This window comes from Serratia sp. SA088 (assembly GCF_049065515.1).
In the GTDB taxonomy this organism is placed as follows: domain Bacteria; phylum Pseudomonadota; class Gammaproteobacteria; order Enterobacterales; family Enterobacteriaceae; genus Serratia; species Serratia nematodiphila.
This window is the reverse complement of record NZ_JBAKGW010000002.1, coordinates 669,856-726,193: the sequence shown is the minus strand read 5'-3', so window position 1 is coordinate 726,193 and position 56,338 is coordinate 669,856. Positions and strand designations below refer to the sequence as shown.

The following is a 56,338-nucleotide window of genomic DNA, read 5'->3' as shown; positions in this document are numbered from 1 at the left end:
GGAGATCGAGGCGTTCATCTTGTACAGCGCTCCAATCACGCCGGACGCCAGGAAGTAGCGGGTGTAGGAATTGGCGTTTACCGGGCGGATGAACTTGTCGTAGTAGGCCAGCACCGCAGGGATGATGCCGCAGGCGCCGTTGGTCGGGGCGGTAACCACGCGGCCACCGGCGGCGTTCTCTTCGTTGACCGCCAGCGCGAACATGTTGATCCAATCGACCACGTTCATCGGGTCGATATTGTTCTTGTCTCCGGTCACCAGAATGCGGCGCAGCGCGGCGGCGCGGCGCGGCACTTTCATCGGGCCGGGCAGCAAGCCTTCGGTGTTGATGCCGCGTTCGATACCGGCGCTCATCACCTGCCAGACGTCGGCGAAGTGTGCGTCGATATCCGCCTTGCTGCGCAGCGCCAGTTCGTTCTGCATCACCAGGCCGGACAACGACAGCCCGGTCTCTTTGCAATGCTGCTGCAGATCGTGCGCCGATTTGAACGGGTAGGGCACCGGCGTGGCGCCCTCGGCGGACTGGCCGAAGTGCTCTTCGTCGACGATGAAACCGCCGCCGATCGAGTAATAGGTTTTGCTGTGCAGCAGGCGCTCACCGGCGAAGGCGCGGATGCGCATGCCGTTTTCGTGCAGCGGCAGGTTGTCGCTGTGGAAGTTCATGCCGCCGTGCAGCGGGAAATCCACCTCGTGATGGCCGTTGGCCAGCGGTAGGCGGCCGCGCTGTTCGACGTCGCGGATAAAGCCCGGAATGCTGTCGATGTCCACGTCGTGCGGCAGGTTGCCGGCCAGGCCCATGATGATGGCGATGTCGGTGTGGTGGCCTTTACCGGTCAACGACAGCGAACCGTACACGTCGACCATCACGCGGGTAGTGTCTTGCAGCTGCTGGTGGGCGATCAGATCGTCGACGAACTGTTTGCCGGCTTTCATCGGGCCAACGGTGTGGGAACTGGATGGGCCGATGCCAATTTTGAAAATATCGAAAACGCTGACCATGGTCTCGCCTCCTTCTTCAGGTTTCAGGCGGTGAATACGGGAAATGGGGGAGTGCGGGAGGGCCGGCGCGCAGCGGCGCCGGCCGGACGTGATTAGCCGAGCAGGCTGAACACGATAGCAGAGATGGCGATCAGACCCATCACAACCACAAACACGTTGCTGATGTGGCCGCTGTACTTGCGCATGGCAGGCACTTTACGGATGGCGTACATCGGCATCAGGAACAGCAGCATGGCGATGATTGGGCCACCCAGGGTTTCGATCATGCCCAGGATGCTCGGGTTCAGGGTGGCGACGATCCAGGTGGTCACCAGCATGAAGATAGCGGTCATGCGGTTCAGCTTGGCGGTGCTGACGGTTTTGCCGCGGCTCTTCATCGACTTGGCGACCAGGCCGTTGAAGCCTTCACGGGCGCCCAGGTAGTGGCCCAGGAACGATTTGGTGATGGCGACGAAGGCGATAACCGGCGCGATGTACTCGATCATCGGGTTGTTAAAGTGGTTAGCCAGGTAAGACAGAATCGAGATGTTCTGCGCCTTGGCTTCCGCCAGGTTTTCCGGCGTCAGGCTCAGCACGCAGCTGAACACGAAGAACATCACGGTCAGCACCATCATGATGTGTGCGTAAGCCAGAATGCGGGAGCATTTCTTCTCGGCGTCTGCGCCGTACTCTTCGCGTTTGGCGACGGCGAAGGCGGAGATGATCGGCGAGTGGTTGAAGGAGAACACCATCACCGGGATCGCCAGCCACAGGGTCATGATCAGGCCGTGACCCATGCCGGTACCGCTGCCGGACAGCGACACGTTTTCGAAGATGGCGCCGGTCCAGTTAGGGATCAGATACACCGCCAGCAGCATCAGCACTGCGACGAACGGGAACACCAGGATGCTCATGGTTTTCACGATGGCCTGCTCACCGAAGCGCACGATGGTCATCAGGCCGACGATCAGGATCAGCGACAGAATGGCGCGCGGTGGCGATGTCATGCCCAACTGGTGGGTGATGAAGCTGTCGACGGTGTTGGTGATCGCCACGCTGTAAACCAACAGAATCGGGTAGATGGCGAAGAAGTACAGCAGGGTAATCAGTTTACCGGCGGTGATGCCGAAGTGCTCTTCCACCACGGCGGTGATGTCTTCACCGGGATTTTTGCCGGACAGAACGAAACGGCACAGACCGCGGTGGGCAAAGAAGGTCATCGGGAAAGCGATGATGGCCATGATGATCAGAGGAATCAAACCGCCGATGCCGGCGTTGATGGGCAAGAACAGGACGCCTGCGCCGATGGCGGTGCCGTACAGGCCCAACATCCACATGGTATCCGTTTTACGCCAGGTACTGCTGGAGCCCGAGGCCGCAGAGGCAATTGTGCCGGTCTGTGTAGTGTCCATAAATATCTCCGAAGTGAACACGAATTTAAAATTAAAAGGCAAAACTTAAGGTTAAACCGTCAAACGTCCTATTCAGGCAACGCTTGCGGTAAGAATCAGGTGTTGCTTGCGGGGATGTTTTGGCGTCCCCCTGGTTGTTTATTGCGTTCATTACCAAGGCACAGCGCCGGGTAATTCACTAAAGACTTTTCACCGTCGCGGGCGATAAAAGTCGTTACCGCTGCCGACAGGTCTTTGCCTGTCGATTTTTGTTGGCGGCAAGATAACGATTTACAGTAGAAACAACCGTGATCCTGCTCTCAAATGCGCAATATGTGCAGTTATCAGCTTTTTTATCGATTTTTCGCGCATTTGTTGCACATTTGTGTAAGATTTTGTGCTGAGAACGCTCTCATGAAAGTTTCTGCGATTATGCGGTATGTACAATAATTAACCAGATAAAGCGCTGTGCTCAGCAGCAAGCCGAGCAATATATTTTATGCGTGGTTTTGGATCTAGCGAAAAACCCGGATTAAGCAGTTTTAGTGATGTAGATCACATTATGTTTTTAAGGTAAATAAATTTTATATCTTTGTTTTTATTTTGTTTTTGTTGAAAAGCACCGCTAGTAACGAAGGGAAATTACTTACGTGGTTAGCGGATAAAAATGCGTAACCATTCATCATATAAATAACAGATACCTAACAGGTATTGGCGAGATTTGCTGCAATCGCGTAAACCGCTGTTTATTTAAACTTCCTGGCCTTTGGCTCGATTTATCATATAAAAGCCATAAATAGCCGTTAATTCACCCAACCGACCGCGTGGTTAGCCTGCGAAAAAATAATCACGCGGGTGAGCTGTTGCATTTTATTAACCTGATGTTGCGTGCGGATAAGCGAAAAACGCGAATTGATTGCGCATTATTTGTTCATTTTTCGGCGGGGAAAGAGGGATATCGAAGCGGTGCGCCGTCGGTTATGACGGCGCTGAAGGCGGACTAATAGCGGATAGCGATGGCGTTATCGTTGAAGAACGCCATGAAGCCGGCGTCCGGCTGGCGATCGGTGATCACCCGATCGAACTGCGTCAGCGGGCCGATGCAGGCCGGTTTGGTTTTGCCGAACTTGCTGTGGTCTGCCACCAGGATCTTTTGCTGCGCCATCGCCATGGCGCGATGCTTCATCTCCAGCTCGTCGAAGTTGAAGCAGGTGGCGCCGTGCTGCAGGCTGAGGCCGGCGGCGGAGATAAAGGCGATGTTCGGGCAGATGTGATCGAGCTCGTTGCGGCCGCCGACGCTGGAAAAGATGTAGTTGTTCGGCTTGAACTCGCCGCCGCACAGCACCACCTTGCAGTTCGGTTTGTCCTGCAGCGCCAGGAAGGTGTTCAGCGAATGACACACGGCGGTGAAAGCCAGCTCGTCGGCGATGGCGTCGATGATCGCCGGCGTGGTGGTGCCGCAGTCGAAAAACACCGTGTCGTTTTCATTGATCAGCGGCGCCGCCAGCAGGCCGATGCGCCGTTTCTCCGTTACCTGTTTGGCTTTTTGATCGGAAACGAAGTAGTTGGTCACGCCGTTGCTGCGCGGATCGGTCACCACGTAGCCGCCGAGTAACACCACGGCCGCCGGTTCGGCGCTCAGATCGCGGCGAATGGTCATCTCCGAGACCCCCAGCAGCACGGCGGCTTCTTTCAGGTGGATCTTGTCAGCGCGTTTTAACGCCTGAACTAACCGGTTGATACGTTCTTCGCGCCGCGTTTCCATAGATCCGTCTTCCCACAGGTAGTAGAGATAAAAGGCGAGCCGGCATTTCCGGCGCTAAACAGAACGATGCGGGGCAATATCGGGCCGCATCAACCGCCCGTATTGTCCCGCATCGGAGTGTATTGGCTATGCCCCTCAGGGCATACCGACGATCAGTAGCTGCCCGCTGCCGCCTGAGCGCCGGAGACGATGGCGACGCCGGAGCTGGTGCCGATACGCGTGGCGCCGGCTTTGATCATCTTCTCGGCGGTGGCGCGATCGCGCACGGCGCCGGAAGCTTTCACGCCCATTTCGCTGCCCACGGTCTCGCGCATCAGTTTGACGTGCTCTTCCCGAGCGCCGCCGGTGCTGAAGCCGGTGGAGGTTTTCACGAAGGCGACATCGAGTTCGCGACACATTTCACAAACCTGGACGATCTGCGCATCGCTGAGCAGGCAGGTTTCCAATATTACCTTCAACGGGATCGCCGCGCAAACCTCGCGCACGGCGGCGATGTCGGCTTTCACTTCGTCCAGCAGGCCGCTCTTCAGCCAGCCGACGTTGATCACCATGTCGATCTCTTGCGCGCCGGCGGCGATCGCCGCTTTGGCTTCAAAGGCTTTGGCGACGGTCAGGCCGGCGCCCAGCGGGAAACCGATTACCGAGCAGACTTTCACCGTGCTTTCCTGCAGCAGCTGGGCCGCCAGCGGCACGTAGCCGGAGTTGACGCATACCGCATAGAAGTTGTGCTGCTGCGCTTCTTCGCACAGTTTGGCGATCTGCATTTCGGTGGCGTCCATGGCCAGCAGGGTGTGGTCAACATAGCTGGCGTAATCGATGTTTTCGGTGGTCATCGCGGTTCCTTAGTGAAGTTGAGAAAAGAGCATGGATAGGTAATGTGAAAATAATAACATTTCAATGTCGATAAACCTAGCGGGATTTGAAAAATGTCGACGAGATCATAGTTACTTCACTGTTATATGTATAACTTAGAGGAGGGTTGTTTGTTATTTAAATAACATTTTCAGCGACCGCTCGCGGCCTGCGCGGGCGAAACGTCGAGGGGAAAAAGATGAAGATCAACATCGACCTGGCTCCTGAAGCTTTCGGGACGTATCGGCAGGAACTGTTCCGTAACGCGGGTTTCGCGGTGAGCGCGCATCGCTGCGCAGAACGCGGGCCGATGCTGACGCTGGCGAACTGCCGTGGCGCGCTGACGGTTTTGCCGTATCAGGGCCTCGCGATCTGGGACGCCGAATTTGACGGTCATTCGCTGAAATCGGGCCGCCGCAGCGTGCGGGGCGCCGGAAGAAAGCGCGCTGACGACGCCGCGTTCTGTCCCGCCTGGCCGAGTCACGACGGCGCGCCGCTCCAGATGCAACGCGTGTGGCTGCAGCTGGCGGGCGATGAGCTGACGTTGCACGGTGAAGGCGAGCGGTTGGGCGGGCGTTGGCGCATCGGCCCGGCGCTGCGTCTGGCGGCCCAGAGCGCGCAGTTCGCCATAGAGATGAAGGTTACCAACCTGGCCGATCGGCCGCAGCCGCTGCGCTATGTGTGCCGCCTCAACTACGATTGCATTCCCGACGCGGTGTTCCGCCAAAACTTGCCGACGCCGGCGCTGTTGGGAGAGGCGCTCGGGCAGGAACTGCTGTGCTCCGACGATCTGACGCGCTACGTGGATCAGGCCGAGTTCTTTATGCTGGCGCCGCAAGGCCGCCGCTATGTGACGCGTTTTGCCACCGGGCAATTCAACTATGGCCTGCGGCGCATCGTTGTCCAGGGCAACAGGCGGCTGCTTGCTTTTATCCAGCCGGCAAACTGCCGGCCGAACGCGCCGGAAGGGGAGGCGGGAGTGATGCTGGGAGCGGGAAAAACGCGGGCATTTTGCGTGACCACCGGCGTGGTGTGAAAGCAGGGGCGGTAACGCCCCTGTCATGTTATGCGGTTATTCTTTCACCCAGCCGCGGCGAATGGCGAAGGCAAACAGAAAGCGATACAGGCGCGACAGCCTGTCGGCGAGGACATCGCCGAACAGATTCCATACCAGCTGAGCGAACAGGCAGCCGACCAGGCCGAGCAGGAAACCGCCGACCATATCCAGCGGCCAGTGCACGCCGAGGTAAACGCGTGACCAGGCGATGCCGACGGCGACAATCATCAGCAGCGCGCCGGACCAGACCCGGTGCCAGAACAGGAACGCCAGCGCAAAGGTAAAGATGGCGGTGCCGTGATCGCTGGGGAACGAACTGTCCGGCACGTGCGCCAGGAAGGTATAACCCACGCCGGCGACGAACGGGCGCTCATGCGGCAGCAGCGCGCCGATAGCGGAGGCGGCAAGCATGGCGAACAGCAGCGCGATCGTGGTTTTCGCCACCACTTCGCGCTGCGAAACCAGCTGGCTGCGCGGCCCCCACAGCCACAGGCCGACGATCAGCAGCGGCACGATAATGATAAGATCGCGCGCCAGAAAGGTGGCGAAATCGATCATCCATTCGGGAGATGCCGGGGTCGCATTGATCCAGGCGAAAAGAACATGGTTTAACTGCTCCATAACCGTTACCTCATCTTGCGGCGCCAATAGCCGCTAACTATCCAATAAATCGCCAACTGGCTTAACCAAACCCACCAACCTGCCCACAGGTTATGGGTAAGAAAATGTGCGCCGCGCATGATCTGACCAAAGCCCATCAACATGCCGAGCGCAATACCGCCGCACCAGCAGCACCAGGCCAGGCGCGGGCGCTGCGGATAAAACAGGAAAAACAACGCCATGACCGCGAAACCGCTCGAGGCGTGCCCGCCGGGGAAACAGCGACCGGGGCCCGGCAGCGCCGGTACCGCGCCGAACAACGGGAAGGACATCGCCTTGCCGCCGTACTCGATCAGATCCCACGGACAGGAGTGCGCGCTGGTGGCCTTGAGAATGCCCACCACCAGCGGGCCGATGCCGAGAAGCAGCATGCTGACAATCAGGCGCGCGCTGCGGCGATAGATGCCCCAAAACAGCGTAAGCACCGCTCCCACGATCACTATCTGCTTCAACAGACGGTGATTGATCAGATCCAGCCAGTAATTGTTTTGCCACGGGAAATGCCCGCTGGCGGCATCGTACCAATAGTTGCTGATCGCCCAGTCCAGCTGTTCGTTGCGGGAGAGCCACAGGAACACCAAACCGCTGATCAGCAGGCCAAAAACTTGCCAACGGTAAAAGGATGTCGGCAGGGAGTAAAGGGCAGTTGTCTTAATTTGCTGTGCCGTTGAGGATTGATTTAATGACGATTGTGGATTCACGCGCAGGCTCGGTGACAGTATTGAATAGCGCCACTGTAATAATTCTGTCTTAAGAAAACCTTAGTCCGCCGGCAAGAAAACTCTATCCGACGCTACCGCCTTCGGCTAAGGTAATCGTTTGCTTTTTTCGGGATGAGAGTGTGGTGATGAAGAATAAAGCGCGTGTCTTACTGTTGGCGGCCGCCGGTGCGGTCTTTTCTCCGCTGAGCTTTGGCCAACCTGCGGCCACTGGGCCGATCGTGGTGCAGGGCGCAATGCCGGTGGAAGCGGAACGTTTCGCCCAGCGGCTGGAGAACCCGCGTGAGGAGCAGATCGGCGGCTGGCGCTTTTGGCACGGTACCGTAGACGGCTACCCGGTGGTGGTGTCGGAGACTCTGAAGGGCATGTCCAATGCGGCGGCGGCCACGGCGATCTCCGCCACGCAGTTCCATCCGGTGGCGATCATCAACCAGGGCACTGCCGGCGGTCACGATCCGGCCCTTAAGGTGTATGACATCGTGCTGGGCAAATATTCGGTCAATCTTGGGGCGTTCAAAACGCCGGTCAAGGCGTTGGGGGAAGGCAGCGACTCGCGGCAGTGGCAGCCGATGGATCTGTTGGCTTCCAAGGGCAGCGCTGGTGAGGACCAAAAGGCGCACAGCCTGCGTCAGTTTCCCGCCGACCCCAAACTGCTGGCGATTGCGCAAAGCGTTAAGAGCGATTACCGACAGGGCAAAGTAGTGGAAGGGGTGATCGGTTCGGCCGACGTGTGGAACAGCGAGCTGGATCGCATTCGCTATTTCCACGACAGCTACCGGACGTCGGTCGAAGAGATGGAGACCGCCTCCGCTGCGCAGATTGCCGCCGAGTTCAAGGTGCCGTTCGTCGGCATTCGCGTGTTGTCCAACAACATCACCAATCAGGGCAAATACGATCCGCAAACCGGGCTGGCGTGCCAGGATTACGTCTATCAGGTGGTGAAGGCCTATATCGCCCAACTGAAGACACACTGAGCCATTGCTCCAGATAATCGACGATACCAGGCGATTGTCACTATTTATCGCCTATTGTAAAGAAGATTAAACCTGTGGCGAGCTTGGCGGTAGTGTATTAGTTTATAGACGGATTATTTGACAAAAAGTGTAGGGATAAACATGAACAAGGCATCCGTTGTATTTTCCGGCCTGCTGATGGCCGTTTCCGCCAGCGCCATGGCGGCTACCTCTGGCGATGACGCGGATATCAGCAAACAGCCGCTGGAAAAGGTCGCACCTTACCCGAAAGCCGAGAAGGGCATGAACCGCCAGGTGATCTACCTGCCGAAGCAAGAGCACGAAGAGAACTACAAGGTAGAGCTGCTGATCGGCAAGACGCTGGAAGTGGACTGCAACCGTCATATGATTGGCGGCACCCTGGAGACCAAAACGTTGTCTGGCTGGGGCTACGACTACCTGGTGCTGGAGAAGCTGTCCGAACCGGCCTCGACCATGATGGCCTGCCCGGATAACACCAAGACCAAGAAATTCATCGCCGCCAACCTGGGCGACGCCGCGATGCAGCGTTACAACAGCCGCCTGCCGATCGTGGTGTATGCGCCGAAAGACGCGGAAGTGAAATACCGCATCTGGAAAGCCGAAGATACCGTAAGCCAGGCTGAATCAAAGTAATCCGCGATTAGCGCTGTGAATACATGATCTTGTACAAAACCGTTTGAAGAGCATTTTGCGATGATATGCGGCTCTTCAGGCGGTTTTTTATTTTCAGGCAGGAAAGCCAGGTGCTTAGCCAAATTTTTTCAACCTACAGAGGGAAAATGGAAAGTGACTCAAGCTAACAAGGTTAACATCCTTGGTTTAAGGGCATTTTTTTAATTCTCACTCGCAATATCCTCATTTTTTATCTCCCTTCATCTCTGATTATATTATTTTGAATTGCAATTATTTCGGTAATAACAAACCGTTTCGGTTACATAAATAAAAATATTCTTATTAATCATTTTATTGTTGTTTTATTGATTTTATTTAGTGGCAAAGGAATGGAAATTAATTATTGTGCTGCTAGATTCATCAATGTAATTAGCTCCACGGCAATTACATTGTTCGCTAATTAATATCTAAAAAAACTTACGAGGATATTCCAATGGCTGATTGTAAATGCAATGAACAAGATCCGCATGCTCAAAATGAACATGTTGCTGATTTTACTGCGGTTGGATTTTCGCAAAAAACACCGGCGCCGGTACCTGTAGACCTTAAGCAGCAGGGCGTGTTGGCGCTTAAACTTTCGGTTTGTGTTGGGGCCAGTTATAACCCTGCAAACAACCAAATTTGTTTTACCATTCCTATCTACGGTGACTTTTGCGTTTCTTCGCCGATTCCAATTCCCATTGGTGGGCAGCTTAAAGTGTGCGCAGAGACCTGTGGTTCCTTTATTCCTACGGGATTGAAGGCCACTATTTATCTGAACGGTTCCGTTCTGTTCTCTGTCGTTCTTTTTGGCGCTTGTTAATGTAAAAAGAAAAGCAAGGCATCGTAGGTGTCTTGCTTTTTTTGATATTAAGATATTGATAAGGCCGTTGTTGAGTTCAGCCCCACTTGCTAATTAATACAGTTACTCCGCTCTCACTCCTTCTGAAATCAAACCTTGGGAAATGCATTGTTTGATAGCCGACCGCCCGACACTAAACGTTAAGAGAAACGATGTTTCAGGAAGGAGCGGACGCGGCGCTGTATGTCGTCAGTTGAGGTGTTGCTGCCATCTGATGGTGGTCCCGCGGGCGGTGGAGTGCGGCAACAAAAAACCCGATAATCTTGAACCTAAAAGGCGGGATTATCGGGCTCCACAAAATGGGGACATCAAAGAAAAGCAGTGGCACTAATTCAGACTGCGGCCCCCAACGAAAGTTCTGGCCGGCGACAAAAAAATCAAAATATTTTTATCGCCGATCCATCTCTTCCGCTAATCGATCAACCGAGTATGCCCGGCCATAGCACCACGATGAGCGAACCCGCCAGCGTTAACAGCACGTTAGCGATGGCGTAGGTGCCGGCGTAGCCCAGCGCCGGGATGTTGCTGCGCGCGGTGTCGCTGATGATCTCCATCGCCGGCGCGCAGGTGCGGGCGCCCATGATGGCGCCAAACAGCAGGGCGCGGTTCATGCGCAGCACGTAGGCGCCGAACAGGAAGCAGATAATCACCGGCACCAGGCTGACGATCAGCCCGGCGATCAACATCTGGCCGCCGACTGCGCCCAGGCTGTGGCCGATGCCGGCGCCGGCGCTCAGGCCCACGCCCGCCATAAACACCATCAGGCCGAACTCTTTCACCATGTTCAGCGCGCCCTGCGGAATGTAGCCGAAGGTCGGGTGGTTGGCGCGCAGGAAGCCGAGCATGATGCCGGACATCAGCAGACCGGCGGCGTTACCGATGCCGAACGAGAAGTTGCTGAACTGAATGGTGATCTGGCCGATCAGCAGGCCGATGATGAAGAAGGCGCAGAACGCCAGCAGATCGGTCACCTGGCTGTGGATCGAGATAAAGCCAATCTTCTCCGCCACGCTCTTCACCCGGCGCGCGTCGCCGCTTACCTGCAGTACGTCGCCCTTGTTGAGCACGATGCTGTCGTCGATCGGCATTTCGATCTGGCTGCGGATCACGCGGTTGAGGAAGCAACCGTGGTCGGTCAGCTTCAGTTGGCTCAGGCGTTTGTTCACCGCGTTGCTGTTCTTCACTACGATCTCTTCGGTCACGATGCGCATGTCGAGCAGATCGCGGTCGAACACTTCCTTACCGTTGCGGAAGCTCGGATCCAGCCGCGCGTGGGCGTCCGGATAACCGACCAGCGAGATCTCGTCGCCCACCTGCAGCACCGCGTCACCGTCCGGGTTGGCCAGAATGCCGTTGCGGCGGATGCGTTCGATGTAGCAGCCGGTCTGGCGGTAGATGCCCAGTTCGCGCAGGTTCTTGCCGTCGGCCCAGGCCACCAGCTCGGGGCCGACGCGGTAGGCGCGGATCACCGGCAGGTAGACCTTGCGCTGGCTGTCGGTGTCCAGGCCGCGTTCGCGAGCGATTTGCTGGGCGGAGGTGGACAGATCCTGGTGCTGCAGTTTTGGCAGGTAGCGCGCGCCGAAAATCAGGCTGACCAGACCGATCAGGTAGGTGAGGGCGTAACCGAGGCTCAGATGATCCTGCGCCGCCAGCAGCGCCGGGCCGTTGACGATGGTGTTGCGCAGCGTATCGCCGGCCCCAACCAGCACCGGCGTCGAGGTCATCGAACCGGCCAGCATGCCGGCGGTCAGGCCGATGTCCCAGTGGAACAGCTTGCCGAGGCCGATGGCGATCACCATGGCCGAACCGACCATCACCAGCGCCAGCATCAGGTAATTCTTGCCGTCGCGGAAGAAAATCGAGAAAAAGTTAGGCCCGGCTTCCACCCCGACGCAGAAAATAAACAGCATGAAGCCGAGATTCAGCGCCTCGGTGTTAATGGCGAAGTGTTGCTGGCCGAGCAGCAGAGAAACCACTAAAACGCCAATGGAATTACCGAGTTGGACGGAGCCCAGACGGAGTTTACCGAGGCACAGCCCCAGTGCGAGTACCACGAACAGTAACAGAATGTAGTTACCGTTTAACAAACTAGCGACGTTTATGTTCACGGAGGATAACTTATTGTTTACCAGTAAGTGCTTGATATAGATAACTATAAGAGATAAATTCAGCCTTAAAACGACATCATAAATCACCACCAGCGTAAGGCGAAGCGAACCATCGTTCGGCGGCGTTCATTCTAGACGCTATGACCGATGACAGCCAGCACAGAAAGCTGATTTCCTGCGCCGCCGTGCGCATTTAACTCTCTTTTGACCAAGGAAAAAATTCGGTTCAGCGTCACCGCACGGGTGACCGGGCCGATTTCTATTGATGCGGTAATTGGGCGGGGGAGAATTCGCATGACGAGTTATAGATATTGGCTGGGCATTCTCAGCTGTTTTCTGTTGTTCAGCCTGGTGTTTCTCGGCCAGCAAACCGGCCTGTTCGGCAGCACGGATCATGAGCACCACGGTGAAACCGGCCTGCTGCTGTTTGTGATCCCCGGCGCGATCGCCAGCTATTTGTCGAGCCGCAAGCGGCTGCTTTGCCCGTTGCTTGGCGCGCTGTATGCATTGCCGCTGTGCCTGCTGATCCGCCACTTCTGGCTGACGCCGTCCTCGTCGTTTTGGCAGGAACTGGCTTACGCCACCAGCGCGGTGTTCTGGTGCGTGTTCGGCGCGATGCTGATGCTGTTCGCCCTCGGTTTGTTGCACACGCTTCAGCAGTTGCACCGGCGGCAGCGGCAATAAAAAAAGGCGCATTAAGCGCCTTTTTGCCGTTCAAAAACTTACTGGAACAGGTTCAGGTGTTCTTTGGCGTAAGCTTCGAAATCGGTGCAGCCGCCGATGTGCTTCTCATCCAGGAAGATCTGCGGCACGGTTTCAACCGGTTTGCCGACGGTTTTTTCCAGATCGGCCTTGGTGATGCCTTCCGCGTGGATGTCAACATAACGGAAGTTGAAATCGTCGCGTTCTTCAGTCAGTTTTTCCGCCAGTTCTTTAGCGCGGACACAATAAGGACAGCCAGGACGCCCGAAGATTACTGCAAACATGCAACGCTCCTTAATTGGATTTTCGATAAATTATTCGCGATTGCAACGACATCCCGTCACCGAAAAAGTCATTACCTGCGTCAGATGGCGCCTACTATGCCCGTTGAGGCGGTGAAAAAAAAGCAGGAATTACCTGTTAATCTGATTCATGTAACCAATTAGTCTGCCGGGGCTGTCGCCGTCGGCGGGAATTCACTACACTGGGGGCAGACCTTCTGGAGAAGAAAAATATGCGTTCATTCGGTGACTTACCGCGCCCGGTGCTGGTGTTGGAAGGGCTGGGTATCGTGATGCTGGTATTGGCCTACCTCAGTATTCACGGCCACCTGCAGCTGCCGGGCTGGCTGGCGTCGCAGCAGGCGGCGGTCGGCATGATTTTCCTCGGCGTGGCGCTGATGGTGCCGGCGGCGGCGTTTCTGGTATGGCGCGTGGTGCAGGGCTTCGGGCCGCTGATGCGCGGCGGCTTGCCGCCGGAAAACGATCGCCGCAAACCGCAAGATGCAGACGCATCGAAAGATAATCAGGATCGCGATCCGCGCGCCTGAGCGCCGCGGCCGCTAACCCGCCTGCCGGGCAGGCGTTGGCTTTTGGGGTGACGAGTGAAAATTGCCATTCTTTCTCGCGACGGATCGCTCTATTCATGTAAGCGGCTGCGTGAAGCGGCGGAAGATCGCGGGCACAGTATCGATATCATCGATCCGCTCTCCTGCTATATGAACATCAATCCGGCGGCGCCGACCATTCACTATCGCGGCCGTCAGCTGGAACGTTACGATGCGGTGATCCCGCGCATCGGCTCTGCCATCACCTTTTACGGCACGGCGGTGCTGCGCCAGTTCGAGCTGCTCGGCAGCTACCCGCTAAACGAATCCGTGGCCATTACCCGCGCCCGCGACAAGCTGCGTTCGCTGCAGCTGCTGGCGCGGCAGGGCATCGATCTGCCGATCACCGGTTTTGCCCATTCGCCGGACGACACTGGCGATCTGATCGAGCTGGTCGGCGGCGCGCCGCTGGTGGTCAAACTGGTGGAAGGCACGCAGGGCATCGGCGTGGTGCTGGCGGAAACCCGGCAGGCGGCGGAAAGCGTGATCGACGCCTTTCGCGGGCTGAATGCCCACATCCTGGTGCAGGAGTACGTGCGCGAGGCGCAGGGGTGCGACGTGCGCTGTCTGGTGGTGGGTGGCCGGGTGGTGGCCGCCATCGAACGGCAGGCCAAGCCCGGCGAGTTTCGCTCCAACCTGCATCGCGGCGGCACCGCCCGCAAGGTGACCATCACCGCCAGGGAGCGGGCGATCGCGGTGAAAGCGGCGAGCACGCTGGGGCTGGACGTCGCCGGGGTGGATATCCTGCGCGCCCAGCGCGGCCCGCTGGTGATGGAGGTCAACGCGTCGCCGGGGCTGGAAGGGGTGGAAACCACCACCGGGCTGGACATCGCCGGCATGATGATTGAATACATTGAGCAGCGCGGCCGGCCGGGCTTCCGCCTGAAATCGGGCGGCTGACGGTACGCGCGTTGCGCTTTTCCCGCCGAGCAATATCTTAATTAGTGAATTAAGCCGCATTGATCGTGGCGTATCGGGTGAATATTCCGTAAGCTATGCGCCTTTTCGCGTATTGAATATTGTGAGGCTGGTTATTATGGATTCACTCATTGTCCCCGATTTGGCGCTGTTGCGGCGCTGGCTGGATCAGTCGGGCATTTCTTTCTTTGAGTGCGATTCCTGCCAGGCGCTGCACCTGCCGCACATGCAGAACTTCGACGGCGTGTTCGACGCCAAGATAGATCTGGTGGACAACGTCATTCTGTTCTCCGCGCTGGCCGAAGTGAAGCCGACCGCGCTGATCCCGCTGGTGGCGGACCTGAGCCAGATCAACGCCAGCTCGCTGACCATCAAGGCCTTTGTCGACATTCAGGACGACAACCTGCCGAAGCTGATCGTCTGCCAGTCGCTGAGCGTGGCGGTCGGCATCACCTACGAGCAGTTCACCCACTTCATGCAGCAGGGCGAAGAGCAGGTCTCGATGGTGATCCTCGAGGCGCGGGCGAACGATCTGCTGTTTATGGGGGATGAAGAAGAGATCCCCGCTGGCGCCGTGCGTCAGCCGATGCTGCACTGATCCTCGCCATACCTTAAGCATGCCGTCGCTCCGGCGGCATGCTGCCGTGACTCCCCTCCGCAATAAAATATTCTGCACTTTGGCCTTTGTCGCCCGATCTTTCTCGCCTTTTGTGCCGTTAATGGCGTATCACATAGAGAAAACTGCATAAAAAATCGATAAAAGGCGTTTTTTACCCTGGGGGCTGGCGGGTTGCGATGGCAGCGGCTATGCTGCTGATTCTGCAAAGGGCTTGCGATTTCCCTTGTGACCACGCGAGCAGGGCAGTGAAAAATGCGCATGCAATCATATGCATAGCCATTCAGTTCGCGGTTGCAACGATTGCGCTCAATCAGGAAAGGTTTTGTATCGCTGCAGATACAAGTTCAATTCTATGATTCACCCTGTTTTGGAGGAAGTTACGGATGGTCACCCAACGTAAAAAGTGGTTATCGGGTGTGGTTGCCGGCCTGTTGATGGCCGCGTCCGTCAATGCGTCAGCCGAAGAGAAAACGCTGCACGTGTATAACTGGTCCGATTATATCGCGCCGGACACTTTGGCTAATTTCCAGAAAGAAACCGGCATCAAAGTGGTGTACGACGTCTTTGACTCCAACGAAGTGTTGGAAGGCAAACTGATGGCGGGCAGCACCGGTTATGATCTGGTGGTTCCTTCATCCAACTTCCTCGAACGCCAGTCGCAGGCCGGCATCTTCGAACCGCTCGACAAGAGCAAAATGCCCAACTACAAGAATCTCGATCCCGAGATGCTGAAGCTGGTTGCACACAACGATAAAGACAACAAATACGGCATCCCATACCTGATGGTGACCACCGGCATCGGCTATAACGTCGACAAGGTGAAGGCGGCATTGGGCAAAGACGCGCCTGTCGACAGTTGGGATCTGATCCTCAAGCCGGAAAACCTCGAGAAGCTGAAAAGCTGCGGCGTCTCCTTCCTCGATGCGCCGAGCGAGGTTTATGCCACCGTGCTGCACTACCTGGGCAAGGATCCCAACAGCACCAATGCGGCGGACTACACCGGCGCGGCCAACGATCTGCTGCTGAAACTGCGGCCGAACATTCGTTACTTCCACTCTTCTCAGTACATCAACGACCTGGCTAACGGTGATATCTGCGTGGCGATCGGCTGGTCCGGCGACGTGATGCAGGCGGCCAACCGCGCCAAAGAGGCGAAGAACGGCGTGAACGTAGCCTACGCGATCCCGAAAGAGGGAGCGCTGACCTACTTTGACATGTTCGCCATGCCGGCGGACGCCAAGAACAAAGACGCCGCGTACCAGTTCCTGAACTTCCTGATGAAACCTGACGTGATGGCGGGCATCAGCAACTATGTCTATTACGCCAATGCGGTGAAAGACTCCACGCCGCTGGTGAACGCCGAAGTGCGCGAGAACCCGAACGTCTATCCGCCGGCCGATCTGCGCGCCAAGCTGTTTACGCTCAACGTGCAGTCGCCGAAGCTGGACCGTGTCATTACCCGCGCATGGACTAAAGTTAAAAGCGGGAAGTGATGATGGGGGGGATCCCCCCATCGTCGGTAAACCGGCAGGCGGGCGCTCCCCGCCTGCATTGCCGTTTTGGGCCACGGCGCTCGCCGTGGTTTTGTGCCGCTTTACGCCGGAGAGCACCCCGATTGAACGACGCCATCCCTCGTCCTCAAGCCAAGTCGCAGAAGGTCTTCACCCCTCTGCTGGAAATCCGTAACCTCACCAAAACCTTCGACGGGCAGAATGCGGTCGAAGACGTCAGCCTCACCATCTACAAGGGCGAGATCTTTGCGCTGCTTGGCCCGTCCGGCTGCGGCAAGTCCACCTTGCTGCGCATGCTGGCCGGCTTTGAACAGCCGACGGAAGGGCAGATCGTGCTCGACGGGCAGGATATGTCGCATGTGCCGCCGTACCAGCGGCCGATCAACATGATGTTTCAGTCGTACGCGCTGTTCCCGCACATGACCGTGGAGCAAAACATCGCGTTCGGCCTGAAGCAGGACAAAATGCCGCGGGCGGAGATCGCCGAACGGGTGGCGGAAATGCTGGCGCTGGTGCACATGCAGGAGTACGCCAAACGCAAACCGCACCAGCTTTCCGGCGGCCAGCGGCAGCGGGTGGCATTGGCACGCAGCTTGGCCAAGCGGCCGAAGTTGCTGCTGCTGGATGAACCGATGGGCGCGCTGGACAAGAAGCTGCGCGATCGCATGCAGCTGGAAGTGACCGACATTCTCGAGCGCGTCGGCGTGACCTGCGTGATGGTGACGCACGATCAGGAGGAGGCGATGACCATGGCGGGGCGTATCGCCATCATGAACCGCGGCAAGTTCGTGCAGATCGGCGAGCCGGAAGAGATCTACGAGCATCCGAACAGCCGCTTCAGCGCCGAATTTATCGGTTCGGTCAACGTCTTCGACTGCGTGCTGCAAGAGCGCCACGACGATGCGTTGATCCTGCAAAGCCCCGGGTTGCGCCATGCGATCAAGGTGGATCCGGATGCTTCGGTGGTGGACGGCGTGCCGATCCAGGTGGCGCTGCGGCCGGAAAAGATCCTGCTGTGCGAACAGGTGCCGGAAGACGGCTGCAACTTCGCGGTGGGGGAAGTGGCGCACATTTCTTACCTGGGCGATCTGTCCATCTACCACGTGAAATTGCACAGCGGCCAGATCATCAGCGCCCAGCTGCAAAACGGCCACCGTTTTCGCAAAGGGATGCCCACCTGGGGCGATGAAGTGCGTTTGTGTTGGGAAACCGACAGCTGCGTAGTGTTGACGGTGTAGTGGAGCCGGTGAGGAGTAACCCGTATGACCCTGCTTTCTGAACGTACGCCGGAACCGCCGGCCAAAACGCCCTCCACCCTCAAGGCCCTGTTCCATCGCCTGCTGATGGCTCACGGCCGCAAGCTGGTGATCGCATTGCCGTATTTATGGCTGACGCTGCTGTTTATGCTGCCGTTCCTGATCGTGTTCAAGATCAGCCTGGCGGAGCTGGCGTTGGCGGTGCCGCCCTACACCGAGCTGATGAGCTGGGTGGACGGCAAGCTGAACATTGCGCTCAACTTCGCCAACTATCTGCAGCTGACCGACGATCCGTTGTATATCGATGCCTACCTGCAGTCGCTGCGCGTGGCGGCGGTCTCGACGCTGTGTTGCCTGATCATCGGCTATCCGTTGGCCTGGGCGGTGGCGCACAGCAAGGCGTCGACCCGCAACATTCTGCTGTTGCTGGTGATCCTGCCTTCCTGGACTTCGTTCCTGATCCGCGTCTACGCCTGGATGGGGATCCTGAAAAACAACGGCACGCTGAATAACTTTCTGATGTGGCTAGGGGTGATCGATCAACCGTTGGTGATCCTGCACACCAACCTGGCGGTGTATATCGGCATCGTTTATTCCTATCTGCCGTTTATGGTGCTGCCGATTTACACGGCGCTGATCCGGCTGGATTACTCGCTGGTGGAGGCGTCGCTGGATCTGGGCGCCCGGCCGCTGAAAACCTTCTTCAGCGTGATCGTGCCGCTGACGCGCGGCGGCATCATCGCCGGTTCGATGCTGGTGTTCATTCCGGCAGTGGGGGAGTTCGTGATCCCGGAACTGCTCGGCGGGCCGGACAGCATCATGATCGGCCGCGTGCTGTGGCAGGAGTTCTTCAATAACCGCGACTGGCCGGTGGCCTCGGCGGTCGCCACCATCATGCTGCTGTTGCTGATCGTGCCAATTTTGTGGTTCCACAAACACCAGAACAAGGAAATAGGGGGGCAGGAATGAACAACTTGCCGGTAGTGCGTTCACCGTGGCGCATCGCCATCCTGACTGTCGGCTTTACCTTCCTGTATGCGCCGATGCTGATGCTGGTGATCTACTCCTTCAACAGCTCCAAGCTGGTGACGGTGTGGGCCGGCTGGTCCACGCGCTGGTATAGCGAACTGTTCCACGATTCGGCGATGATCGGCGCGGTGGGGCTCAGCCTGACCATCGCCGCCGCCTCCGCCACCGCTGCGGTGGTACTGGGGGCCATCGCCGCCGTGGTGATGGTGCGATTCGGCCGCTTTCGCGGTTCAACCGGCTTCGCGTTTATGCTGACCGCGCCGCTGGTGATGCCGGACGTGATCACCGGCCTGTCGCTGCTGCTGCTGTTCGTGGCGATGGGGCATGCCTTCGGCTGGCCGTCGGAACGTGGCATGTTCACTATCTGGCTGGCGCATGTCACCTTCTGTACCGCTTATGTGGCGGTGGTCATCAGTTCGCGTCTGCGCGAGGTGGATCGCTCGATTGAAGAGGCGGCAATGGATCTGGGGGCGCCGCCGCTGAAGGTGTTCTTCGTCATCACCTTGCCGATGATTGCGCCGGCGCTGATCTCCGGCTGGATGCTGGCGTTCACCCTGTCGCTGGATGACCTGGTGATCGCCAGTTTCGTCTCCGGCCCGGGCGCCACCACGCTGCCGATGCTGGTGTTCTCCAGCGTGCGCATGGGGGTGAACCCGGAAATTAACGCGTTGGCCAGCCTGATCCTGCTGGTGGTGGGCATCCTCGGCCTGATCGCCTGGTGGTTTATGGCGCGCTCGGAAAAACAACGATCGCGTGAATTGCAGCGGGCGGCCCGTAGCTGAATCGTAACAAACCTGCTATTTTTGCAATCAATAAATATTGCAACTAACTACCTGACTTTACATGCGCCACCTGTATAGGTGGCGCGTCGTAGCGGAACACGGATATGTCAGACATGCTGAAAAGCGGGCAGGGAATGGGATCGACTTCGGATGCGCCGGTGCCGGTGATGGTGGCGGGCACCGCCATGGTGGCGATCAAGTGCATCAGCGTGGTGCTGCTGCTGGGTGAGCTGGGCGTCGACGGCGCGCAGGAGTTCGTCAACACCAGCGCGCAGGCGTGGGATTCCACCTTTATCTTTCTGGCCGGCCTGATGCTGCTGTGCCTGCAAATCAGCTGCGGCTTTGCGGTGATGCGCGGCCGCAATTGGGGGCGCTGGGGCTATGTGGTCTGCCAGTGCATCGTGGTGCTTTACCTGCTGCTGGCCACCATCGGCAGCGTCTTCCCCGAGGTGTTCACCGTGGAGGGGGAAACCAGCGGCCAAATTCTGCACGTTCTGATCCTGCAAAAGATCCCCGACGTGGTGATCCTGGCGTTGCTGTTCGTTCCTGCCGCCAGCCGCCGCTTCTTCACCGCGCGCAAGTGAGATTTTAGGCGCGCGGAGTGGTAAACTCTGCGCCCTTAATTCGTCATCCTGAACTTCACGGTAATCTTCATGCATTGCGCTTTGTATACGGCGGGCACCTGCCGTTCCTGTCAGTGGCTGGAAAAGCCCTATCCGCAGCAACTGGCCGACAAACAGCATCACCTGCAATCGCTGCTGGCCGGGCGCGATGTCGCGCAGTGGCTGCAGCCGGTGGCGGGGGAACTGAGCGCATTTCGCAATAAAGCCAAGATGGTGGTCAGCGGCAGCGTGGAGCGACCGCTGCTCGGCATGCTGCACCGCGACGGCACGCCGGTCGATCTGAGCGACTGCCCGCTGTACCCCGCCGGCTTTGCGCCGATGTTTGCGGTGCTGAAAAGCTTTATCGCTCGCGCCGGCCTGACGCCGTATAACGTGGCGCGCAAACGCGGCGAGCTGAAATACCTGCTGCTGACCGAAAGCACGCTCGACGGCGGCGTGATGCTGCGTTTCGTGCTGCGCTCGGAAACCAAACTGGCACAGCTGCGCGCCGCGCTGCCGTGGCTGCAGCAGCAGCTGCCGCAGCTCAGGGTGATCTCCGCCAATATTCAACCGGTGCATATGGCGATCATGGAAGGGGAGCGCGAGATCGCGCTGACCGAACAGCAGGCGCTGGAGGAACAGTTCAATCAGGTGCCGCTGTTCATCCGCCCGCAAAGCTTCTTTCAGACCAACCCGCAGGTGGCCGCCGATCTGTATGCCACCGCCCGCGACTGGGTGCGCGCGCTGGGTATCGACAGCATGTGGGATCTGTTCTGCGGCGTCGGCGGTTTCGGCCTGCACTGCGCGCAGCCGCAAACGCGCCTGACCGGCATCGAAATCAGCGCGGAGGCGATCGCCTGCGCGCGCCAGTCGGCGCAGCGGTTAGGGTTGTTGCAGGTAGATTTTCAGGCGCTCGATTCCACCCGCTTCGCTACCGCCGAAGGCCAGGTGCCGCAGCTGGTGTTGGTCAATCCGCCGCGGCGCGGCATCGGCCAGGCGCTGTGCGACTATTTGAGCCGGATGGCGCCGGACTATATTCTTTATTCGAGCTGCAACGCCGAGAGCATGGCGAAAGATATCGAGATGTTGCCGGGGTATCGCATCGAACGGGTGCAGCTGTTCGACATGTTCCCGCATACCTCGCACTACGAAGTGCTGACGCTGCTGGTGCGGCGTTAAAGGCGCTTTTTGGCAGCCGTGTAAGCCGCTGAACGTTCGCGTTTGCCCACAGACAGGACCAGAACCACGATCTCCGTTTCCATGACGCGATATACCAAACGAAAGCCTGAGGCTCTGAGTTTGATTTTGTAGCAATCAGGCAAACCGGCGAGTTTGTTGGCGGGGATGTGGGGATTAACCAGCACCGATGCCAGCTTTTTTTGAACTGTTCCCGGATCACCGGGGACAGTTTTTTAAATTCCTTCAGCGCATGTTCTTCGAATTCAAGCTTATAAGTCATCCAAATTGACCTTAATGCGTTTGCCGTTCATCCGTGAACGAACGATTTCAGCGAGTTCGATATCTTCCAGGTACTCCGCGATCGCCTCCCAGGTTTCCGGAGAGACGTAATATCCCGAAATCTTACCGTTGGTCAGGACGGCGACCGGTTGCCCTTGTGCCTCTTTAAGGGCGGCGTTGGGCGATTTCTTAAAATCGCTGATGCTGACTGCCGAGTCGGCAAGAATGGGTTGAACCGTCATGATGTTATCCTTGATGCTAAATTCAGTATCAAATTTAGCACTAACCGGATGGGGTGGCAATCGGATGGAGCCGCCGAAGGAGGGCGACTCCACACGCGGACTTACTGCGGGAACCACTTGTCGTTGATGGCCTTGTAGGTGCCGTCGGCCTTGATGGCGTCCAGCGCGGCGTTCAGCTTGGCCAGCAGCGCCTGGTTGTCGGGGCGCACCGCGATGCCGAGGCCGGTGCCGAAGTATTGCGCATCGGTGATGTGCTCGCCCACCGGTGCCAGCTGCGGGTTGGTTTTCAGCCATTCGTTCACCACGGCGGTGTCGCCGAACACGCCGTCGATACGGCCGTTTTTCAGCTCCAGAATGGCGTTCTGGTAGCTGTCGTAAGAAACGGTGTTAATCTCCGGGTGCTTGTCCTGCATGTATTTCTGGTGGGTGGTGCCGTTTTCCATGCCGAGCTTTTTGCCTTTCAGATCCGCCAGCGAGCTGAACTTGCCTTTTTGCGCGATCACGATCGCCGAGTTGGCGTAGTAAGGCTGGGTGAAAGCGACCTGTTTGCTGCGCTCCGGCGTGATGTCCATACCGGAAATCACCGCATCGTATTTCTTGAATTTCAGCGCGGCGATCAGGCTGTCGAACGCCTGGTTGGTGAAGGTGCATTGCGCCTGCATCTGCTTGCACAGCGCGTTGGCCAGATCGATATCGAAGCCGACGATCTGGTTGTTGGCGTCGAGCGATTCGAACGGCGGGTAGGTGGCGGAGGCGGCGAAGCGGATGGTTTCGGCCGCGGTGGCGTTAAAGGTCATTCCGGCCAACATCGTCGCGGCAAGCAGCAGTTTTTTCATGCGTAGAGCTCCTGTCTGGATCCTGAAAGTGATTATTCGCTATCGTTTGTTTTTACTGGTAATCGCCAGAGGTTTTTGCGAGGACACCTGCTGATAACCCTGCCATTGAGTGAATTAAAATGCAATATAAATGATTAAATATTGCAATAGGGATAAAAAAAGCCCCGCGCAATGGCGGGGCTGGAGAGGGGGATGGCTTCAGTTGCGGCGCTCAAACGCCAGCGCGTGGCGCTCCACCAACCGCATCAGCAGTGTCAGCAGGCCGTTGACGCACAGGTACACCAGACCTGCGGCGCCGAACACCATCACGTCGTAGGTGCGGCCGTACATCAGCTGGCTATAGCCCATCACTTCCATCAGCGTGATGGTGTAGGCCAGCGACGTGCTTTTGAACACCAGCACCACTTCGTTGGAGTAAGACGACAGCGCGCGCTTGAAGGCGAATGGCAGCAGAATGCGCAGCGTCTGCCGGCGCGACATGCCAAGCGCTTCGCACGACTGCCATTGTCCGGCGGGGATGGCGCGCACCGCGCCGTAGAACAGCTGCGTGGTATAGGCCGCGCTGTTCAGCGCCAGGGCAATCATCGCGCACAGCCAGGGCTGCGACAGCAGGTTCCACAGCCACGGGTAGTCGCGGATCGCCGGGAACTGGCCGGGGCCGTAGTAGATCAGGAAGATCTGCACCAGCAGCGGCGTGCCGGTGAACAGCGTCACATAGGCCTTGACCAGCGGCGTCAGCACCGGCGTTTTCAGCGTCAGGATCACCGTCAGCAGCAGCGACAGCACCAGTGCGACCAGCAGCGCGGCGATGGTCAGCGTCAGGCTGGTGTGCAGCCCTTTGAGGATTTCCGGTAAATATTCAATCATCAGGCCGGCCCCCGCTCAAAGCGCGTAGCGCGCAGCTCAATGCGTTTGATGACGTATTGGCTGAACAGCGTCACCAGCAGGTAGATGGCCGCGGCGATCACATACCAGGTAAAAGGCTCCTGGGTGCGGGTGGCGATGCTCTTGGTTTGCAGCATCAGATCGTTCACGCTGATCAGCGACACCAGCGCGGTGTCTTTCAGCAGCACCAGCCACTGATTGCCGAGGCCGGGCAGGGCGTGGCGCCACATCTGCGGCATGATCAGGCGAAAGAAGATCGCCGCCTTACTCAGTCCAAGCGCCTGACCGGATTCCCACTGCCCCTGCGGCACCGCTTTGAGCGCGCCGCGCAGCGTCTGCGAGGCGTAGGCGGAATAGAGCAGGGCCAGGGCGATCACCCCGCACAGGAACGGGCTGACTTCGAAATTGTCGATCGCCAACTGAATCGGCAGCTGGAACAGACCGAGGTTGAGGGTAAAGCCGTCGGAGAGCATCAGCAGCAGCTGCGACGAGCCGAAATAGATAAACAGCACCACCAGGATTTCCGGCAGGCCGCGCAACACGGTCACCCAGGCGGTGCCGAGCCAGCTGACCGCTTTCCAGCGGGACGATTCCCATACGGCGAACAGCATCGCCAGAATCAGACCGAGGATCAGGGCGCAAACGGCAAGGCCGACGGTCATGCCGGCGGCGCTTGCTAAAGGTTGTAATTCATTCATTTGGGCGTATTACTGCTGGAACCATTTTTTGTAGATGGTTTCATAGGTCCCATCCTGCTTGATCTTGTCCAGAGCGGCGTTGAACTTGCCCTGCAGATCGGTGTTCTTCTGGCGCACCGCGATGCCAAGGCCGGTGCCGAAGTAGTCTTTGTCGGTCACTTTGGCGCCCACTGCCGCCAGCGCGTCATTCTGCTTCAGCCACTCGTTGACCACCGCAGTATCGCCGAACACCGCATCAACGCGGCCGTTCTTCAGATCCAAAATGGCGTTCTGGTAGCTGTCGTAAGGCACGGTGGTGATTTCCGGGTGCTTGTCGGTCAGGTATTTCTGGTGGGTGGTGCCGTTTTGCACGCCGACTTTCTTGCCTTTCAGCGCCGCCACGTCGGCGATTTTGCCTTTCTGCGCGATGAACAGCGCCGAGTTATCGTAGTAAGGCTTGGTGAACAGCACCTGCTTCTCACGCTCCGGCGTAATGTCCATACCGGCCATCACCGCATCGAAGCGCTTGAACTTCAGGCTCGGGATCAGGCTGTCGAACGCCTGGTTGGTGAAGGTACACTCGGCCTGCATTTCTTTGCACAGCGCGTTGGCCAGATCGACATCAAAACCCTGAATCTTGTTGCCGGCGTCAATAAATTCAAACGGAGGATAGGAGGCTTCGGTAGCGAAACGGATGGTTTCGGCTGCGGAGGCGGAAACGCTGATGCCGGCCAGAATGGCGGCGATTATTAGTTTTTTCATCGCAAACTCCCCAAATTACAGCAAGTTAATTGTTAGTGTGATAAGTAATTAGCAAACTCGGTGGTCCGCGGCTGCGTGAAGTGGCTGCTGTCGCCTTGCTCCACTACGTGGCCGTTTTCCATGTACACCACGCGGCTGGCTGTTTTGCGCGCCACTTCCACTTCGTGGGTGACGATCACCTGCGTGATGCCGGTGCCGGCCAGTTCGCGAATGATGCTGACGATCTGGGCGGTGATTTCCGGATCCAGCGCTGCGGTCGGTTCATCGAACAGCAACACCTGCGGCTCCATCATCAGGGCGCGGGCGATCGCCACGCGCTGCTGCTGGCCACCGGAAAGGTGCAGCGGGAAGCGATCGGCGAAGTCGGTCAGGCGCAGACGCTTGAGCAGCTTGTCGGCGCGCTCCATCGCCTGAGCCTTGGTCAGACCCAGCACGCGGCAAGGTGCCTCGATCAGGTTCTGAACCACGGTGAGGTGAGGCCACAGGTTGTATTGCTGGAACACCATGCCGACGTTTTGGCGCAGTTCGCGAATGGCTTTCTCGCCCGGCGCCTGCCTGAAGTCGAATTGGTTGCCGGCGATCTGCAGTTGGCCCGAACGCGGCATTTCCAGCAGGTTCAGCACCCGCAGCAATGAACTTTTCCCGGCGCCGCTTGGGCCAAGCAGCACCAGGGTTTCCCCGGCTGGACATTCCAGCGTGATGTCAAACAGCGCCTGGTGAGCGCCGTAATAGCAATTGATACCGTTAAGTTGAATACTCATGCGCCAGAATTGAATAGACATTGATGCCGCAAATGTTAACTTCCACAGAATACTTATGCAATCTTTGTGCGTTAAAATTTATGAGTGTGCGGCGGGACAGTAAAAGATTAGCACAAGATACCGCGACTCAAGCCGAGGGAGGGGATTTGTGGCGCAGGCTGTGAGATCGGTAGCGAAATTTTTTCTATTGGACGAAATTCGAGCGGTAGACGGGCGGCGGGATGACCGACGCGGCAAGCCCGCGTCGGCCGGGGGAAGCGGGTTACTGGTTTTCCAGCACCTGGCGTACGCTGCCGTTGGTGGCGTGCGCTGGAACATTCAGGTAGCGAATATCATCAACCACCCAGCAGGTGCCTTCGCGCACCATCAACACTTCGTCCTGCCAGTTCACGGTGCTGTTGGCGTCTTTCTGGTAGCTCAGGTCAACGCGCAGCGGGATGTTCTTCGCATCGGTGTTAGGAATGGTCGAGGCGCTGGCGACGGATGCGCTGCTTGGCCCCTGCGCATTGCCGGAGAACAGATCGCCGGTAATCTGATGCTTGCCCGGGTTTTGAGCGGTGCTGACCAGATCCTGATACAGCACTTTGCTCAGATAAGGCTGCAGCTGCGCCAGACGGTTGCTGTCCGGCAGGCCGGCGCCCTGCTGGATGCGCAGGTCATAGAACTTTTGCGCGACCGTATCCGGGCCGCCTTCCACACAGCTGCCGCTGCGGGTGCCGATATCCTTGTATGCCGGTTCCACCGTGGTACAGGCACTCAGCAACAGCGCTAAGGGTAAAACAGCCGCAATCGTTTTTGTTTTCATCTTATTACCTTATGTGAAAGTCTCTACCATGAAGACCGATAGCTTACAGTATAAATGCGTTTTTTGGCCTTGCATTCGTACTGCGTGCCATTGATTAAGCGAACATAATGTCAATCTTCTGGTCATAGATACGTTGAATTAATCAAACAAGGAGTTCTGATGCAGCTTTCAACTACCCCGACCCTGGAAGGGTTTACCATCACCGAATACTGCGGCGTCGTCACCGGCGAAGCGATTCTCGGCGCCAACATTTTTCGTGATTTCTTCGCCGGCGTGCGCGATATCGTCGGCGGCCGTTCGGGCGCTTACGAGAAAGAGCTGCGCAAGGCGCGCCTGATCGCGTTCGAAGAGCTGGAAGATCAGGCGAAAGAGCTGGGCGCCAACGCGGTGGTCGGCATTGATATCGATTATGAAACCGTTGGTAAAGACGGCAGCATGCTGATGGTGACCGTCAGCGGCACCGCGGTGAAAGTCGGCCGCTAATCCCATGCCTTAACGCCCTGGCTCACGCCGGGGCGTTTTTACTTTGTCGGCGGGTGGCTTCCGTGGCGACTATTGCTTAACGTTAACGCTAGACCAAATCATCAAACCACAGGGAGGATAAGTGAAAATTTGGCCAGGGATCATCGCCGCCGCGCTGTTGGCGGGATGCCAAAATCCGCAGCAGGACACGCTCGTCGATCGCGGCGCTTACCAGCTCGAAACCTTGCATCAGGCGCAGGGCGCCGATCAGCGCATTCGCTTTCTGGTGATGCACTATACGGCGGAAGATTTCCATTCATCGCTGAAAACGCTGACCGACGAACACGTCAGCGCGCACTACCTGTTGCCGGCGCACCCGCAGCGCGAACACGGCAAACCGACGGTGTACCGGTTGGTGCCGGAGGCGATGCGCGCCTGGCATGCCGGCGCCAGCGCCTGGCGCGGCCGCAGCAACCTCAACGACACCTCGATCGGCATCGAAATCGTCAACAAGGGGTTCACCCGCAGCATGCTGTTCACCCATTGGCAGCCTTATACGACGGAACAGATCGCCGTGCTGATCCCGCTGAGCCGCGACATCATCCAACGCTATGGCATCCAGCCGCAGGACGTGGTGGGGCACAGCGACATCGCGCCGCAGCGCAAACAGGATCCCGGCCCGCTGTTCCCCTGGCGGCAACTGGCGCAGGCCGGCATCGGCGCCTGGCCGGACGAGGCAGACGTGCAGCGACTGCTGGCGGGGCGCGACAGACAGGCGCCGGTGCCGCTGGCGCCGCTGCTCGAAAAGCTGGCGCGTTACGGCTACGCGATCGACCCGTCGTGGGATGCGCGGCAGCAGCGCAATGTGCTGGCGGCGTTTCAGATGCATTTCCGGCCCGACGATGTTCGCGGCGAGCCGGATGCAGAGAGTGAAGCGATTATCGATGCGCTGCTGGTGAAGTACGGCGCGTGGCGTTGATTACAGGCCATGCAGTTTGCCGTGATCTTTCAGCCAGCGGGCGGTGCGCGCGATGCCTTCTTCCAGCGAGACGATCGGCTGATAGCCCAGCTCTTGCTGCGCGCGGGTGGTATCGAGCGTGAGATCGAAGTTGAGTTTGGCGACGCCGTAATGGGTCAGCACCGGCTCCTTTTCGCTTTTGCTGCCCAGGCGCTCCATGCCGCGCGCCATCATGTCGAGCATCGGATAGGGGACGGAACGGATGCGGCACTTCATGCCCAAATCGTCGATCAGCTGCTGCACCACGGTGCGCAGCGGGCGCGGCTGCTGGTTGGTGATGTTGTAGGCGCGGCCGGACGGCGTGTCTTCTTTTAGCGTCGCCAGCCACATGGCGTGCACCGCATTCTCCAGATAGGTCATGTCCACCATCGCCGCGCCGCCGCGCGGCAGCAGCAGGTTGCCGTAGCGTTTGATCATCTGCAGCAACCGCGGCAACATCACCTTGTCGTGCGGCCCGAACAGGCCCTGCGGGCGCAAAATGGTGAAATGGGTCTGCGGATTGGACAGTGCCAATTGCTGGATCACCTGCTCGCCGGCGGCCTTGCTGCGCGCGAACTCGTTGGCGTAGCGCTGCGGGCGAAAGTCTTCGGTCACGTTGCGGTGATGGTGGTAGTCGAAATAGATCGCCGGGGAAGAGATGTGAATGAACTGCGCCACGCCATAGGCCGCCGCCCATTCGCCGAGGCGGCGGGTAGCGCGGACGTTGGCCAGTTCGAAGGCTTCTTCGGTGCCCCAGGGCGAGGTAAAGCTGGAGCAGTGCCACAGCACATCGACGTCCGCCAGCATCGCCTTGGCCTGCGAAGAGATCAGGTTGGTGAGATCGGCATGAATGAACTCCGCGCCCATTTTTTCCAGCAGGCCGCCCATCGCCTGGTTGCGGCCGGTGGCGCGCACTTTGATGCCCTGGCGGCGCAGATATTCAACGGCGTTACGGCCTAACCCACTGGTGGCACCGGTGACCAATACCTTCATAACGGACTCTATTCTCACCCAAAATCGGAATACCGGCGGGCGCTTGCGGCGCTCCCAGCAAATAAGATGCCATTCTTCCGTGATTTCGTGCGCTATGCAATCGGAAAGCCCCGAAGCACAGCGGCAAACTGTGCGGTTGATCGACAAATGAACGGCATTCAGCGCTGTTGGCGGTCCAGGTTCTCGGCAAGCTCGGCGATGCGCTTCGCCATGCCGCGAAAAATAAACAGATGCGCGGGCATCATGGCGAACCAATACAGCAGCCCGCTGAAGCCGGCCGGGTGCCACCAGGCGCGCACGTCCAGCGTGCGGCGATCGCCGCGATCGGTGATGGTGAAGCTCAGCCGCCCCAGGCCGGGCGCCTTCATGCCGAACAGCAGCGCCAGCTGCCGCAGCGGCTTCAGCGTGATGACTTTCCAGCCGTCGATTTCGTCACCCAGCGCCAGGGCCACGCGCGCCGGGCGGCCATAGACCACGCCGTTGCCGATCATGTCGTCCATGCGGGCGCGGATCCGCCACAGGATATTGGCGTAGAAATAGCCTTCCTCGCCTCCCAGCTGCTGCACCGTTTGCCACAGCGCCTGGCTGGAGGCGGCGGTGTCGAGCGAACACCCCGCCTGTTTCGGGTAGTAGCCGTAGCCGGGGCGCCAGCGGGCCCGCGCCGCCGGATCGTAGCCCCAGTCGGCGGAGTCGACCACTTCCAGTTCGCGCTGCAGCGTGGCGGTGACCGCCTGATCAAAAGTGTGCAGACGCTGCGGGATCAAGGCTTGCAGCGGCCGGCCGTCGGCGGGCAGATCGTGCTTCAATCCCTGGATCAGCGCGCGGGCGATCGGCGTCGGCACCGAGGTGATCAGGCTGATGAACCACACTGAAATCAGCCGCGTCGGCAGGGGGATCGGGATTAGCCAGCGCCGTTTGCCGCTGATGGCGATAAAGCGTTGGAACATGTCCTGATAGCTGAGGTATTCCGGTCCGGCGACATCGAAGATGCGGTGTTCCTGTACCGGGTGCGCCAGCAGATCGGCCAGGTAAACCAGCAGGTTCTCCAGCGCCACCGGCGACGACTTCGAGCGCACCCAGCGCGGCGGCGTCAGCACTGGCAGGTTATAGACCATGTCGCGCATCACTTCGAACGCCGCCGAGCCGGGGCCGACGATGATGCCGGCGCGCAGCTCGGTCACCGGCACGCCGCTCTGGCGCAAGATCTCGCCGGTCAGGCGGCGCGCCGCCAGGTGTGGCGAACTGTCGTCGTTCGGCTGCAGCGCGCCGAGAAAGATCACCTGCTTGACGCAGGCATTGCGCAGCGCGTCGCGCAGGTTTTCCGCCGCCCGGCGTTCCTTCTCGATAAAGTCGTCGCCGTCGCCCATCGCGTGCACCAGATAGTACAGCGTATCGATTTCCCACAGCGCCGCGCTCAGGGTGTCCGGGCGGTACAGATCGACATACAGGCAGTTGACCTGCGGCCAGTTCTGCTCCTGCAGCCACTCGATGCGCCGCGCGGCGGCGGTAATCTGGTGCCCCTGTTCGATCAGGTGCGGGATCAGGTTCTGGCCTATATAGCCGCTGGCTCCAAGAACCAGTACGCGTTGGGGTGTCATCGGGCCGCCTTGTGCGGTGAAAGAGTCGCAGAACGACAGGATGCCAAATTCAGGGTTTAAATGCACTTTTTGTATGGGTATAAGCCGGTTGCATCCGCCGCGGCGCAGGTTCACACTACGCGCCCCTTATCGAACGAAGACCGGATGTCATGAAGCTCAATGTGATTTGTTACGCCCTGCTGGGCCTGGCGCTGATCGCCAGTTTGTTCTCGCCGCATCCGGTGTGGATGTGGCTGCTGTCGGCCAATCTGCTGACGTTTCTGATCTATGGCGGCGATAAGCTGGCGGCGCGCAAGGGGTGGCGGCGGGTGCCGGAGGCGACGCTGTTGCTGTTCGGCGCGCTGGGCGGGTGGTTGGGCGCACTGGCGGCGCAGCAGCTGTTTCGCCACAAGACCCAGAAGCAGCCGTTTAAAACCTGGTTCATCCTCAGCGTGGCGCTCAACCTGGCGGCGGTGCTGGGGCTGTGGTACTGGGTTTACGGCCGCTGGATTTTCTGATGCGGGGCGCGGCCTGCGCCCCGAAGGATCAGGCGTGCTGCTGCAGGAACTCCCGCCACAGCTCGACCACCCGCTGCAGGTCCTGGCGGCTGACGTCGAGGTGGGTCAGAATGCGCGTCAGCGGGCCGCTGCTGATCAGCACGCCGCGTTCGCGCATCCACGGACCGAGTTTGGCCGCCAGCGCCGGCGTTTGGCGCAGGTACAGCACGTTGGTCTGCGCGCCGGGTTCGGCGATCTCCACGCCGATCTGCCGCAGCTGTTGCTCCAGCCAGACCGCGTTGTCATGGTCTTCGCGCAGCCGCGCGACGTTATGCTCCAGCGCGTAGAGGCCGGCCGCCGCCAAAATGCCGGCCTGGCGCAGCCCGCCGCCGGTCATCTTGCGCCAGCGCAGCGCGCGTTGGATGAAAGCCTCGCTGCCGCACAGCAGCGAGCCGACCGGCGCGCCCAACCCTTTCGACAGGCAAATGGTGAAGGTGTCGCAGTACTGCACGATCTCTTTTAGCGGCAGGTTCAGCGCCACGGCGGCGTTGAAGATGCGCGCGCCGTCGATATGCAGCGCCAGCTGCCGCTCGCGGGTAAACTGCCACGCCTGCTGCAGGTAGGCCTGCGGCAAGACTCTGCCGCTGATGGTGTTTTCCAGGCTCAACAGCCGGGTGCGGGCGAAGTGGATGTCGTCGGGTTTGATGGCGGCGGCGAGCTTGTCCAGCGGCAGCGTGCCGTCGGCGTCGGCCTCGATCGGCTGCGGCTGAATGCTGCCCAGCACCGCTGCGCCGCCGGCTTCGTATTTGTAGTTGTGCGCCTGCTGGCCGACCAGGTATTCATCGCCGCGCTGGCAGTGGCTGAGCAGCGCCACCAGGTTGGCCTGGGTGCCGCTGGGCAGAAACAATGCCGCTTCTTTGCCTGACAGGCGCACCGCCTCGGCCTCCAGCGCGTTGACCGTCGGGTCATCGCCGTAGACGTCGTCGCCGACCTCTGCCTGAGCCATCGCCTGGCGCATGGCGGCGCTGGGGCGGGTAACGGTGTCGCTGCGTAGATCGATAAGCATAGGGTTCCTGGAATGTAAGGGAGAGGAAAAGGGTACATGGCATCATATACCCTTTATTTTACCGGGGCAGCTTGCTTAACGCAGCCAGTTGGTTTTCGCCAGTTCAACCACTTCGTCGCCGCGGCCGTTGATGATGGCGCGCAGCATGTACAGGCTGAAGCCTTTCGCCTGTTCGAACTTGATCTGCGGCGGCATCGCCAGCTCTTGCTTGGCGGTGACCACGTCCAGCAGCGCCGGACCGGGATGCGCCAACATCTCCTGCAGCGCGCCGTCCAGCTCGGAGGCTTTTTCCACGCGGATGCCCTTGATGCCGGCGGCGTTGGCGATCGCCGCGAAGTCCGGATTATGCAGGTCGGTGCCGTCGGTCAGGTAGCCGCCGGCCTTCATCTCCATCGCCACGAAACCCAGCACGCTGTTGTTGAACACCACGATTTTCACCGGCAGCTTGAGCTGCGCCAGCGACAGGAAATCCCCCATCAGCATGGTGAAGCCGCCGTCGCCGCACATGGCGATCACCTGTTTATCCGGCGCGGTGGCCTGAGCGCCGATCGCCTGCGGCATGGCGTTGGCCATCGAACCGTGGTTGAACGAACCGAGCAGGCGGCGCTTGCCGTTCATTTTCACGTAGCGGGCGGCCCATACCGTCGGCGTGCCGACGTCGCAGGTGAAGATGGCGTCGTCGCTGGCGTACTGGCTGAGCTGCTGCGCCAGATACTGCGGGTGGATCGGCTGGTCGTCGTTGGCGGTCGCCAGCCCATCGAGATCCTTGCGCGCGTTGCGGTAATGCTCCAGCGCCTTGTCGAGGAACGCCCGGTCGCGCTTCGGCTCCAGCTGCGGAAGCAGGGCGGTGAGGGTGGTGTGGATATCGCCCACCAGCGCCATATTGACCGGGCAGTGCGCGCCGATGCTGCCGGGGTTGATGTCGATCTGAATGATGTTGGCGTTGGTGGGGTAGAACGCGCGATAGGGGAACTGGGTGCCGAGCAGCACCAGCGTGTCGGCGTTCATCATCGCGTGATAACCGGAGGAGAAGCCGATTAGCCCGGTCATGCCGACGCTGTAGGGGTTGTCCCATTCGATATGCTCTTTGCCGCGCAGCGCGTGCACCACCGGCGCCTGCAGCAGCTCGGCCAGCTTGACCACTTCATCGTGCGCGCCGGCGCAGCCGCTGCCGCACATCAGGGTGATGTTCTTCGCCTTATTTAGCGTTTCCGCCAGCTTGTTCAGCTCGCTCATCGGCGGCTGCACCAGCGGCAGCGCCGGGGTATGCCAGGTCAGGGGCGCGTCTTCCGGCGCCATGCGCAGCGCCACGTCGCCCGGCAAGACCACCACCGAGACGCCGCGATTGAGGATCGCCTTGCGCATGGCGATCTCCAGCACGCGCGGCAGCTGTTCCGGGTTGGAAACCAGCTCGCAATAGTGGCTGCATTCGCGGAACAGCTCCTGCGGATGCGTTTCCTGGAAGTAGCCGCTGCCGATTTCGCTGGAAGGGATATGCGCGGCGATCGCCAGCACCGGCACATGGTTGCGGTGGCAGTCGAACAGGCCGTTGATCAGATGCAGGTTGCCGGGGCCGCAGGAACCGGCGCACACCGCCAACTGGCCGGTAAGCTGGGCTTCGGCGCCGGCGGCGAAGGCGGCCACCTCTTCATGGCGGGTGCCCAGCCATTCGATGGTGCCCATGCGGTGCAGGCTGTCGCTAAGGCCGTTGAGCGAATCGCCGGTCACGCCCCAAATGCGTTTTACGCCGGCTTGATCCAGCGTTTTGGCGATCAGTGTGGCTACGGTTTGCTTCATGGTTCCCCCAAACAAGGTTTGAAAAACGATGTGGACTCGATCCGGTGAGTGGCAGCAGAACAACTGCAAGCATAGCTTACCGGCTGTGGACGAGGTGCGGTCAGGAAGGGTAAAGAGCGTAGGACGGGGAAAAGTGTAATCGGGCTGGCCGCGGGGAGCTTGCCGATAAATGCCCCATCGCGGCGATGGGGCCAGGGGATCACGCCAGCGTGACGTCACCCTGCAGCTGGCAACTGCAGGCCAGCACGTAGCCTTGCGCTATCTCTTCCGCGCTCAGCGTCATGGTGCTGGTGGTGGTGTAGTCGCCCTCAAGGATGCGGGTTTTGCACGAGCCGCACACCCCGGCGCGGCAGGCGGCGTTGACCGGCAGGGCATGGGCCTCCATCGCCGCCAGCAGCGTGCTGCCAACCGGTACGCGGAATTCGCGCAGCGGGCGCGCGGCGCGCAGCGTCAGCCCTTCGGTGGCGTCGGCCTGCGCCGCCGGCGTGTGGAACTGCTCTTTATGGAAACGCTCGGCCGGCACGCCGAGCCGGTGGCACAGCTGCTCCACCTGATCCATGTAGGGCGCAGGGCCGCAGGTCATCACCGTGCGTTCGGCGATATCCGGCGCCGCCTGCCGCAGCGTCTGTTCATCGATGCGGCCGCTGAGGTAGCCGGGTTGCAGATCCTGCTCGGCCATCAGCGTCAGGTGCAGCTGCGGATGGGCGGCACACAGCGCGCGCCATTGATCGGCGAAGATCGTGTCGGCGGGAGTGCGCACGTTAAAGATCGCGACGATATCGCAGGCCGGACGGTTAGCGGTCAGCCAGCGGCACATCGAGACGATCGGCGTCACGCCACAGCCGGCGGCCAGCATCAGGTAACGATCGGCCGGGTGGCGCTCGCAGCTGAATTCGCCCTGCGCGTCGGACAGCCACAGCGTGTTGCCGGGCTTGACCTCTTGCGTCAGCCAACGCGATCCCACGCCGTCCGGCAGGCAGCGCACGCTGATGCTGAGAAAGCGGCTCTGGCCGGGCGAGGAGGAGAGCGTATAGGCGCGCAGCGTCTCCTCGCTGTTGCGGATGCTGACCAGCGCAAACTGGCCGGCCTGGTAAGGATAAAAAACGTCGCAGATCAGGTTCAGCGTCCAGACGTCGGCGGTTTCACGCTGGATGGAATGCACCTGCATGCGGTTCGGGCAAAGCGGAGTGGGTTGAGTCATCGGGGCACCTCAAAAAGCAAAGGGGCCGGCGCAGGCGGCCCCATAACGTAACGGCATCAGGCGAGCAGCGCGATGATATCCTGCTCGACGGTAGTGATCGGGCGCAGGCCGAATTTCTCGTTGAGGATCGCCATCAGGTTGTCGGTCAGGAAGCCCGGCGCGGTCGGGCCGGTGACGATGTTTTTCACCCCCAGCGACAGCAGCGTCAGCAGAATGACGATCGCCTTCTGTTCAAACCACGACAGCACCAGACTGAGCGGCAGCTCGTTGACGCTGCAGCCGAGCGTGTCCGCCAGCTTGACCGCCAGCATGATGGCGGAGTAGGCGTCGTTGCACTGGCCGACGTCCAGCAGGCGCGGCAACCCTTCCAGCGTGCCGAAATCCAGCTTGTTGAAGCGGTACTTGCCGCAGGCCAGCGTCATGATCAGGCAGTCTTGCGGCACGCTGCGGGTGAAGTCGGTGAAGTAGCTGCGCTCGTCGCGGCTGCCGTCGCAGCCGCCGACCAGGAAGACGTGGCGCAGTTTTTTCTGCGACACCAGGTCGATGACCGTGTCGGCGGCGTTCAGCAACGTCTGGCGGCCGAAGCCGACGGTGATCAGGTGCTCGATCTCGGTGTAAGGGAAGCCGTTCATGCCCTGTGCCTGGCGGATCACGGCGCCGAAGTCGTCGCTTTCCAGATGGTTGACGCCCGGCCAGCCGACGATGCTGCGGGTCCAGATACGATCGCCGTAGTTGCCGACGTTAGGATCGATGATGCAGTTGGAGGTCATCACGATCGGGCCGGGGAATTTGGCGAATTCCGTCTGCTGGTTTTGCCAGCCGCTGCCGTAGTTGCCCACCAGGTGCTTGAATTTTTTCAGTTCCGGATAGCCGTGCGCCGGCAGCATTTCGCCGTGGGTGTAGACGTTGACGTTTTGCCCTTCGGTTTGTTCGAGCAGCATGCGCAGATCTTTGAGATCGTGGCCGGAAATCAGAATGGCTTTCCCGGCCACCGGGCGCACGTTGACCGTACTGGGCTGCGGATCGCCGTAGGCCTGGGTTTCGCCGCGATCGAGGATCGCCATCACGCTGAAGTTCATCTTGCCGATGCCCATGGCGTTGTTCAGCAGGGTATCGACGTCGCGCGGCCGGGTGCCGAGCCAGGCCATAAAGGCGTGGTAGTCGGCATAGAGTTGCTCGTCGAACTGGCCGAGCACGTGCGCGTGTTCCATATAGGCCGCCGCGCCTTTCAGGCCGTACAGGCACAGCAGGCGCAAACCGTGTACGTCGTCGCCGACCTCGGCCTTGTCGCTGTCGAGGGCAAACTGCGCCGCCTGTTGCAGCAGCGCAGGCATATCGTCACCGGCCAGCTGCAGCGCCGCCATCGGGTGATCGACGCGTACGCCGGCGTCCAGCAGCCGGCAACGGGCGGCCAGCGAATCGCGCAGCAGCAGGGTTTCGCGCGCGTAGCCGATGATGCGCTGGGAATCGAAGTTGACGTTGGTCAGGGTGGCGAAGAAGGCGCGCGGAGCGAAGCTGTCGATCTCGTGGTCGACGATGCCCAGCGAACGCGCCTGCAGCGCCCAGGCGGAGAGGCCCTGCAGCGCCGCCACCAGCAGATCCTGCAGATCGGAGGTTTCCGCCGTTTTGCCGCACATGCCCTGAGCATACGCGCAGCCGTTGCCTGCCGGGGTACGGATGGTTTGTTCACATTGCACACAGAACATAGTCGCTTCCTTTTATTTTAAAGTTGCATTTGTAATGCTTGTTTAAAAGCATAGATCGGCGATCGGGGTTGCAAAAGGCTTTTGTGCGACTACTGCGGGCAAGTTTGATTTAGCGCAATTTTGCCGTGCGGATGGGAATTATTACGCTTTGGGGGCCAGGCGGCCCCCAGGGGGAAAGGATCAGGAGAACAGGGCGATCAGCACCGGCGCCAGCAGGCTCAGCAGGAAGCCGTGCACGATGGCGGGCGGCACCATGTCCAGCCCGCCGCTGCGCTGCAGCACCGGCAGGGTGAAGTCCATCGAGGTGGCGCCGCACAGGCCGAGGGCGGTGGAGCGGCTGCGGCGCACCAGCGTCGGGATCAGCATGATCGCCACCAGCTCGCGCGCCAGATCGTTGAAGAACGCGGCGCTGCCCATCACCGGGCCGTAGGCGTCGGTGATCAGAATGCCGGACAGCGAGTACCAGCCGAAGCCGGAGGCCATCGCCAGCCCGGCCTTGACCGGCAACCCCAGCAGCTGCGCCGCCAGCGCGCCGCCGGCCAGCGACGCGACGGTCACCACCAATGCCACCAGCGTGCCGCGGCGGTTGAGCACGATCTGGCGCAGCGTCATGCCGCTGTTGCGCAGCTGAATGCCGACCAGCAACAGCAGGAAGATCAGCGCATATTCGCTGCCTTTATGGGCGAACTGCAGCCATTGCCACTGCGTCAGGCCGAGCAGGAAACCGCCGAGCACCACGCCGCACAGCTTGAGCGACTCCAGCGCCATGTGCACGCGCGAAGGCAGCTTTTCCTGTTTATGGCTGCTGCGCCACGGCATGCGCCGCTCCAGCAGCGCCAGCAACAGCAGATTGGCGCAGAGAATGCAGAAGAAGAACACCGCGCTGTACTGGAAGATCAGCACCAGGTTGCTGCTGAGATCTTCCATGAACGCCAGGCTGATACCCATGAAAAACAGGATCACGTACACCATCCAGCTCAGCAGCCGGTTGATCAGCACCAGCAGCGGGCGATGGCGTAGGGGAATGAGGTAACCGACAATCAGCGGTAACAGAATAATCAACAGTCCTGAGTACATGGTGCAGCTTGTGTCCTTGAGTTTTGAAGCGCGCCGAACGCCGACGAGGAGCACACGCTAACCAAAAGCCCGGCCGGAGTAAAGCGGCAGATTTGACGTTGGCCGCTTGACCTGCAAGGGGTTTTTTGACCATGCTCTGTGAAAGTCGCCTCATTGAAGAGGCGACGGCGCGCACGGGAGGCGGCGGATGTTCTTGGAGCGTATCGAAATTGTAGGTTTTCGCGGCATTAACCGGCTGTCGCTGATGCTGGACGACAACACGCTGTTGCTCGGCGAAAATGCCTGGGGTAAATCCAGCCTGCTGGATGCGCTGACGCTGCTGCTGGCGCCGGAGCAAAAGCTGTATCGGTTTGAAGCGCACGACTTCCATTTCCCTCCCGGTGAGGAGGCGGCCAAAGAGCGCCACCTGCAGGTGGTGTTCACCTTCTGCGAAAAAGACATCGGCCATGCACACCTGCCGCGCTATCGCCACCTGACGCCGCTGTGGGTCAAGGGCGAAGATGGCTTGAGCCGCATTCATTACCGCTGCGAGGGCGAGTTGGCCGACGACGGCACGGTGTGCACCTGGCGTGGTTTTCTCGACGCCGACGGCAACGCCTTTCAGCTGCACCATATCGAACAACTGGCCCACGCCATTATCCGCATCCATCCGGTATTGCGCCTGCGCGACGCGCGCTTTATTCGTCGCCTGCGCCCCAGCAGCCTCGGCGATGAACGCAAACCCGATACCCAGGCGCTGGCGCAGCAGTTGGATCAGCTGACGCGCGAGCTGGTGCGCAATCCGCAGAAGTTGACCAACGGTGAGCTGCGTCAGGGACTGGCGGCGATGCAGCAGTTGCTGGAGCACTATTTCGCCGAGCAGAGTTCACAGGTGACGCGGCCGCGCCGCCGCGGCGGTGAACCGGAGCAGGACGCCTGGCGCGCGCTGGACGGCATCAACCGCATGGTGGCCGAGCCGAACAGCCGCAGCATGCGCCTGATCCTGCTGGGGATGTTTTCCACCCTGCTGCAGGCCAAGGGCGACGTCAAGCTGGATCCCCATGCCCGGCCGTTGCTGCTGGTGGAGGACCCGGAAACTCGCCTGCATCCGATCATGCTGTCGGTGGCCTGGGGGCTGCTCAATCAGCTGCCGCTGCAGCGCATCACCACCACCAACTCCAGCGAACTGGTGTCGCTGGTGCCGGTGGAGCACGTCTGCCGGCTGGTGCGCGAGTCGGGGCGGGTTGCGACCTACCGTCTCGGGCCGCGCGGGCTGAGCGCCGAAGACGGGCGGCGCATCGCGTTTCACATCCGTTTCAACCGGCCGTCGTCGCTGTTCGCCCGCTGCTGGCTGCTGGTGGAAGGCGAGACCGAAGTGTGGCTGCTGAACGAGCTGGCGCGCCAGTGCGGCTACCATTTCGAGGCGGAAGGGGTGAGGGTCATCGAATTCGCCCAGTGCGGCCTGAAGCCGCTGCTGCGCTTCGCCCGCCGTATGGGTATCGAGTGGCATGCGCTGGTGGACGGCGACGAGGCGGGCAAAAAGTACGCCAATACCGTGCGCAGCCTGCTGGACAATCATGAAGACAACGAACGCGATCGGCTGACCGCGCTGCCGGCGCCGGACATGGAGCACTTCATGTTCCGCGAAGGGTTCGGCCCGGTTTATCACCGAATGGCGTCGGTGCCGCTCAACGCGCAGATGCCGGTGCGCAAGGTGATCCTGAAAGCGGTTCACCACTCGTCGAAGCCGGATCTGGCGATTGAGGTCGCGATGCAGGCCGGCGAATGGGGCACGGACTCGGTGCCGCCGCTGCTGAAGAAAATGTTCTCACGGGTAATCTGGCTGGCGCGCGGCCGGGCGGACTGACGGCCCGTCGGGCGTTATCGGGCGCAGAAATGCGCCGTCAATCCCTGTTCCAGTTCGTCCAGCAACTGATAGCGGCGGCGATACTCGGCGCGCTTCTTGCTGGCAATCTCTTCGATCGGCTTGCGGGCGATGCGCTCGGGCAGCAGGAAATAGCCGCTGTCGAGCGGTTTGGCGCCCATCGACAGCCAGAACTGATCGTAATCGGCGTGCAGTTGATCCTTCTTCTTACTCTGGTAACGCCAGTTTTGATAGATATGGGTGGCATTGCCGACGGCTACGATCCGGCGGATGCCGAGATGCCGAGCCAGCGTGCAAACGCCTTCCAGCACCAGACGTTTAGGGAACAGACCGTGACACTCCTTGGTGGTGTGCTGGATCTCGGCGTGCGGCACCTCATGGTTCGCGCCCTGCAGGCCGCCGATGAACAGCGTCGGCTGCTGCTGATAATGCATCAGCGCAAAGGTGATTTCCGCCAGCATCACGCCGTTGGCGTTGCGCAGCAGCAGCGTGGCTTCCCCTTCCTTATTCAGTTTGTCGATCGCCGCCAGTTCCAGCGAGATCGGCGCTTCGTTTTTGCCCATCGCGCGGGCCAGCACGAAAGGCTGTGGGCCGAGGTGGCCGAGACGCATCTTCAGCGGCATGCGCTGCACGATGAGATCGTAATGATCGCGCAGGGCGAACAAGCATTCGATCTTGCTCATGTTGGCCGCCAGGTAGGGGCGATGCAGCTTGCACGGCAGGTTCGGCTGCGCGCTCAGGATCTCTTCCAGCAGCGGGTTGCTGGCCAGGGTGCTGAGCAGGCCGCTGGTGGTGCGCCAGTTGAGCAGCGAACGGCCGAGAAACTTCAGGCGAAACGAGGTTTTTTTCCAGGCGTTGCTTGGCGCCTTTTCGCCATTGATCAGCGCCGTCATCAGTTGCCAGCCGTTAAGCGGCCGGGGGGAGGCGAGTGGGTAGCTGAGCTGTGACATGATGAAATCCTTGGCTGTGTTGAATGGCGGTATTTCATCAAGGTTTCACTAAACGGGAGTTCAATGCTGAACTGTAACCAGGCGTGTCTCCACATTGTGTTGAGCTAAGGTTTAGTTATTCCCTACGTTGCATGCTAATTTAGCTCCGCCGCCGCAATGGGCGGTCGATATTCACAAGCACAGGCAGGTCAATTTTGACAGGGTTTAAAGGACATAAACGCCGCTGGATACTCGCACTGGCGGTGATTGCGGCGCTTGCCGCGGCGGCCGTTTGGCACTTTCGCCATCCGGCGCCGACCGATTTCAAAACGGTAAAGGTCACCCAGCGCGATCTGCAGCAGAACGTGTTGGCGACCGGCCAGCTGGACGCCGTGCGCAAGGTTGACGTCGGCGCGCAGGTCAGCGGGCAGTTGGAAAAACTGTATGTCGAGATCGGCGACAAGGTGAAAAAAGGTCAGTTGCTGGGGGTTATCGATCCGCAGCAGGCGCAGAACAGCATCCGTGAAGGCGAGGCGACGCTGCGCGAGCTGCATGCGCAGCTGCTGCAGGCGCAGGCGGAACAGCAGCTGGCGGCGGTTACGCTGCAGCGCAACCAGGCGCTGGCCAGGCTGCAGGCGGTGTCGCGTCAGGATTTGGATCAGGCGGCGACGCAGCTGGCGGTGAAGAAGGCGCAGGTGGGCACCATCAATGCGCAGATCGCGCGGAATCAGGCCAGCCTGGACACCGCCAAGATCAACCTGGCCTACACCCGCATCGAAGCGCCGATGGATGGCGACGTGGTGCAGATCACCACGCTGCAGGGCCAGACGGTGATCGCGGCGCAACAGGCGCCAAACATTCTGACGCTGGCGGATCTCGGCACCATGCTGGTGAAGGCGCAGGTCTCGGAGGCCGACGTCATTAACCTCAAGCCGGGTCAGAAGGCCTGGTTCACGGTGCTGGGCGATCCGACCCGGCGCTTCGACGGCGTGCTGAAAGACATCCAGCCGACACCGGAAAAGGTCAACAACGCCATCTTCTATTACGCGCGTTTCGAAGTGCCTAACCCGGAAAGGTTGCTGCGCTTGCAAATGACGGCGCAGGTGCACATTCAGCTGGCCGGCGTTCAGCAGGCGCTGGTGATCCCGCTGGCGGCGCTGGGTGATCAGATCGCCGACAATCGCTACCACGTCTCGGTGCTGAAACAGGGCAAGGAAGAGAAGCGCGAAGTGGCCATCGGCCTGCGCAACAATATCGACGTGCAGATCCTCAGCGGGCTTGAGGCGGGCGATGAGGTGATCGTCAGCCGCGGCGGCGTGGAGGCCGGCTGATGGCGGCGCTGTTGCAGCTGAGCGGCATTCGCCGCAGCTACCGTTCCGGCGAGCAGACGGTCGAGGTGCTGAAGGGGATCAGCCTGAGCATCGACGCCGGTGAAATGGTGGCGATCATGGGGGCTTCCGGCTCCGGCAAATCGACGCTGATGAACATTCTCGGCTGCCTGGACAAGCCGAGCGCCGGCGTGTATCGGGTAGCCGGGCAAGATGTGGCGACGCTGAGCGACGATGCGTTGGCGCAGCTGCGGCGCGAGCATTTCGGCTTTATCTTTCAACGCTATCATCTGCTGCCGCACCTGAGCGCGGCGCACAACGTCGAGGTGCCGGCGGTGTATGCCGGGCTGGGCAAAGCGGCGCGGCGCGAACGGGCGGAAGCGCTGTTGCGCCGTCTGGGGCTGGGGGAGCGCGTCAACTATCGGCCGAGCCAGCTTTCCGGCGGCCAGCAGCAGCGCGTCAGTATCGCCCGCGCGTTGATGAACGGCGGGCAGGTGATCCTGGCGGATGAGCCGACCGGCGCGCTCGACAGCCATTCCGGCGAAGAGGTGATGGCGATCCTTAAACAGTTGTGCGCCCAGGGGCACACGGTGATCCTGGTGACTCACGATCCGGCGGTGGCGCGCCAGGCTGAACGGATCATCGAGATCCGCGACGGCGAAATCATCTCCGATTCGCGCCCGACGCCGTCGGAGGATGCCCAGGCCAAGCCGCTGGCGCTGGCCGCCGTGGCGCCTTCCTGGCGGCAGATGGGCGGCCGTTTCCGCGAGGCGCTGATCATGGCCTGGCGCGCGATGGCGGCCAACAAGATGCGCACCGCGCTGACCATGCTCGGCATCATTATCGGCATCGCCTCGGTGGTGTCGATCCTGGTGATCGGCGACGCCGCCAAGCAGATGGTGCTGGCGGACATCAAATCCATCGGCACCAATACTGTCGATATCTATCCCGGCAAGGATTTCGGCGACGACGATCCGACCTACCGGCAATCGTTGAAATACGGCGATCTCGATGCGCTGCGCGAACAGCCTTACATCAGTGCGCTGTCGCCGAGCATCAGCAGCAGCATGCGGCTGCGTTTGGGCAACGTTGATGCGGCGGCCAACGTCAACGGCGTCAGCGAGCAGTTCTTCCGCGTGTATGGCATGAGCTTTACCCAGGGCGTCGGCATCGATCCGATGCAGGTACAGTCGCAGGCGCAGACGGTGGTGATTGACGCCAATACCCAACGGCGGCTGTTCCCGCACCAGAAGAACGTGGTGGGGGAAGTGATCCTGGTGGGCAACATGCCGGCGACGGTGGTCGGCGTGGCCAAGGAGAAGCAGTCGATGTTCGGCAGCAGTAAGACGCTGAACGTATGGGTGCCGTACAGCACCATGGCCAACCGGCTGATGGGCAACAGCTATTTCGATTCGATCACCGTGCGCATCCGCGACGGTTACGACAGCAAGGAAGCGGAGCAGCAACTGTCGCGCCTGCTGACGTTGCGCCACGGCAAGAAGGACTTTTTCACCTATAACATGGACAGCCTGGTGCAAACCGCGGAGAAAACCACCCGCACGCTGCAGCTGTTCCTGACGCTGGTGGCGGTGATTTCGCTGGTGGTCGGCGGCATCGGCGTGATGAACATCATGCTGGTGTCGGTGACCGAGCGCACGCGCGAGATCGGCATCCGCATGGCGGTGGGCGCCCGTTCCGGCGACGTGTTGCAGCAGTTCTTGATCGAAGCGGTGTTGGTCTGCCTGGTGGGGGGCGCGCTGGGGATTACGCTGTCGTTCGCCATCGGCCTGGCGGTGCAGTTGGTATTGCCGGGCTGGCAGATCAGCTTCCCGCCGGCGGCGTTGCTGAGCGCGTTCCTCTGTTCCACCGGTATCGGCGTGGTGTTCGGCTATCTGCCGGCGCGCAATGCCGCGCGGCTGAATCCGATCGATGCGCTGGCGCGCGAGTAAGTAAAAGGCATAAAAAATGCCAGTCACACGGCGGCTGGCATTTTTATCGCAGTCAGGGTCAATGCAGCGCGACGCTGCTGGAGGCGTTCAGGACAGCGCCTCGCTTTCCACCGGCACAATCAGACTGGCATGGTTCCCTTTTGGCCCTTGATGCACGTCGAAGCTGACCTGCTGGCCTGCCTTCAACGTTCTGTAACCATCCATCTTGATGGTGGAATAATGCGCGAAAATATCTTCGCCACCGCCGGCTGGGCAGATGAAGCCAAAGCCTTTGGCGTTGTTAAACCATTTAACAGTACCCGTCTCCATGCTTTTACATCCCTCGCAACGCTATTTTAAGTGAGATGAATAACTGAATTCGCACCCGCCGTGGGCGGGTAGCAGGGTGGACAAGGGGTGGTTAAAAGACCACCAGCCACGAATTTACACTCTAGAGCAAATGATCGGGGCGTCAAGGGATCGGCTTTTGTCGGCGGGGAGCAGTTCACCAAAGTTTGAAGCAGGTAACGCTATTGCCACGATTCAGTCACAATTGGCCCGTTTTTTTGCGCACGTTACAGTGCGGCGGGACGATGGCGAAGATGATAAAATAGTAACTATCCCCACTTTGAATAACCGAAACCTGTCCCCATATCAGAGGGCAGAGCAGAGAAGATGAGCAGCGATGGGCAATAACAACGACTGGCTAAACTTTGAACACTTGGCCGAAGAAAAACAAATCGATGCGGTAAAACCGCCGTCTATGTATAAAGTTATACTTAACAACGACGATTACACACCGATGGAATTTGTGATTGACGTTCTGCAAAAGTTCTTTTCTTATGATATTGAACGCGCAACGCAACTGATGCTCACGGTCCACTATCAAGGCAAGGCGATCTGTGGTGTTTTCACCGCCGAGGTGGCGGAAACCAAAGTCGTCCATGTGAACCGGTACGCAAGGGAGAACGAGCATCCGTTGCTTTGTACGCTGGAAAAAGCCTGAATAAGGCAATCTATTGGGGAGGTGCTTATGCTCAATCAAGAACTGGAACTCAGTCTCAACATGGCTTTCGCCAGGGCGCGTGAGCACAGACACGAGTTTATGACCGTGGAGCACCTGTTGCTGGCGTTGCTGAGCAACCCTGCCGCGCGAGAAGCGCTCGAGGCATGTACGGTGGATCTGGCCGCGTTGCGCCAGGAGCTGGAAGCCTTCATCGAACAAACCACACCGACGCTGCCCGCCGGCGAAGAAGAGCGCGACACTCAGCCGACGCTCAGCTTCCAGCGCGTGCTGCAGCGCGCGGTCTTCCATGTGCAATCTTCCGGCCGCAGCGAAGTGTCCGGCGCCAACGTGTTGGTGGCCATCTTCAGCGAGCAGGAGTCGCAGGCGGCCTATCTGCTGCGCAAGCACGACGTCAGCCGTCTCGACGTGGTGAACTTCATTTCACATGGCACGCGTAAAGACGAGCCGGGCCAAGCGCCGAATGCGGAAAACCCGGTGAACGAAGAGCAGTCCGGAGGGGAAGACCGTATGGAAAACTTCACCACCAACCTCAATCAGTTGGCCCGTGTGGGCGGCATCGATCCGTTGATCGGCCGCGATCGTGAGCTGGAGCGCGCGATTCAGGTGCTGTGCCGTCGTCGTAAAAACAACCCGCTGCTGGTCGGTGAATCCGGCGTGGGCAAGACCGCCATCGCCGAAGGCCTGGCCTGGCGTATCGTGCAGGGCGACGTGCCGGAAGTGATGGCGGACTGCACGCTGTATTCGCTGGATATCGGTTCACTGCTGGCCGGCACCAAATACCGCGGCGACTTCGAGAAGCGCTTCAAGGCGCTGCTCAAGCAGCTGGAACAGGATCAGAACAGCATCCTGTTCATCGATGAAATTCACACCATCATCGGCGCCGGTGCGGCTTCCGGTGGGCAAGTGGATGCCGCCAACCTGATCAAACCGCTGCTGTCGAGCGGCAAGATCCGGGTGATCGGCTCGACCACCTACCAGGAGTTCAGCAACATCTTCGAAAAGGATCGCGCTTTGGCGCGCCGCTTCCAGAAGATCGATATCACCGAACCGACGGCGGAAGAGACCGTTCAGATCATCAACGGCCTGAAGGCCAAGTATGAAGCGCACCACGACGTGCGTTATACCGCCAAAGCGATCCGCGCCGCGGTGGAGCTGTCGGTGAAATACATCAACGATCGTCATCTGCCGGACAAGGCGATCGACGTGATCGACGAGGCGGGCGCCCGCAGCCGGTTGATGCCGGCCAGCAAGCGCAAGAAAACCGTCAACGTGGCCGATATCGAATCCGTGGTGGCGCGCATCGCGCGCATCCCGGAGAAAACCGTGTCGGCCAGCGATCGCGACGTGCTGAGAAACCTGGGCGATCGCTTGAAGATGCTGGTATTCGGCCAGGATCAGGCGATCGAAGCGCTGACCGAAGCGATCAAGATGAGCCGCGCCGGTCTGGGCCACGAGCGCAAGCCGGTCGGTTCCTTCCTGTTCGCCGGGCCGACCGGGGTCGGGAAAACCGAGGTCACCGTACAGTTGGCCAAGGCGATGGATATCGAGCTGCTGCGTTTCGACATGTCCGAGTACATGGAGCGGCATACCGTCAGCCGTCTGATCGGCGCGCCTCCGGGCTACGTCGGTTACGATCAGGGCGGGTTGCTGACCGATGCGGTGATCAAGCATCCGCATGCGGTGGTGCTGCTCGATGAGATCGAGAAGGCGCATCCGGACGTGTTCAACCTGCTGCTGCAGGTGATGGACAACGGCACGCTGACTGATAACAACGGCCGCAAGGCGGACTTCCGCAACGTGATCCTGGTGATGACCACCAACGCCGGGGTGCGGGAAACTGAACGCAAGTCGATCGGTCTGGTGCAGCAGGACAACAGTACCGACGCGATGGAAGAGATCAAGAAGGTGTTTACGCCGGAGTTCCGCAACCGTCTGGACAACATCATCTGGTTCAACCATCTGTCTACCGAGGTGATCCAGCAGGTGGTCGACAAGTTTATCGTCGAACTGCAGGCGCAGCTGGATGCGAAGGGCGTCTCGCTGGAAGTGAGCGACGAAGCGCGCGATTGGCTGTCGGTGAAGGGCTACGACCGTGCGATGGGCGCTCGTCCGATGGCGCGCGTCATGCAGGAGAACCTGAAGAAACCGCTGGCCAACGAGTTGCTGTTCGGCTCGCTGGTGGACGGCGGTTCCGTGAAGGTCGAGCTGGACAAGGACAAGAAACAGCTGACCTACCACTTCCTCAGCGCCGCCAAGCGCAAAGCGGACGAGGGCGCGGTGCACTAAGGCTGCCTTCAGGCAAAGAAAAAGCGATGCTTCGGCATCGCTTTTTTTATGGGTGAGATTCACCGTACAGCAGAAACGAGTGAGCCCTCTCAGTTTACCTGCGCACCTGCAACCCGTTGTGTAACGTCGCTGCGGGGGTAAACGGAAAGGGCTCCCGAGGGATTACATCCTCGATGCCGCCAGCGTGTGGCGCGCGGTGAGCCGATTAACGGCTACGGAAGACAATGCGGCCTTTGCTCAGGTCGTACGGGGTCAGCTCTACAGTGACTTTGTCACCCGTCAGGATGCGGATATAGTTTTTACGCATTTTACCGGAGATGTGTGCGGTTACCACGTGCCCGTTTTCCAATTCAACGCGGAACATGGTGTTCGGCAGCGTATCAAGAACGGTGCCCTGCATTTCAATATTGTCTTCTTTGGCCATCGAATCCTCTAGGTCTAACTACCTTAGTTTTTAACCGGCAAGATAATGCCGAAAAACCCCCATTATGTAAAGATGTGTCGGTGAACATTGCACCGTTTCCACCAATTAGTTTGCTGGGCAGGGTGGTTCAACCGGCTGTGGGGATATGACTTGCGGCGCCCAGCACGCCGGTGCCAAAGGCCGCCGTTGAAGGGTGCTGAGCTGCTGCAAAAATTGACGGCGCGGAATTTCACGCGCGCCAAGGCGGGCAGTGTGAGCGTTCAGCACCTGGCAGTCAATCAATTCCCCGCCATAAGCGGCAAAATGGCGGCAAAAGGCCATCAATGCGCATTTTGAGGCGTTGGTGACGCGGCTGAACATCGATTCGCCGCAGAACAACGCGCCCTGCGCCACGCCGTACATGCCGCCGACCAGTTGATCATCCTGCCATACCTCCACCGAGTGCGCGTAGCCGAGGCGATGAAGATGTTGATAGGCGCGCTGTACCTCCGGGCCGATCCAGGTGCCTTCATCCGGCCGGTGGGCGCAGGCGGCGATCACTGAGGCGAAGTCGTGATTAAGTGTGATGCGAAACGGATCGTGGCGCAGAAAGCGTTTCAGGCTGCGGTTGAGATGAAACTCGGCCGGGAACAGCACCGCACGCGGATCGGGTGACCACCACAGAATCGCTTCCCCCGGCGAGTACCAGGGGAAGATGCCGCGCTCGTAGGCTGCCAGCAGCCGTGGCGCCGTCAGGTCGCCGCCGATCGCCAGCAGGCCGTTGGGATCGCGCAGGGCGCCCTCAGGCGAGGGAAACGCCAGCGACTGAGGGGAAAGCTTAACGATGCGCATACAGGGTTTCTGCGTCCTCTACGGGCCGATTACGGCGCCAGGTTGCTGATACGGTTGCGAAAGCGGGCATAGCGGCCCTGCTGGCGCATTAGGGCGGCGTGATCGCCCTGTTCGACAATTTGGCCGTCATCCATTACGCAAATGCGATCGAGATGCTCCAGGCCGTACAGGCGGTGCGTCACCAGGATCAGCGTCTTGCCCTGACAATGCCGGCGCAGCAGCGCCAGGATCTGCTGCTCGGTCTCGGCGTCCAGCCCTTCGGTCGGTTCGTCAAGCAACAGCAGCGGGGCAGGGTGCAGCAGCGCGCGGGCGATGCCCAGCCGGCGCTGTTCACCGCCGGACAGCTGCCGGCCGCCTTCGCCCAGCCAGGCGTTCAGCCCGCCGTCGCTGTCCAGCAATTTGCCGAGCCCCACCTGCTGCAACACCTCGCTCAGGCGAGCGTCGCCGGCATCCGGTGCGGCCAGCCGCAGGTTTTCCCGCAGCGTATCGCTGAAGATATGCACTCGCTGGCTGATGACCGTGGTCATTCGGCGCAGCGTGGTTTCATCATAATCCTCCAGCGGTTCGCCGTTGAGCAGAATTTTTCCGCCGTCGGTGCGCCAGGCGCGGGTCAGCAGCTGCAGCAGGGTGGACTTGCCGCAGCCGGTGCGGCCGAGCAAGGCGATGTGTTCGCCGGCTGCCACCTCGAGCGTGACGTCGCGCAGCACCGGCTGCGGCTGATCGGGGTAGGTGAAACTCAACTGCCGCAGGCTAAGCTGAGCCCGGTCGGCGGCGGCCGGGCCGACGGACGGGAAGGAGACTTCCGGTTGGCGATCGATGATCTGTTTGACCCGCGTGGCGGAGGCGATCACCTGGCCGAGGTGCTGGAAGGCGCCGGCCACCGGCATCAGCGCTTCGAACGACGCCAGCGCGGCGAAGACAAACAGCGCGATCAGCGCGCCGGGTTGGGTATCGCCGCCGATGCCGGCGGCGGTCAGCCACAGCAGCAGCGTCACCGTCAGCCCGCTGGCGAGGATCATCAGCGCCTGCGCCTTGCCGCTCAGCGAGGCTTGCTGCCACTGGCGGCGTTGCCACAGCTGTTCGGTGGCGGTCAGCGTCTGGCGGAAGTCGTTGACGGCGCCGAACACCACCAGCTCAGCCTGCCCCTGCAGCCAGGCGGTCAGGTCGGTGCGGTATTGGCCGCGCAGCGCGGTGAGTTGCCCGCCGATCGGTTTGCCGGCGCGATAGAACACCGGCGGCACCAGCAGCAACAGCAGCAACAGTATGCCGCCCAGCGTCAGGGCGAGCGCAGGATCCAGCCAGCTCAGGCCGTAGGTGACCACCAGGATCACCGCCGCCGCGCCTACCAGCGGTGAGATCACCCGCAGATAAAGGTGATCCAGCGTGTCCACGTCCGCCACCAGGCGATTGAGCAGGTCGGCCTGGCGGAAACGGGCGATGCCGCCCGGCGTCAGCGGCAGGATCTTGCTGAAGGTGAACACCCGCAGGTGCGACAGCACGCGGAAGGTGGCGTCGTGGCTGACCACGCGCTCGGCGTAGCGCCCGGCGGTGCGGAAGATCGCCGCGCCGCGCACGCCGGCGGCCGGCAGCATATAGTTGAAGGTCAGCAGGCCCGCCAATCCGGCCAGCGAAGAGGCGGCCAGGAACCAGCCGGAGAGCGCCAGCAGGCCGATGCTGGCCAGCAGGGTGACGATCGCCAAAAGGATGCCCAGGCTAATCAGCAGGCTATGGCGGCGATACAACGCCAAAAACGGCAGCAAAACGCGCATGATTAAAGCTCCCCGCGGCGATGGGCGATCAGCGTGGCGAACAGGCCCGGCTGGGCGCTGAGGGTGGCGTAATCGCCCTGTTGCACGATGCGCCCGTTATCCATCACCCAAATCTGATCGTAGTCTTCGGTATCTTCCAGCTGATGCGTCACCAGCAGGGTGGTTTGCTGATGCGAAGCGGCATTCAACGCCTGCATCACCCGTTGTTCGCTATGGGCATCGAGGCTGGCGGCCGGTTCATCCAGCAGCAGCAGGCTGCGTGGGCCGATCAGCGCCCGGGCGACCGCCACGCGCTGCGCCTGGCCTACCGACAGGCGGGCGGCGTTGTCGCCCACTTCGGTGTCGAGCCCCTGTGGCAGATAGGGCAACAGTTCGCTGACGTAGGCGTGTTCCACCGCCTGCTGCAGCTGCGCTTCGTCGGCCTGTGGGCAGCCCAACAGGATATTGGCGCGCAAGGTTTGCGCCGGCAGGTGCGGGTTCTGCCCGACCCAGCTGAGCTGTTGACGCCAGTTTTCTGCGGACAGTTCACGCAGCTCGACGCCGTTGACGGTCAACGACCCACGGTAGGGCAGGAAGCCGAGCAGCAGATTGAGCAGCGAGCTTTTACCGGCGCCGCTCAGCCCGACCAGCGCCACGCGCTGCTGCGGTTGCAGGGTGAAACTCAGCGGCCCGGCCAGCAGCACGCCGTTCGGCGACAGGATTTCCAACGCGTTCGCCTGCAGCGTCAGCGGCTGATCGGCGGGCAGCAGCTGCCGCGTGCCGTTGCCCATCTGCTCGCCTTCGGCGCTGAGGAAGGTTTCCAGCGCTTCCGCCGCGCCGACCGCCTGCGCCTTGGCATGATAGAAGGTGCCGAGATCGCGCAGCGGTTGGAAGAACTCCGGCGCCAGAATCAGCACCAGAAAACCGGAAAACAGCGTTACGCCGAGGCCGTAGCTGCCGAAATTGAGTTCGCCGAGGTAAGAAAAACCGAAATACACCGCCACTACGGCGATGGAGATCGACGCGAAGAACTCCAGCACGCCGGAGGAGAGGAAGGCCATGCGCAGCACTTCCATGGTGCGGCTGCGGAAGTCTTCGGAGGATTTGGCGATTTGCGCGGTTTCGGCCTGCGCGCGGTCGAACAACCTCAGGGTGTCCAGGCCGCGCAGGCGGTCGAGGAAGTTACCGCTCAATCGCGCCAGTGCCACGAAGTTGCGGCGGTTGGCGTCGGCGGCCCCCATACCGACCAGCGCCATGAACAGCGGGATCAGCGGCGCGGTCGCCAATAGAATCAAACCGGCGGCCCAATTGATCGGGAAAACGGCGATCAGGATCAGCAGCGGGATGAAGACCGCCAGATACATCTGCGGCAGATAGCGCGAGTAATAGTCCTGCATATCCTCGATCTGCTCGACGATGATGCTGGCCCAACTGCCCGCCGGTTTGCCCTGGATCCAGGCCGGGCCGAGCTGCTGCAACTTATCCAGCACCTGATGGCGCATGCGCTGACGGATCACCTGGCCACACTGGAAACCGACCCGCTCCCGCAGCCAGCTCAACAGCGCCCGCAATGCGAACGCGGCGGTCAGCCAGATAAACGAAGGGAGCAGCTGTTCACGTGGGGTATGTTCGATGATCAGGGCGTGCAGCAGGCTGGCCAGCAGCCACGCCTGCGCCACGATCAGCAGGCCGCTGAACAGCCCCAACAGCATGGAAAGGCGCAGCCAACGCTGCGCCAACGAACTCTGGGTTTTAAGCCAACGGGTTAACTGTTGCTGTCTGGTTTTTTTCATCAGATATGCGTCTGCGTCGCCGGTGCCCGTTTGTTACAGGCTGGGTTAACGTACTGTTAAATAATAGTGTTTGGCGCAATCGGCGACAAACAAGCGAGGTCCCATGTTACCTCGTCACCCGGCAGACTGAAAATAATAAAGCGGCCAAATGTGGCTATAACAGACGCGGGAAGGAGAGTGCGGAGGGGGGAAACAAAAAAAGCGGCCCGAGAGCCGCTTTTTGCTGATGACGAGAAAGTCTTAGCAGACTTCTGCGCCGGCGATGCCGTCCAGGTAACGTTCTGCGTCCAGCGCCGCCATACAGCCGGTGCCGGCGGAAGTGATCGCCTGGCGGTAGACGTGATCCATCACGTCGCCTGCGGCGAAGACGCCGGGGATAGTGGTTTGGGTCGCATTGCCGTGAATGCCGGACTGTACCTTGATGTAGCCGTTTTCCAGCTCCAGCTGGCCGCCGAAGATGCCGGTGTTCGGGCTGTGGCCGATAGCGATGAACACGCCGGCCAGTTCCAGTTCACGGGTTTCGTTTTCCGCTTTGGTGCTGCGGATGCGCACGCCGGTCACGCCCATTTCATCGCCCAGCACTTCGTCCAGCGTATGGTCGGTGTGCAGCACGATGTTGCCGCTTTTCACTTTTTCCATCAGCCGGTCGATCAGGATCTTCTCCGAGCGGAAGCTGTCGCGACGGTGGATCAGGTGAACCTCGGCGGCGATGTTGGACAGGTACAGCGCCTCTTCAACGGCGGTGTTGCCGCCGCCGACCACCGCGACTTTCTGGTTGCGGTAGAAGAAACCGTCGCAGGTCGCGCAGGCGGAAACGCCTTTGCCCTTGAAGGCGTCTTCGGAAGGCAGGCCAAGGTAGCGTGCGGAGGCGCCGGTCGCGATGATCAGCGCGTCGCAGCTGTATTCGCCGCTGTCGCCGAACAGGCGGAACGGACGCTGCTGCAGATCGACGCTGTTGATATGATCGAAGACGATTTCAGTCTGGAACTTCTCCGCGTGCTCGCGCATGCGCTCCATCAGCGCCGGGCCGGTCAGGCCTTCGGCGTCGCCCGGCCAGTTTTCCACTTCGGTGGTGGTGGTCAGCTGGCCGCCTTGCTCCAGACCGGTGATCAGCACCGGATTCAGGTTGGCGCGCGCCGCGTAGACGGCGGCGGTGTAACCGGCCGGGCCGGAGCCCAGAATCAGTAATTTGCTATGTTTAGCCGTGCCCATGAATAACCTCTTTATTCCACAATGGCGGACAATGAAGCCGATTGTAGGGAAAATGGCGCAGTAAAAAAAGCGCCGGGCGACGTTGTTAACGATTTGTATGATAGTTGTCGCCTATTAATGCACCCGCTGTCGGCAAATCGTACGCCGAACGCAGAAATTTACCTTATCAAAGCCGCATTCGGCCGCTGAATCGCCAACCGCGCAAAAACGGCGCATTCTGCGACTTCAGCCGCTCCCCGCCGGGGTTTATCTGCCAGCGATTCATAACCAAAAATGGGATGCAGACTTTTCGTGACGGTACGTTGTTCTGATTTTGCTTCTTTTACTTTGACAATCCGCTGCGCATTTGCGAAAACATCATAGGAAGAAGAAATTATCCCCGTAACACCAGCAAATCGTACGTATTTGCACCGCGAGGCGGCAATGCGCGATGGGTGTGCGGAGCAGAGCGCGCAAGCGTTTGCTGATTTTTTCTCGACCTAAACGTCGTTACCTGCATCGCGCGGAGTTGGACAGACAGGCTGCGCGGCGTGGAATGATGGTAGTGAAGAAGCATATGACAGGCATCGGGTCTTCGCTTGGAACGAACCCTTACACATTGACGTTGGCTAGGGTGTGGCAAGTGCACGGAAGAAAATAAGAGAGACAATAATAATGGCAGACAACAAGAAACGCCCGGGTAAAGATCTTGACCGTATCGACCGCAACATCCTGAATGAGCTGCAGAAGGATGGGCGTATTTCGAACGTCGAGCTTTCGAAGCGCGTGGGGTTATCCCCGACACCATGTTTGGAACGCGTGCGCCGTCTCGAGCGCCAGGGTTTCATTCATGGCTATACCGCATTGCTTAACCCGCATTATCTGGATGCGTCCCTGCTGGTTTTCGTGGAGATCACGCTGAACCGCGGCGCACCGGATGTGTTTGAGCAATTCAACTCGGCAGTGCAGAAGCTTGAAGAGATTCAGGAGTGTCATCTGGTTTCCGGCGATTTCGACTATCTGTTGAAAACCCGCGTACCGGACATGTCGGCTTACCGCAAATTGCTGGGCGAAACCTTGCTGCGTTTGCCGGGGGTTAACGACACCCGTACCTACGTAGTGATGGAAGAAGTGAAACAGAGTAACCGTCTGGTTATCAAAACACGGTAAGGTGCAGGTGCAAAACCTGATTAAATTGGTTACACTCCTGTTTATTCATACAGTTTCGGCGCCGGGGCAGTTTCTCGGCGCTGTTGCTATGTCAGCTAACAGGAACCTGGAGAGCCTTTCTTGAGCCAGGAATATACAGAAGATAAAGAAGTTACCCTGAAAAGACTCAGCAGTGGCCGGCGTTTGCTGGAAGCTGTGCTTATCGTGGTAGCGATTTTTGCCGTTTACCTCATGGCTGCGTTGGTCAGTTTCAATCCGTCTGACCCAAGCTGGTCGCAGACCGCGTGGCATGAGCCGATTCACAATCTGGGCGGCGGTGTCGGGGCCTGGTTGGCCGATACGCTGTTCTTCACCTTCGGGGTGCTCGCCTACGCGATACCGCCGATCATGCTGGTCCTGTGCTGGGCGGCTTATCGCCAACGCAGCAACAGAGACTACATCGACTATTTCGCGCTTTCCCTGCGCCTGATCGGCACCCTGGCGTTAGTGCTCACCTCCTGCGGGCTGGCGGCGCTGAACGTCGACGATCTCTATTACTTCGCTTCCGGCGGTGTGATCGGCAGCCTGCTGAGCAACGCCATGTTGCCGTGGTTCAACGGCATCGGCGCTACGCTGGCGCTGCTGTGCGTATGGGCGGCGGGGTTGACGCTGTTTACCGGCTGGTCCTGGCTGGTGATCGCCGAGAAGATCGGCGGGGCGGTGCTGGGCGTCGCGACGGTGATGACCAATCGCTCACGTCGCGAAGAGCGCTATTTTGAGGATGACGAGCGTTACGTCGACGACGAGCCTGAGCAGGCAGAGAAGGGCGCCGCCGCAGCGGTTGCCGCGACCGCCGATGACGACGTGCTGTTCTCCGCGCCTTCGGTCACCGAAAGCGCCAAAGCGGCGGCGGAAGACGCCGCCGATCCGTTGCTCAGCGGCCTGCGCGCCGACGATGGCGAGCTTGAAGCAGAAGCCGCATCCATCGCGCCGGCGGCTTCGCCTGCACCGGCGGTGAAGGCAGAGATCCACGAGCCCGTTGCAGCGCCGATCGCCACACAGGCGCCGTCGGTGACGGTGGCGCCGGCCGCGCCGGCCTCTGTCAATCAGCACCCGGTGAGCGCCCCGGCGCAAGACGCTACGCCGCCGCTGTATTCCTTCGAGATCCCGGAGGAAACGCCCGCGCCTAAGGCGACGCGTCCTGTCGATCCTTATCAGGATGACGATGAGCCGCGCCTCGGCAACTGGCAAGAGCCGGCCGCACCGCAGCCGCCGGCGCGTTCTCCCTTTGATTTTACCGCCGCACAGCGTGACAGCGTCGACATCGGCAATTCGAGCGGTTTCAGCGCCACCGGCGCCAAACCGCAGCCGGATACGGCGGCAGCCGCTGCTGCTGCAGGTGCCGCGGCGGCGACCTTTATGCCGGCCTTTACGGCGACCAGCGACGACAATCCGCAGGTTAAGCAGGGCATCGGCCCTGAACTGCCGCGGCCGAATCCGGTGCGCATCCCGACCCGTCGCGAACTGGCTTCCTACGGCATCAAGCTGCCTTCGCAGCGGGCGGCTGAACAGGAACAGCGCCAGACAGAGGCGGAGCCTCAGCAGCCGGCGACGGTGAACCCGCAGGAAGAAGAGGCGCTACAGGAAGCCGCGCTGCGTCAGGCGTTTGCCGAGCAGCAAAGCCAGCGCTATGGCGAA

The 56,338-nt window shown here is 60.1% G+C and carries 53 protein-coding genes and 1 pseudogene (2 of these 54 running past the window's edge); 24 read left to right on the top strand and 30 right to left on the bottom strand.

Features of this window, described 5'->3' with window-relative positions; translation table 11 throughout:
• The 4 genes from ACOWVD_RS08555 to deoC form a co-directional block, all read right to left on the bottom strand.
• A protein-coding gene (locus ACOWVD_RS08555) for an L-serine ammonia-lyase (RefSeq protein ID WP_197842806.1) crosses the window boundary here: on the bottom strand, positions 1-999 show its 5' portion. Its footprint begins 369 nt before the window's first position; 999 of the gene's 1,368 nt are visible here — the first part of the coding sequence; it begins with the start codon at positions 997-999; the stop codon falls past the left edge of the window.
• Between the two features lie 92 nt (positions 1,000-1,091).
• On the bottom strand, positions 1,092-2,390 hold the full coding sequence (locus ACOWVD_RS08550; RefSeq protein ID WP_004938697.1) for an HAAAP family serine/threonine permease: 1,299 nt from the start codon (positions 2,388-2,390) through the stop codon (positions 1,092-1,094).
• Between the two features lie 979 nt (positions 2,391-3,369).
• Complete coding sequence (gene deoR / locus ACOWVD_RS08545) at positions 3,370-4,134, bottom strand: DNA-binding transcriptional repressor DeoR (protein ID WP_049241098.1); 765 nt, start codon at positions 4,132-4,134, stop codon at positions 3,370-3,372.
• 152 nt (positions 4,135-4,286) lie between these two features.
• A complete protein-coding gene (gene deoC, locus ACOWVD_RS08540; protein ID WP_021504366.1) occupies positions 4,287-4,967 on the bottom strand; it encodes a deoxyribose-phosphate aldolase in 681 nt (226 codons plus the stop codon).
• A gap of 218 nt (positions 4,968-5,185) precedes the next feature.
• Here deoC and ACOWVD_RS08535 point away from each other — a divergent pair, with 218 nt between their 5' ends.
• Entirely contained in the window at positions 5,186-6,022 is an 837-nt protein-coding gene (locus ACOWVD_RS08535; RefSeq protein WP_049241099.1) for a hypothetical protein, read from the top strand.
• Positions 6,023-6,058: 36 nt separating this feature from the next.
• Here ACOWVD_RS08535 and ybjG read toward each other — a convergent pair whose 3' ends face one another.
• Positions 6,059-6,664: an undecaprenyl-diphosphate phosphatase gene (gene ybjG, locus ACOWVD_RS08530; RefSeq protein ID WP_015377285.1), complete on the bottom strand. Its 606-nt coding sequence runs from the start codon at positions 6,662-6,664 to the stop codon at positions 6,059-6,061.
• A gap of 5 nt (positions 6,665-6,669) precedes the next feature.
• The gene (locus ACOWVD_RS08525; protein WP_049241101.1) at positions 6,670-7,404 is read right to left on the bottom strand and encodes a phosphatase PAP2 family protein; all 735 of its coding nucleotides are present in this window, start codon (positions 7,402-7,404) and stop codon (positions 6,670-6,672) included.
• A 146-nt stretch (positions 7,405-7,550) separates the two neighbouring features.
• On the opposite strand from ACOWVD_RS08525, the gene ACOWVD_RS08520 reads away from it, so the two are divergent.
• From ACOWVD_RS08520 to ACOWVD_RS08510, 3 genes are all read left to right on the top strand, one after another.
• Complete coding sequence (locus ACOWVD_RS08520) at positions 7,551-8,396, top strand: 5'-methylthioadenosine/S-adenosylhomocysteine nucleosidase (protein WP_021504362.1); 846 nt, start codon at positions 7,551-7,553, stop codon at positions 8,394-8,396.
• Positions 8,397-8,537: 141 nt separating this feature from the next.
• On the top strand, positions 8,538-9,050 hold the full coding sequence (gene eco, locus ACOWVD_RS08515) for a serine protease inhibitor ecotin (RefSeq protein WP_015377287.1): 513 nt from the start codon (positions 8,538-8,540) through the stop codon (positions 9,048-9,050).
• A 472-nt stretch (positions 9,051-9,522) separates the two neighbouring features.
• Positions 9,523-9,891, top strand: coding sequence for a hypothetical protein (locus ACOWVD_RS08510; RefSeq protein WP_071796762.1), 369 nt, complete (start codon positions 9,523-9,525; stop codon positions 9,889-9,891).
• A 458-nt stretch (positions 9,892-10,349) separates the two neighbouring features.
• On the opposite strand, the gene ACOWVD_RS08505 is transcribed toward ACOWVD_RS08510, so the two are convergent.
• Positions 10,350-12,038: an aspartate:alanine antiporter gene (locus ACOWVD_RS08505; RefSeq protein ID WP_004938680.1), complete on the bottom strand. Its 1,689-nt coding sequence runs from the start codon at positions 12,036-12,038 to the stop codon at positions 10,350-10,352.
• Between the two features lie 294 nt (positions 12,039-12,332).
• On the opposite strand from ACOWVD_RS08505, the gene ACOWVD_RS08500 reads away from it, so the two are divergent.
• Positions 12,333-12,722, top strand: coding sequence for an inner membrane protein YbjM (locus ACOWVD_RS08500; protein WP_015377289.1), 390 nt, complete (start codon positions 12,333-12,335; stop codon positions 12,720-12,722).
• Between the two features lie 38 nt (positions 12,723-12,760).
• On the opposite strand, the gene ACOWVD_RS08495 is transcribed toward ACOWVD_RS08500, so the two are convergent.
• Positions 12,761-13,024, bottom strand: a complete 264-nt coding sequence (locus tag ACOWVD_RS08495; protein WP_004938676.1) for a GrxA family glutaredoxin — start codon at positions 13,022-13,024, stop codon at positions 12,761-12,763.
• 230 nt (positions 13,025-13,254) lie between these two features.
• Here ACOWVD_RS08495 and ACOWVD_RS08490 point away from each other — a divergent pair, with 230 nt between their 5' ends.
• From ACOWVD_RS08490 to rlmC, 9 genes are all read left to right on the top strand, one after another.
• The gene (locus tag ACOWVD_RS08490) at positions 13,255-13,569 is read left to right on the top strand and encodes a YbjC family protein (RefSeq protein WP_015377290.1); all 315 of its coding nucleotides are present in this window, start codon (positions 13,255-13,257) and stop codon (positions 13,567-13,569) included.
• Between the two features lie 54 nt (positions 13,570-13,623).
• Complete coding sequence (gene rimK / locus ACOWVD_RS08485) at positions 13,624-14,526, top strand: 30S ribosomal protein S6--L-glutamate ligase (RefSeq protein ID WP_041922205.1); 903 nt, start codon at positions 13,624-13,626, stop codon at positions 14,524-14,526.
• Between the two features lie 136 nt (positions 14,527-14,662).
• Positions 14,663-15,142, top strand: coding sequence for a YbjN domain-containing protein (locus ACOWVD_RS08480; RefSeq protein ID WP_004938666.1), 480 nt, complete (start codon positions 14,663-14,665; stop codon positions 15,140-15,142).
• 404 nt (positions 15,143-15,546) lie between these two features.
• On the top strand, positions 15,547-16,656 hold the full coding sequence (potF, locus tag ACOWVD_RS08475; protein ID WP_015377292.1) for a spermidine/putrescine ABC transporter substrate-binding protein PotF: 1,110 nt from the start codon (positions 15,547-15,549) through the stop codon (positions 16,654-16,656).
• 122 nt (positions 16,657-16,778) lie between these two features.
• Entirely contained in the window at positions 16,779-17,912 is a 1,134-nt protein-coding gene (gene potG, locus ACOWVD_RS08470; RefSeq protein WP_004938650.1) for a putrescine ABC transporter ATP-binding subunit PotG, read from the top strand.
• 24 nt (positions 17,913-17,936) lie between these two features.
• Positions 17,937-18,899 (top strand): putrescine ABC transporter permease PotH, encoded by a 963-nt coding sequence (gene potH, locus ACOWVD_RS08465; protein WP_021504359.1) that lies wholly within the window; start codon positions 17,937-17,939, stop codon positions 18,897-18,899.
• Positions 18,896-19,741 (top strand): putrescine ABC transporter permease PotI, encoded by an 846-nt coding sequence (potI, locus tag ACOWVD_RS08460; RefSeq protein ID WP_088381427.1) that lies wholly within the window; start codon positions 18,896-18,898, stop codon positions 19,739-19,741. The genes potH and potI overlap by 4 nt, the downstream gene beginning before the upstream one ends.
• A gap of 104 nt (positions 19,742-19,845) precedes the next feature.
• On the top strand, positions 19,846-20,325 hold the full coding sequence (locus ACOWVD_RS08455) for a YbjO family protein (protein ID WP_015377294.1): 480 nt from the start codon (positions 19,846-19,848) through the stop codon (positions 20,323-20,325).
• A gap of 69 nt (positions 20,326-20,394) precedes the next feature.
• Positions 20,395-21,522 (top strand): 23S rRNA (uracil(747)-C(5))-methyltransferase RlmC, encoded by a 1,128-nt coding sequence (gene rlmC, locus ACOWVD_RS08450; RefSeq protein ID WP_015377295.1) that lies wholly within the window; start codon positions 20,395-20,397, stop codon positions 21,520-21,522.
• On the opposite strand, the pseudogene ACOWVD_RS08445 reads toward rlmC, so the two are convergent.
• The 8 genes and pseudogenes from ACOWVD_RS08445 to ACOWVD_RS08410 form a co-directional block, all read right to left on the bottom strand.
• Positions 21,519-21,802, bottom strand: a pseudogene (locus ACOWVD_RS08445) (type II toxin-antitoxin system RelE family toxin). The gene rlmC and the pseudogene ACOWVD_RS08445 overlap by 4 nt on opposite strands.
• Entirely contained in the window at positions 21,792-22,043 is a 252-nt protein-coding gene (locus ACOWVD_RS08440; RefSeq protein ID WP_004928423.1) for a type II toxin-antitoxin system Phd/YefM family antitoxin, read from the bottom strand. Before ACOWVD_RS08440 ends, ACOWVD_RS08445 begins: the two are co-directional and overlap by 11 nt.
• A 101-nt stretch (positions 22,044-22,144) precedes the next feature.
• Positions 22,145-22,879 carry an arginine ABC transporter substrate-binding protein gene (gene artJ / locus ACOWVD_RS08435; protein WP_015377297.1) on the bottom strand — a complete coding sequence of 245 codons (735 nt, stop codon included), beginning with the start codon at positions 22,877-22,879 and terminating at the stop codon, positions 22,145-22,147.
• Positions 22,880-23,077: 198 nt separating this feature from the next.
• Entirely contained in the window at positions 23,078-23,746 is a 669-nt protein-coding gene (gene artM / locus ACOWVD_RS08430; RefSeq protein ID WP_164095258.1) for an arginine ABC transporter permease ArtM, read from the bottom strand.
• The gene (artQ, locus tag ACOWVD_RS08425) at positions 23,746-24,462 is read right to left on the bottom strand and encodes an arginine ABC transporter permease ArtQ (protein ID WP_004928413.1); all 717 of its coding nucleotides are present in this window, start codon (positions 24,460-24,462) and stop codon (positions 23,746-23,748) included. Before artQ ends, artM begins: the two co-directional genes overlap by 1 nt.
• Positions 24,463-24,471: 9 nt before the next feature.
• Positions 24,472-25,203, bottom strand: a complete 732-nt coding sequence (artJ, locus tag ACOWVD_RS08420; protein ID WP_049241111.1) for an arginine ABC transporter substrate-binding protein — start codon at positions 25,201-25,203, stop codon at positions 24,472-24,474.
• Positions 25,204-25,235: 32 nt separating this feature from the next.
• On the bottom strand, positions 25,236-25,964 hold the full coding sequence (gene artP, locus ACOWVD_RS08415; RefSeq protein WP_004928406.1) for an arginine ABC transporter ATP-binding protein ArtP: 729 nt from the start codon (positions 25,962-25,964) through the stop codon (positions 25,236-25,238).
• 262 nt (positions 25,965-26,226) lie between these two features.
• The gene (locus ACOWVD_RS08410; RefSeq protein ID WP_015377301.1) at positions 26,227-26,769 is read right to left on the bottom strand and encodes a lipoprotein; all 543 of its coding nucleotides are present in this window, start codon (positions 26,767-26,769) and stop codon (positions 26,227-26,229) included.
• Positions 26,770-26,928: 159 nt separating this feature from the next.
• Between ACOWVD_RS08410 and ACOWVD_RS08405 the strand changes: the two genes are divergently transcribed.
• A complete protein-coding gene (locus tag ACOWVD_RS08405) occupies positions 26,929-27,252 on the top strand; it encodes a heavy metal-binding domain-containing protein (protein ID WP_044031552.1) in 324 nt (107 codons plus the stop codon).
• 121 nt (positions 27,253-27,373) lie between these two features.
• Positions 27,374-28,210, top strand: a complete 837-nt coding sequence (locus ACOWVD_RS08400; RefSeq protein ID WP_049241113.1) for an N-acetylmuramoyl-L-alanine amidase — start codon at positions 27,374-27,376, stop codon at positions 28,208-28,210.
• Here the strand turns inward: ACOWVD_RS08400 and ACOWVD_RS08395 are convergent, their stop codons facing one another.
• Entirely contained in the window at positions 28,211-29,221 is a 1,011-nt protein-coding gene (locus ACOWVD_RS08395; protein WP_004928393.1) for an NAD-dependent epimerase/dehydratase family protein, read from the bottom strand.
• A 158-nt stretch (positions 29,222-29,379) separates the two neighbouring features.
• The gene (locus ACOWVD_RS08390; protein WP_273889953.1) at positions 29,380-30,819 is read right to left on the bottom strand and encodes a DUF2867 domain-containing protein; all 1,440 of its coding nucleotides are present in this window, start codon (positions 30,817-30,819) and stop codon (positions 29,380-29,382) included.
• 149 nt (positions 30,820-30,968) lie between these two features.
• Here ACOWVD_RS08390 and ACOWVD_RS08385 point away from each other — a divergent pair, with 149 nt between their 5' ends.
• Positions 30,969-31,316, top strand: a complete 348-nt coding sequence (locus tag ACOWVD_RS08385; protein ID WP_019454570.1) for a DUF1294 domain-containing protein — start codon at positions 30,969-30,971, stop codon at positions 31,314-31,316.
• Between the two features lie 28 nt (positions 31,317-31,344).
• Here ACOWVD_RS08385 and ltaE read toward each other — a convergent pair whose 3' ends face one another.
• The 5 genes from ltaE to ACOWVD_RS08360 all read right to left on the bottom strand — a co-directional run bounded on the left by ltaE (position 31,345) and on the right by ACOWVD_RS08360 (position 38,142).
• Complete coding sequence (gene ltaE, locus ACOWVD_RS08380) at positions 31,345-32,361, bottom strand: low-specificity L-threonine aldolase (RefSeq protein WP_047572066.1); 1,017 nt, start codon at positions 32,359-32,361, stop codon at positions 31,345-31,347.
• A gap of 75 nt (positions 32,362-32,436) precedes the next feature.
• Positions 32,437-34,158, bottom strand: coding sequence for a ubiquinone-dependent pyruvate dehydrogenase (gene poxB, locus ACOWVD_RS08375; protein ID WP_103798747.1), 1,722 nt, complete (start codon positions 34,156-34,158; stop codon positions 32,437-32,439).
• 199 nt (positions 34,159-34,357) lie between these two features.
• Positions 34,358-35,359, bottom strand: coding sequence for an NADH oxidoreductase (gene hcr, locus ACOWVD_RS08370; protein WP_164095256.1), 1,002 nt, complete (start codon positions 35,357-35,359; stop codon positions 34,358-34,360).
• Between the two features lie 56 nt (positions 35,360-35,415).
• On the bottom strand, positions 35,416-37,065 hold the full coding sequence (hcp, locus tag ACOWVD_RS08365) for a hydroxylamine reductase (protein ID WP_421105579.1): 1,650 nt from the start codon (positions 37,063-37,065) through the stop codon (positions 35,416-35,418).
• Positions 37,066-37,245: 180 nt separating this feature from the next.
• Complete coding sequence (locus ACOWVD_RS08360) at positions 37,246-38,142, bottom strand: lysine exporter LysO family protein (RefSeq protein WP_004928363.1); 897 nt, start codon at positions 38,140-38,142, stop codon at positions 37,246-37,248.
• Between the two features lie 187 nt (positions 38,143-38,329).
• Here ACOWVD_RS08360 and ACOWVD_RS08355 point away from each other — a divergent pair, with 187 nt between their 5' ends.
• Positions 38,330-39,988 (top strand): ATP-dependent endonuclease, encoded by a 1,659-nt coding sequence (locus ACOWVD_RS08355; RefSeq protein ID WP_004928362.1) that lies wholly within the window; start codon positions 38,330-38,332, stop codon positions 39,986-39,988.
• Between the two features lie 14 nt (positions 39,989-40,002).
• On the opposite strand, the gene ACOWVD_RS08350 is transcribed toward ACOWVD_RS08355, so the two are convergent.
• A complete protein-coding gene (locus tag ACOWVD_RS08350) occupies positions 40,003-40,956 on the bottom strand; it encodes a VirK/YbjX family protein (protein ID WP_164095254.1) in 954 nt (317 codons plus the stop codon).
• 194 nt (positions 40,957-41,150) lie between these two features.
• On the opposite strand from ACOWVD_RS08350, the gene macA reads away from it, so the two are divergent.
• Positions 41,151-42,266, top strand: a complete 1,116-nt coding sequence (macA, locus tag ACOWVD_RS08345; protein ID WP_031299864.1) for a macrolide transporter subunit MacA — start codon at positions 41,151-41,153, stop codon at positions 42,264-42,266.
• Positions 42,266-44,212: a macrolide ABC transporter ATP-binding protein/permease MacB gene (macB, locus tag ACOWVD_RS08340; RefSeq protein ID WP_164095253.1), complete on the top strand. Its 1,947-nt coding sequence runs from the start codon at positions 42,266-42,268 to the stop codon at positions 44,210-44,212. The genes macA and macB overlap by 1 nt, the downstream gene beginning before the upstream one ends.
• 87 nt (positions 44,213-44,299) lie before the next feature.
• Here macB and cspD read toward each other — a convergent pair whose 3' ends face one another.
• The gene (gene cspD, locus ACOWVD_RS08335; protein WP_004928349.1) at positions 44,300-44,521 is read right to left on the bottom strand and encodes a cold shock-like protein CspD; all 222 of its coding nucleotides are present in this window, start codon (positions 44,519-44,521) and stop codon (positions 44,300-44,302) included.
• 355 nt (positions 44,522-44,876) lie between these two features.
• Between cspD and clpS the strand changes: the two genes are divergently transcribed.
• Together clpS and clpA are read left to right on the top strand one after the other, a co-directional pair.
• Entirely contained in the window at positions 44,877-45,197 is a 321-nt protein-coding gene (gene clpS / locus ACOWVD_RS08330) for an ATP-dependent Clp protease adapter ClpS (protein ID WP_004928347.1), read from the top strand.
• A 27-nt stretch (positions 45,198-45,224) separates the two neighbouring features.
• Entirely contained in the window at positions 45,225-47,504 is a 2,280-nt protein-coding gene (gene clpA, locus ACOWVD_RS08325; RefSeq protein WP_004928343.1) for an ATP-dependent Clp protease ATP-binding subunit ClpA, read from the top strand.
• A 205-nt stretch (positions 47,505-47,709) separates the two neighbouring features.
• On the opposite strand, the gene infA is transcribed toward clpA, so the two are convergent.
• The 5 genes from infA to trxB all read right to left on the bottom strand — a co-directional run bounded on the left by infA (position 47,710) and on the right by trxB (position 53,512).
• Positions 47,710-47,928, bottom strand: coding sequence for a translation initiation factor IF-1 (gene infA, locus ACOWVD_RS08320; protein ID WP_002211347.1), 219 nt, complete (start codon positions 47,926-47,928; stop codon positions 47,710-47,712).
• A gap of 105 nt (positions 47,929-48,033) precedes the next feature.
• Positions 48,034-48,759, bottom strand: a complete 726-nt coding sequence (aat, locus tag ACOWVD_RS08315; protein ID WP_015377315.1) for a leucyl/phenylalanyl-tRNA--protein transferase — start codon at positions 48,757-48,759, stop codon at positions 48,034-48,036.
• Positions 48,760-48,788: 29 nt separating this feature from the next.
• Entirely contained in the window at positions 48,789-50,528 is a 1,740-nt protein-coding gene (gene cydC, locus ACOWVD_RS08310) for a heme ABC transporter ATP-binding protein/permease CydC (RefSeq protein WP_421105578.1), read from the bottom strand.
• A gap of 2 nt (positions 50,529-50,530) precedes the next feature.
• The gene (cydD, locus tag ACOWVD_RS08305; RefSeq protein WP_421105577.1) at positions 50,531-52,300 is read right to left on the bottom strand and encodes a heme ABC transporter permease/ATP-binding protein CydD; all 1,770 of its coding nucleotides are present in this window, start codon (positions 52,298-52,300) and stop codon (positions 50,531-50,533) included.
• A 240-nt stretch (positions 52,301-52,540) separates the two neighbouring features.
• Entirely contained in the window at positions 52,541-53,512 is a 972-nt protein-coding gene (trxB, locus tag ACOWVD_RS08300) for a thioredoxin-disulfide reductase (RefSeq protein WP_004928321.1), read from the bottom strand.
• A gap of 654 nt (positions 53,513-54,166) precedes the next feature.
• On the opposite strand from trxB, the gene lrp reads away from it, so the two are divergent.
• Both lrp and ACOWVD_RS08290 read left to right on the top strand, forming a co-directional pair.
• On the top strand, positions 54,167-54,661 hold the full coding sequence (lrp, locus tag ACOWVD_RS08295) for a leucine-responsive transcriptional regulator Lrp (RefSeq protein WP_004928318.1): 495 nt from the start codon (positions 54,167-54,169) through the stop codon (positions 54,659-54,661).
• A gap of 120 nt (positions 54,662-54,781) precedes the next feature.
• Positions 54,782-56,338, top strand: partial view of a DNA translocase FtsK 4TM domain-containing protein gene (locus ACOWVD_RS08290; protein ID WP_306377322.1) — the 5' end (the start) only. It continues 2,028 nt past the right edge of the window; 1,557 of the gene's 3,585 nt are visible here — the first part of the coding sequence; it begins with the start codon at positions 54,782-54,784; its stop codon lies beyond the right edge, outside the window.

Bases quoted from the DNA above. Each gene is read 5' to 3' on its own strand.
- ACOWVD_RS08550 (WP_004938697.1), bottom strand. From the start codon at position 2,390: ATGGACACTACACAGACCGGCACAATTGCCTCTGCGGCCTCGGGCTCC.
- deoR (WP_049241098.1), bottom strand. From the start codon at position 4,134: ATGGAAACGCGGCGCGAAGAACGTATCAACCGGTTAGTTCAGGCGTTA.
- deoC (WP_021504366.1), bottom strand. From the start codon at position 4,967: ATGACCACCGAAAACATCGATTACGCCAGCTATGTTGACCACACCCTG.
- ACOWVD_RS08535 (WP_049241099.1), top strand. From the start codon at position 5,186: ATGAAGATCAACATCGACCTGGCTCCTGAAGCTTTCGGGACGTATCGG.
- ybjG (WP_015377285.1), bottom strand. From the start codon at position 6,664: ATGGAGCAGTTAAACCATGTTCTTTTCGCCTGGATCAATGCGACCCCG.
- ACOWVD_RS08520 (WP_021504362.1), top strand. From the start codon at position 7,551: ATGAAGAATAAAGCGCGTGTCTTACTGTTGGCGGCCGCCGGTGCGGTC.
- eco (WP_015377287.1), top strand. From the start codon at position 8,538: ATGAACAAGGCATCCGTTGTATTTTCCGGCCTGCTGATGGCCGTTTCC.
- ACOWVD_RS08510 (WP_071796762.1), top strand. From the start codon at position 9,523: ATGGCTGATTGTAAATGCAATGAACAAGATCCGCATGCTCAAAATGAA.
- ACOWVD_RS08500 (WP_015377289.1), top strand. From the start codon at position 12,333: ATGACGAGTTATAGATATTGGCTGGGCATTCTCAGCTGTTTTCTGTTG.
- ACOWVD_RS08495 (WP_004938676.1), bottom strand. From the start codon at position 13,024: ATGTTTGCAGTAATCTTCGGGCGTCCTGGCTGTCCTTATTGTGTCCGC.
- ACOWVD_RS08490 (WP_015377290.1), top strand. From the start codon at position 13,255: ATGCGTTCATTCGGTGACTTACCGCGCCCGGTGCTGGTGTTGGAAGGG.
- ACOWVD_RS08480 (WP_004938666.1), top strand. From the start codon at position 14,663: ATGGATTCACTCATTGTCCCCGATTTGGCGCTGTTGCGGCGCTGGCTG.
- potF (WP_015377292.1), top strand. From the start codon at position 15,547: ATGGTCACCCAACGTAAAAAGTGGTTATCGGGTGTGGTTGCCGGCCTG.
- potH (WP_021504359.1), top strand. From the start codon at position 17,937: ATGACCCTGCTTTCTGAACGTACGCCGGAACCGCCGGCCAAAACGCCC.
- potI (WP_088381427.1), top strand. From the start codon at position 18,896: ATGAACAACTTGCCGGTAGTGCGTTCACCGTGGCGCATCGCCATCCTG.
- ACOWVD_RS08455 (WP_015377294.1), top strand. From the start codon at position 19,846: ATGTCAGACATGCTGAAAAGCGGGCAGGGAATGGGATCGACTTCGGAT.
- rlmC (WP_015377295.1), top strand. From the start codon at position 20,395: ATGCATTGCGCTTTGTATACGGCGGGCACCTGCCGTTCCTGTCAGTGG.
- ACOWVD_RS08440 (WP_004928423.1), bottom strand. From the start codon at position 22,043: ATGACGGTTCAACCCATTCTTGCCGACTCGGCAGTCAGCATCAGCGAT.
- artJ (WP_015377297.1), bottom strand. From the start codon at position 22,879: ATGAAAAAACTGCTGCTTGCCGCGACGATGTTGGCCGGAATGACCTTT.
- artM (WP_164095258.1), bottom strand. From the start codon at position 23,746: ATGATTGAATATTTACCGGAAATCCTCAAAGGGCTGCACACCAGCCTG.
- artQ (WP_004928413.1), bottom strand. From the start codon at position 24,462: ATGAATGAATTACAACCTTTAGCAAGCGCCGCCGGCATGACCGTCGGC.
- artJ (WP_049241111.1), bottom strand. From the start codon at position 25,203: ATGAAAAAACTAATAATCGCCGCCATTCTGGCCGGCATCAGCGTTTCC.
- artP (WP_004928406.1), bottom strand. From the start codon at position 25,964: ATGAGTATTCAACTTAACGGTATCAATTGCTATTACGGCGCTCACCAG.
- ACOWVD_RS08410 (WP_015377301.1), bottom strand. From the start codon at position 26,769: ATGAAAACAAAAACGATTGCGGCTGTTTTACCCTTAGCGCTGTTGCTG.
- ACOWVD_RS08405 (WP_044031552.1), top strand. From the start codon at position 26,929: ATGCAGCTTTCAACTACCCCGACCCTGGAAGGGTTTACCATCACCGAA.
- ACOWVD_RS08395 (WP_004928393.1), bottom strand. From the start codon at position 29,221: ATGAAGGTATTGGTCACCGGTGCCACCAGTGGGTTAGGCCGTAACGCC.
- ACOWVD_RS08390 (WP_273889953.1), bottom strand. From the start codon at position 30,819: ATGACACCCCAACGCGTACTGGTTCTTGGAGCCAGCGGCTATATAGGC.
- ACOWVD_RS08385 (WP_019454570.1), top strand. From the start codon at position 30,969: ATGAAGCTCAATGTGATTTGTTACGCCCTGCTGGGCCTGGCGCTGATC.
- ltaE (WP_047572066.1), bottom strand. From the start codon at position 32,361: ATGCTTATCGATCTACGCAGCGACACCGTTACCCGCCCCAGCGCCGCC.
- poxB (WP_103798747.1), bottom strand. From the start codon at position 34,158: ATGAAGCAAACCGTAGCCACACTGATCGCCAAAACGCTGGATCAAGCC.
- hcr (WP_164095256.1), bottom strand. From the start codon at position 35,359: ATGACTCAACCCACTCCGCTTTGCCCGAACCGCATGCAGGTGCATTCC.
- hcp (WP_421105579.1), bottom strand. From the start codon at position 37,065: ATGTTCTGTGTGCAATGTGAACAAACCATCCGTACCCCGGCAGGCAAC.
- ACOWVD_RS08360 (WP_004928363.1), bottom strand. From the start codon at position 38,142: ATGTACTCAGGACTGTTGATTATTCTGTTACCGCTGATTGTCGGTTAC.
- ACOWVD_RS08355 (WP_004928362.1), top strand. From the start codon at position 38,330: ATGTTCTTGGAGCGTATCGAAATTGTAGGTTTTCGCGGCATTAACCGG.
- ACOWVD_RS08350 (WP_164095254.1), bottom strand. From the start codon at position 40,956: ATGTCACAGCTCAGCTACCCACTCGCCTCCCCCCGGCCGCTTAACGGC.
- macB (WP_164095253.1), top strand. From the start codon at position 42,266: ATGGCGGCGCTGTTGCAGCTGAGCGGCATTCGCCGCAGCTACCGTTCC.
- cspD (WP_004928349.1), bottom strand. From the start codon at position 44,521: ATGGAGACGGGTACTGTTAAATGGTTTAACAACGCCAAAGGCTTTGGC.
- clpS (WP_004928347.1), top strand. From the start codon at position 44,877: ATGGGCAATAACAACGACTGGCTAAACTTTGAACACTTGGCCGAAGAA.
- clpA (WP_004928343.1), top strand. From the start codon at position 45,225: ATGCTCAATCAAGAACTGGAACTCAGTCTCAACATGGCTTTCGCCAGG.
- infA (WP_002211347.1), bottom strand. From the start codon at position 47,928: ATGGCCAAAGAAGACAATATTGAAATGCAGGGCACCGTTCTTGATACG.
- aat (WP_015377315.1), bottom strand. From the start codon at position 48,759: ATGCGCATCGTTAAGCTTTCCCCTCAGTCGCTGGCGTTTCCCTCGCCT.
- cydC (WP_421105578.1), bottom strand. From the start codon at position 50,528: ATGCGCGTTTTGCTGCCGTTTTTGGCGTTGTATCGCCGCCATAGCCTG.
- cydD (WP_421105577.1), bottom strand. From the start codon at position 52,300: ATGAAAAAAACCAGACAGCAACAGTTAACCCGTTGGCTTAAAACCCAG.
- trxB (WP_004928321.1), bottom strand. From the start codon at position 53,512: ATGGGCACGGCTAAACATAGCAAATTACTGATTCTGGGCTCCGGCCCG.
- lrp (WP_004928318.1), top strand. From the start codon at position 54,167: ATGGCAGACAACAAGAAACGCCCGGGTAAAGATCTTGACCGTATCGAC.